Source organism: Nocardia sp. NPDC004068 (genome assembly GCF_042874315.1).
GTDB lineage: Bacteria > Actinomycetota > Actinomycetes > Mycobacteriales > Mycobacteriaceae > Nocardia.
On the sequence record NZ_JBIAMW010000001.1, the window covers coordinates 225284 to 280352 of the forward strand.

The 55069-nt window shown below is 68.6% G+C and carries 59 protein-coding genes (2 of these 59 cut by a window edge); 34 read left to right on the forward strand and 25 right to left on the reverse strand.

Annotated features, from left to right (window positions below; all coding sequences use genetic code 11):
• Positions 1-453 carry the 3' portion of an alpha/beta fold hydrolase gene (locus ACFYTQ_RS01110; protein ID WP_387356001.1) on the forward strand. The gene continues 258 nt to the left of window position 1, outside the view, so 453 of the gene's 711 nt are visible here — the last part of the coding sequence; the start codon falls outside the window, past its left edge; the stop codon is at positions 451-453.
• 48 nt (positions 454-501) lie between these two features.
• Here the strand turns inward: ACFYTQ_RS01110 and ACFYTQ_RS01115 are convergent, their stop codons facing one another.
• Both ACFYTQ_RS01115 and ACFYTQ_RS01120 read right to left on the reverse strand, forming a co-directional pair.
• Positions 502-1584 carry an alkaline phosphatase family protein gene (locus ACFYTQ_RS01115; RefSeq protein ID WP_387356003.1) on the reverse strand — a complete coding sequence of 361 codons (1083 nt, stop codon included), beginning with the start codon at positions 1582-1584 and terminating at the stop codon, positions 502-504.
• A gap of 166 nt (positions 1585-1750) precedes the next feature.
• A complete protein-coding gene (locus ACFYTQ_RS01120) occupies positions 1751-2266 on the reverse strand; it encodes a M23 family metallopeptidase (protein ID WP_387356004.1) in 516 nt (171 codons plus the stop codon).
• A 97-nt stretch (positions 2267-2363) separates the two neighbouring features.
• Between ACFYTQ_RS01120 and ACFYTQ_RS01125 the strand changes: the two genes are divergently transcribed.
• The 5 genes from ACFYTQ_RS01125 to ACFYTQ_RS01145 all read left to right on the forward strand — a co-directional run bounded on the left by ACFYTQ_RS01125 (position 2364) and on the right by ACFYTQ_RS01145 (position 5899).
• A complete protein-coding gene (locus tag ACFYTQ_RS01125; RefSeq protein ID WP_387356006.1) occupies positions 2364-2705 on the forward strand; it encodes a YidH family protein in 342 nt (113 codons plus the stop codon).
• Entirely contained in the window at positions 2702-3016 is a 315-nt protein-coding gene (locus ACFYTQ_RS01130; RefSeq protein ID WP_387356008.1) for a DUF202 domain-containing protein, read from the forward strand. Before ACFYTQ_RS01125 ends, ACFYTQ_RS01130 begins: the two co-directional genes overlap by 4 nt.
• 231 nt (positions 3017-3247) lie before the next feature.
• Positions 3248-4078 (forward strand): 30S ribosomal protein S2, encoded by an 831-nt coding sequence (gene rpsB / locus ACFYTQ_RS01135; protein WP_387356010.1) that lies wholly within the window; start codon positions 3248-3250, stop codon positions 4076-4078.
• A gap of 110 nt (positions 4079-4188) precedes the next feature.
• Positions 4189-5013, forward strand: coding sequence for a translation elongation factor Ts (gene tsf / locus ACFYTQ_RS01140; RefSeq protein WP_387356012.1), 825 nt, complete (start codon positions 4189-4191; stop codon positions 5011-5013).
• Positions 5014-5164: 151 nt separating this feature from the next.
• The gene (locus ACFYTQ_RS01145; protein WP_387356014.1) at positions 5165-5899 is read left to right on the forward strand and encodes an endonuclease/exonuclease/phosphatase family protein; all 735 of its coding nucleotides are present in this window, start codon (positions 5165-5167) and stop codon (positions 5897-5899) included.
• Positions 5900-5901: 2 nt separating this feature from the next.
• Here the strand turns inward: ACFYTQ_RS01145 and ACFYTQ_RS01150 are convergent, their stop codons facing one another.
• Positions 5902-6867, reverse strand: a complete 966-nt coding sequence (locus tag ACFYTQ_RS01150; RefSeq protein ID WP_387356016.1) for a hypothetical protein — start codon at positions 6865-6867, stop codon at positions 5902-5904.
• Between the two features lie 75 nt (positions 6868-6942).
• Between ACFYTQ_RS01150 and ACFYTQ_RS01155 the strand changes: the two genes are divergently transcribed.
• The 4 genes from ACFYTQ_RS01155 (at position 6943) to ACFYTQ_RS01170 (ending at position 10233) form a co-directional block, all read left to right on the forward strand.
• Positions 6943-7815 (forward strand): helix-turn-helix transcriptional regulator, encoded by an 873-nt coding sequence (locus tag ACFYTQ_RS01155; RefSeq protein ID WP_387356018.1) that lies wholly within the window; start codon positions 6943-6945, stop codon positions 7813-7815.
• A gap of 100 nt (positions 7816-7915) precedes the next feature.
• Positions 7916-8644: a UMP kinase gene (gene pyrH, locus ACFYTQ_RS01160; RefSeq protein WP_387356020.1), complete on the forward strand. Its 729-nt coding sequence runs from the start codon at positions 7916-7918 to the stop codon at positions 8642-8644.
• Positions 8645-8677: 33 nt separating this feature from the next.
• Positions 8678-9235: a ribosome recycling factor gene (frr, locus tag ACFYTQ_RS01165; protein WP_387356021.1), complete on the forward strand. Its 558-nt coding sequence runs from the start codon at positions 8678-8680 to the stop codon at positions 9233-9235.
• A gap of 107 nt (positions 9236-9342) precedes the next feature.
• A complete protein-coding gene (locus tag ACFYTQ_RS01170) occupies positions 9343-10233 on the forward strand; it encodes a phosphatidate cytidylyltransferase (RefSeq protein ID WP_387356965.1) in 891 nt (296 codons plus the stop codon).
• A 19-nt stretch (positions 10234-10252) separates the two neighbouring features.
• Here ACFYTQ_RS01170 and ACFYTQ_RS01175 read toward each other — a convergent pair whose 3' ends face one another.
• The gene (locus ACFYTQ_RS01175; protein ID WP_387356023.1) at positions 10253-10612 is read right to left on the reverse strand and encodes a lipopolysaccharide assembly LapA domain-containing protein; all 360 of its coding nucleotides are present in this window, start codon (positions 10610-10612) and stop codon (positions 10253-10255) included.
• Between the two features lie 103 nt (positions 10613-10715).
• Between ACFYTQ_RS01175 and rlmN the strand changes: the two genes are divergently transcribed.
• Together rlmN and ACFYTQ_RS01185 are read left to right on the forward strand one after the other, a co-directional pair.
• Positions 10716-11825: a 23S rRNA (adenine(2503)-C(2))-methyltransferase RlmN gene (gene rlmN / locus ACFYTQ_RS01180; protein ID WP_387356024.1), complete on the forward strand. Its 1110-nt coding sequence runs from the start codon at positions 10716-10718 to the stop codon at positions 11823-11825.
• Positions 11826-12056: 231 nt separating this feature from the next.
• A complete protein-coding gene (locus ACFYTQ_RS01185; protein WP_387356025.1) occupies positions 12057-13682 on the forward strand; it encodes a DEAD/DEAH box helicase in 1626 nt (541 codons plus the stop codon).
• Between the two features lie 51 nt (positions 13683-13733).
• Here ACFYTQ_RS01185 and ACFYTQ_RS01190 read toward each other — a convergent pair whose 3' ends face one another.
• Positions 13734-14114, reverse strand: coding sequence for a hypothetical protein (locus ACFYTQ_RS01190; protein ID WP_387356027.1), 381 nt, complete (start codon positions 14112-14114; stop codon positions 13734-13736).
• Between the two features lie 98 nt (positions 14115-14212).
• On the opposite strand from ACFYTQ_RS01190, the gene ACFYTQ_RS01195 reads away from it, so the two are divergent.
• Together ACFYTQ_RS01195 and ACFYTQ_RS01200 are read left to right on the forward strand one after the other, a co-directional pair.
• Positions 14213-14872 (forward strand): hypothetical protein, encoded by a 660-nt coding sequence (locus ACFYTQ_RS01195; protein WP_387356029.1) that lies wholly within the window; start codon positions 14213-14215, stop codon positions 14870-14872.
• A gap of 48 nt (positions 14873-14920) precedes the next feature.
• Positions 14921-15583 carry a LysR substrate-binding domain-containing protein gene (locus ACFYTQ_RS01200; RefSeq protein WP_387356030.1) on the forward strand — a complete coding sequence of 221 codons (663 nt, stop codon included), beginning with the start codon at positions 14921-14923 and terminating at the stop codon, positions 15581-15583.
• Positions 15584-15590: 7 nt separating this feature from the next.
• Here the strand turns inward: ACFYTQ_RS01200 and ACFYTQ_RS01205 are convergent, their stop codons facing one another.
• Positions 15591-15872 (reverse strand): DUF2631 domain-containing protein, encoded by a 282-nt coding sequence (locus tag ACFYTQ_RS01205; protein ID WP_387356032.1) that lies wholly within the window; start codon positions 15870-15872, stop codon positions 15591-15593.
• 117 nt (positions 15873-15989) lie between these two features.
• Here ACFYTQ_RS01205 and dxr point away from each other — a divergent pair, with 117 nt between their 5' ends.
• Both dxr and ACFYTQ_RS01215 read left to right on the forward strand, forming a co-directional pair.
• Positions 15990-17129, forward strand: coding sequence for a 1-deoxy-D-xylulose-5-phosphate reductoisomerase (gene dxr, locus ACFYTQ_RS01210; protein ID WP_387356034.1), 1140 nt, complete (start codon positions 15990-15992; stop codon positions 17127-17129).
• Between the two features lie 21 nt (positions 17130-17150).
• Positions 17151-18377 carry a M50 family metallopeptidase gene (locus tag ACFYTQ_RS01215; protein ID WP_387356036.1) on the forward strand — a complete coding sequence of 409 codons (1227 nt, stop codon included), beginning with the start codon at positions 17151-17153 and terminating at the stop codon, positions 18375-18377.
• A gap of 1 nt (position 18378) precedes the next feature.
• Here ACFYTQ_RS01215 and ACFYTQ_RS01220 read toward each other — a convergent pair whose 3' ends face one another.
• The 7 genes from ACFYTQ_RS01220 to ACFYTQ_RS01250 all read right to left on the reverse strand — a co-directional run bounded on the left by ACFYTQ_RS01220 (position 18379) and on the right by ACFYTQ_RS01250 (position 23984).
• Entirely contained in the window at positions 18379-19419 is a 1041-nt protein-coding gene (locus tag ACFYTQ_RS01220; RefSeq protein WP_387356037.1) for an NAD(P)-dependent alcohol dehydrogenase, read from the reverse strand.
• Between the two features lie 99 nt (positions 19420-19518).
• A complete protein-coding gene (locus tag ACFYTQ_RS01225) occupies positions 19519-20511 on the reverse strand; it encodes a sigma-70 family RNA polymerase sigma factor (protein WP_387356038.1) in 993 nt (330 codons plus the stop codon).
• Positions 20508-21986 carry a DHA2 family efflux MFS transporter permease subunit gene (locus tag ACFYTQ_RS01230; protein ID WP_387356039.1) on the reverse strand — a complete coding sequence of 493 codons (1479 nt, stop codon included), beginning with the start codon at positions 21984-21986 and terminating at the stop codon, positions 20508-20510. The genes ACFYTQ_RS01225 and ACFYTQ_RS01230 overlap by 4 nt, the downstream gene beginning before the upstream one ends.
• Positions 21987-22068: 82 nt before the next feature.
• A complete protein-coding gene (locus ACFYTQ_RS01235; protein ID WP_387356040.1) occupies positions 22069-22362 on the reverse strand; it encodes a hypothetical protein in 294 nt (97 codons plus the stop codon).
• Between the two features lie 26 nt (positions 22363-22388).
• Positions 22389-22835, reverse strand: coding sequence for an iron chaperone (locus ACFYTQ_RS01240; protein ID WP_387356042.1), 447 nt, complete (start codon positions 22833-22835; stop codon positions 22389-22391).
• A 69-nt stretch (positions 22836-22904) separates the two neighbouring features.
• Positions 22905-23507 carry a class I SAM-dependent methyltransferase gene (locus ACFYTQ_RS01245; RefSeq protein WP_387356967.1) on the reverse strand — a complete coding sequence of 201 codons (603 nt, stop codon included), beginning with the start codon at positions 23505-23507 and terminating at the stop codon, positions 22905-22907.
• A gap of 54 nt (positions 23508-23561) precedes the next feature.
• Positions 23562-23984: a DUF4254 domain-containing protein gene (locus ACFYTQ_RS01250; protein WP_387356043.1), complete on the reverse strand. Its 423-nt coding sequence runs from the start codon at positions 23982-23984 to the stop codon at positions 23562-23564.
• Positions 23985-24186: 202 nt separating this feature from the next.
• Here ACFYTQ_RS01250 and ACFYTQ_RS01255 point away from each other — a divergent pair, with 202 nt between their 5' ends.
• Together ACFYTQ_RS01255 and ACFYTQ_RS01260 are read left to right on the forward strand one after the other, a co-directional pair.
• Entirely contained in the window at positions 24187-25068 is an 882-nt protein-coding gene (locus tag ACFYTQ_RS01255; RefSeq protein ID WP_387356045.1) for a helix-turn-helix domain-containing protein, read from the forward strand.
• On the forward strand, positions 25065-25271 hold the full coding sequence (locus tag ACFYTQ_RS01260) for a DUF397 domain-containing protein (RefSeq protein ID WP_387356046.1): 207 nt from the start codon (positions 25065-25067) through the stop codon (positions 25269-25271). The genes ACFYTQ_RS01255 and ACFYTQ_RS01260 overlap by 4 nt, the downstream gene beginning before the upstream one ends.
• Positions 25272-25316: 45 nt before the next feature.
• Here ACFYTQ_RS01260 and ACFYTQ_RS01265 read toward each other — a convergent pair whose 3' ends face one another.
• Positions 25317-25700 (reverse strand): MerR family transcriptional regulator, encoded by a 384-nt coding sequence (locus ACFYTQ_RS01265; protein ID WP_387356969.1) that lies wholly within the window; start codon positions 25698-25700, stop codon positions 25317-25319.
• A gap of 54 nt (positions 25701-25754) precedes the next feature.
• Here ACFYTQ_RS01265 and ACFYTQ_RS01270 point away from each other — a divergent pair, with 54 nt between their 5' ends.
• Positions 25755-26600, forward strand: coding sequence for an LLM class F420-dependent oxidoreductase (locus ACFYTQ_RS01270; RefSeq protein ID WP_387356047.1), 846 nt, complete (start codon positions 25755-25757; stop codon positions 26598-26600).
• A gap of 2 nt (positions 26601-26602) precedes the next feature.
• Here ACFYTQ_RS01270 and ACFYTQ_RS01275 read toward each other — a convergent pair whose 3' ends face one another.
• The gene (locus tag ACFYTQ_RS01275) at positions 26603-27271 is read right to left on the reverse strand and encodes an endonuclease V (protein WP_387356048.1); all 669 of its coding nucleotides are present in this window, start codon (positions 27269-27271) and stop codon (positions 26603-26605) included.
• A gap of 193 nt (positions 27272-27464) precedes the next feature.
• Between ACFYTQ_RS01275 and ACFYTQ_RS01280 the strand changes: the two genes are divergently transcribed.
• A complete protein-coding gene (locus ACFYTQ_RS01280; protein ID WP_387356050.1) occupies positions 27465-27992 on the forward strand; it encodes a hypothetical protein in 528 nt (175 codons plus the stop codon).
• A 6-nt stretch (positions 27993-27998) separates the two neighbouring features.
• On the opposite strand, the gene ACFYTQ_RS01285 is transcribed toward ACFYTQ_RS01280, so the two are convergent.
• The 4 genes from ACFYTQ_RS01285 to ACFYTQ_RS01300 are packed head-to-tail and all read right to left on the reverse strand — an operon-like array spanning position 27999 to position 31023.
• Positions 27999-28769: an ESX secretion-associated protein EspG gene (locus ACFYTQ_RS01285; RefSeq protein WP_387356051.1), complete on the reverse strand. Its 771-nt coding sequence runs from the start codon at positions 28767-28769 to the stop codon at positions 27999-28001.
• Positions 28762-30093, reverse strand: coding sequence for a hypothetical protein (locus ACFYTQ_RS01290; protein ID WP_387356052.1), 1332 nt, complete (start codon positions 30091-30093; stop codon positions 28762-28764). The genes ACFYTQ_RS01285 and ACFYTQ_RS01290 overlap by 8 nt, the downstream gene beginning before the upstream one ends.
• On the reverse strand, positions 30090-30470 hold the full coding sequence (locus ACFYTQ_RS01295; protein WP_387356053.1) for a hypothetical protein: 381 nt from the start codon (positions 30468-30470) through the stop codon (positions 30090-30092). Before ACFYTQ_RS01295 ends, ACFYTQ_RS01290 begins: the two co-directional genes overlap by 4 nt.
• Before the next feature lie 10 nt (positions 30471-30480).
• On the reverse strand, positions 30481-31023 hold the full coding sequence (locus ACFYTQ_RS01300) for a DUF3558 domain-containing protein (RefSeq protein ID WP_387356054.1): 543 nt from the start codon (positions 31021-31023) through the stop codon (positions 30481-30483).
• A gap of 219 nt (positions 31024-31242) precedes the next feature.
• On the opposite strand from ACFYTQ_RS01300, the gene ispG reads away from it, so the two are divergent.
• The 3 genes from ispG (at position 31243) to ACFYTQ_RS01315 (ending at position 35179) form a co-directional block, all read left to right on the forward strand.
• Positions 31243-32376: a flavodoxin-dependent (E)-4-hydroxy-3-methylbut-2-enyl-diphosphate synthase gene (gene ispG / locus ACFYTQ_RS01305; protein WP_387356971.1), complete on the forward strand. Its 1134-nt coding sequence runs from the start codon at positions 31243-31245 to the stop codon at positions 32374-32376.
• Between the two features lie 54 nt (positions 32377-32430).
• A complete protein-coding gene (locus ACFYTQ_RS01310; RefSeq protein WP_387356055.1) occupies positions 32431-33294 on the forward strand; it encodes a GNAT family N-acetyltransferase in 864 nt (287 codons plus the stop codon).
• 127 nt (positions 33295-33421) lie between these two features.
• A complete protein-coding gene (locus ACFYTQ_RS01315; RefSeq protein WP_387356973.1) occupies positions 33422-35179 on the forward strand; it encodes a penicillin-binding transpeptidase domain-containing protein in 1758 nt (585 codons plus the stop codon).
• Between the two features lie 360 nt (positions 35180-35539).
• On the opposite strand, the gene ACFYTQ_RS01320 is transcribed toward ACFYTQ_RS01315, so the two are convergent.
• Positions 35540-36061, reverse strand: coding sequence for a peroxynitrite isomerase (locus tag ACFYTQ_RS01320; RefSeq protein WP_387356056.1), 522 nt, complete (start codon positions 36059-36061; stop codon positions 35540-35542).
• Between the two features lie 131 nt (positions 36062-36192).
• On the opposite strand from ACFYTQ_RS01320, the gene ACFYTQ_RS01325 reads away from it, so the two are divergent.
• Positions 36193-36996 carry an ABC transporter permease gene (locus ACFYTQ_RS01325; protein WP_387356058.1) on the forward strand — a complete coding sequence of 268 codons (804 nt, stop codon included), beginning with the start codon at positions 36193-36195 and terminating at the stop codon, positions 36994-36996.
• Positions 36993-37802: an ABC transporter permease gene (locus ACFYTQ_RS01330; protein WP_387356060.1), complete on the forward strand. Its 810-nt coding sequence runs from the start codon at positions 36993-36995 to the stop codon at positions 37800-37802. The genes ACFYTQ_RS01325 and ACFYTQ_RS01330 overlap by 4 nt, the downstream gene beginning before the upstream one ends.
• A gap of 57 nt (positions 37803-37859) precedes the next feature.
• Here ACFYTQ_RS01330 and ACFYTQ_RS01335 read toward each other — a convergent pair whose 3' ends face one another.
• Positions 37860-38723 carry a helix-turn-helix domain-containing protein gene (locus ACFYTQ_RS01335; RefSeq protein ID WP_387356062.1) on the reverse strand — a complete coding sequence of 288 codons (864 nt, stop codon included), beginning with the start codon at positions 38721-38723 and terminating at the stop codon, positions 37860-37862.
• A gap of 511 nt (positions 38724-39234) precedes the next feature.
• Between ACFYTQ_RS01335 and ACFYTQ_RS01340 the strand changes: the two genes are divergently transcribed.
• A complete protein-coding gene (locus ACFYTQ_RS01340) occupies positions 39235-40062 on the forward strand; it encodes an alpha/beta fold hydrolase (protein WP_387356064.1) in 828 nt (275 codons plus the stop codon).
• Positions 40063-40064: 2 nt separating this feature from the next.
• Here the strand turns inward: ACFYTQ_RS01340 and ACFYTQ_RS01345 are convergent, their stop codons facing one another.
• Positions 40065-40796 carry a MarR family winged helix-turn-helix transcriptional regulator gene (locus ACFYTQ_RS01345; protein WP_387356066.1) on the reverse strand — a complete coding sequence of 244 codons (732 nt, stop codon included), beginning with the start codon at positions 40794-40796 and terminating at the stop codon, positions 40065-40067.
• A 55-nt stretch (positions 40797-40851) separates the two neighbouring features.
• Positions 40852-43425, reverse strand: coding sequence for an MFS transporter (locus tag ACFYTQ_RS01350; RefSeq protein WP_387356975.1), 2574 nt, complete (start codon positions 43423-43425; stop codon positions 40852-40854).
• A 279-nt stretch (positions 43426-43704) separates the two neighbouring features.
• On the opposite strand from ACFYTQ_RS01350, the gene ACFYTQ_RS01355 reads away from it, so the two are divergent.
• Together ACFYTQ_RS01355 and ACFYTQ_RS01360 are read left to right on the forward strand one after the other, a co-directional pair.
• Positions 43705-44301: a TetR/AcrR family transcriptional regulator gene (locus ACFYTQ_RS01355; protein WP_387356068.1), complete on the forward strand. Its 597-nt coding sequence runs from the start codon at positions 43705-43707 to the stop codon at positions 44299-44301.
• A complete protein-coding gene (locus tag ACFYTQ_RS01360) occupies positions 44298-45032 on the forward strand; it encodes an SDR family oxidoreductase (protein WP_387356070.1) in 735 nt (244 codons plus the stop codon). Before ACFYTQ_RS01355 ends, ACFYTQ_RS01360 begins: the two co-directional genes overlap by 4 nt.
• 128 nt (positions 45033-45160) lie before the next feature.
• On the opposite strand, the gene ACFYTQ_RS01365 is transcribed toward ACFYTQ_RS01360, so the two are convergent.
• Positions 45161-46264 carry a hypothetical protein gene (locus ACFYTQ_RS01365; protein ID WP_387356072.1) on the reverse strand — a complete coding sequence of 368 codons (1104 nt, stop codon included), beginning with the start codon at positions 46262-46264 and terminating at the stop codon, positions 45161-45163.
• Between the two features lie 341 nt (positions 46265-46605).
• On the opposite strand from ACFYTQ_RS01365, the gene ACFYTQ_RS01370 reads away from it, so the two are divergent.
• From ACFYTQ_RS01370 to ACFYTQ_RS01395, 6 genes are read left to right on the forward strand one after another with little or no spacing between them, the layout of a single operon-like run.
• Positions 46606-47346: a 2OG-Fe dioxygenase family protein gene (locus ACFYTQ_RS01370; RefSeq protein WP_387356074.1), complete on the forward strand. Its 741-nt coding sequence runs from the start codon at positions 46606-46608 to the stop codon at positions 47344-47346.
• Positions 47347-47355: 9 nt separating this feature from the next.
• The gene (locus tag ACFYTQ_RS01375) at positions 47356-48357 is read left to right on the forward strand and encodes an aldo/keto reductase (RefSeq protein WP_387356076.1); all 1002 of its coding nucleotides are present in this window, start codon (positions 47356-47358) and stop codon (positions 48355-48357) included.
• A gap of 4 nt (positions 48358-48361) precedes the next feature.
• Positions 48362-49546, forward strand: coding sequence for a hypothetical protein (locus tag ACFYTQ_RS01380; protein ID WP_387356078.1), 1185 nt, complete (start codon positions 48362-48364; stop codon positions 49544-49546).
• Positions 49543-50460: a hypothetical protein gene (locus tag ACFYTQ_RS01385; RefSeq protein WP_387356080.1), complete on the forward strand. Its 918-nt coding sequence runs from the start codon at positions 49543-49545 to the stop codon at positions 50458-50460. Before ACFYTQ_RS01380 ends, ACFYTQ_RS01385 begins: the two co-directional genes overlap by 4 nt.
• A 7-nt stretch (positions 50461-50467) precedes the next feature.
• A complete protein-coding gene (locus tag ACFYTQ_RS01390; protein WP_387356081.1) occupies positions 50468-51919 on the forward strand; it encodes an aldehyde dehydrogenase family protein in 1452 nt (483 codons plus the stop codon).
• A 59-nt stretch (positions 51920-51978) separates the two neighbouring features.
• A complete protein-coding gene (locus ACFYTQ_RS01395; RefSeq protein ID WP_387356083.1) occupies positions 51979-53055 on the forward strand; it encodes an LLM class flavin-dependent oxidoreductase in 1077 nt (358 codons plus the stop codon).
• Between the two features lie 43 nt (positions 53056-53098).
• Here the strand turns inward: ACFYTQ_RS01395 and ACFYTQ_RS01400 are convergent, their stop codons facing one another.
• Positions 53099-55069 carry the 3' portion of a BTAD domain-containing putative transcriptional regulator gene (locus ACFYTQ_RS01400; protein ID WP_387356085.1) on the reverse strand. The gene runs 87 nt beyond the window's last position, so 1971 of the gene's 2058 nt are visible here — the last part of the coding sequence; the start codon falls outside the window, past its right edge; the stop codon is at positions 53099-53101.

Below are 55069 nucleotides of genomic sequence, written 5' to 3' on the forward strand. Positions count from 1 at the left end.
TGGGTGGTGCTCGGTCATTCCTGGGGATCGGATCTGGCGGTGCGGTACGCGCTCGAGCATCCCGATCGGGTCGCGGGTGTGGTGGGGGTCGCGGGGCACGGACTGCACAAGGACCGGACCTGGTCGAAGGCATACGAGGCCGCGCGGCACCTGGAGGACGACATCGAAATCGGCTGGGCCCCGGACGTTCACGAGGTGTTGAGCGCGTCGTTCGTGTCCTGGATCCACGAACCCCGGCTGTTCCGCGAGCTGGCCGACAGCGAGGTGGCCATGACCTTCCTCGCCGCGCAGCACGACATCCGGCCGTCGTGGCCGCTGCGGCAGTTGGCGGCCCTGCTCCCGCGCGGCCGGTTCGAGGAGATCCCAGGGGTCGCCCACAACCTCTGGTCGACCGATCCGGAGATCTGGGTCGAGGTGGTCACCAGGGCATGCCACGATCACCTCCGGCGGTGATGAGGGGGACCAGCTGCTCGTCCGTGGTCCAGGCGCCGTGATGGCCGATCATGGTCGACTCCAACGGTTCTCGCTCGGAACGGATGAGCACGCTGCGGCCCTCCGCGACCGCGATGAGATCCCGATGCGGCCGCGGACGACCGGGTCCGGGGGCATCCGGCCGAACCAGTGCTCGTCCAGCGCCTGCTCCCGGCTCACGATTCGCGCGTGCTGCCCTAGTTCCCCGGTCCAGCAGGCCGTGACGTCGGCGAGTGCGTCGGGATGTTCGAGATGGATGTGCCGCACCCGGGACTCGCCCGCGATCAGCCGGACCCCGCGGTGGAGCGCCCCGCGGGAATCGAGATCGAGCACCGCGTCCGCCTCGATCATGCCGTGATCGCCGGTGACGAGCAGCGTGCACGCCGACGGCAGATCGGTCAGCAGATCGGCCACGCACGCGTCGACCTCGCGCAGCACCGTCCGCCACGCCTCCGATTCCGGTCCGTGCAGATGTCCGGCGGCGTCGAGGTCGCCGAAGTAGGCGTACGCGAACCGCGAGGATGCTTCCGAATGCGTTGCGACAGACAGGATTTCGGCCCGCACCTCCGCGAGGGTGCTCGCCGGATGCATCGTTCCCGTCGCCCGGAACGCCGCGCGCGTCAATCCCGAATCGCCCTGATATCCGGGCATCACGTAGTGCACCTCGATGCCGTGCGCCGCGAGATCCTGCAAGCGACTTCGCCTGTGCTGCATGGCTTCCGGCGGATGACTGTCGGACGCGTCCGGGCCGGTCGCCGCGTCGAGCCGCCAGCGCAGCGCGTTCAGCACGCGGAGTCCGCCCGGATCGGGGACCGCGAAGCTGTATCCGACGATCCCGTGGGCGGCGCAGGGCGCGCCGACGGCGAGGCTGGCGAGACTGGCCGCGGTGGTCGCCGGGAATCCGGCCATCAGCGTGGTCGTCACCTGGTTCGCCAGCGTCGGCGCGATATCCCGGTGCCGCCTGAGCGGTTCGGCGCCGAGCCCGTCGATCACCAGCAGCACGACATCCCGATTGGGCGTCAGCGCCAGTGGATTCCCGTAGTCGAGCCCGAAAGTCGCTGCCACGGAGGGCAATACGTCGGCGAGGGTCCGCATCGGCCCGGTCGTGGTCATCGCATTCCTCCGTCACATCGAACCGCCGTCGGCACGGCGAGATAGCGGCCGACCGCCGCGAGATATCGGATGATCTCGTGCGTCGCCAACCGGTCGTTCCCAGAGATCATTTCGTCAGGATCTGCGCTCGCCGATCGAGCGGACCAGCGAATTGCATCGGGCATCCTCATTGCTTCGCCTCCGGGGGAGCGGGGGTCAGTGGTTTCAAACGCAGCGGCGCGGTCCGCAACGCGCCGAGTGGGTCGAGATAGTCGTGGCCGCGGCGCAAACCCCAGTGCAGACAGACGCCGGGACACCCCGGATGGCCGGGTTCGAGGGAGCCGACGACCTCGCCGCGCCGGACCCGGCGGCCCTCGGGCACGGCCGCGCGCACCGGCTCGTACGTGGTGCGCAACCCGCTCGGATGATCGATCGACACCACCGGTTTGCCACCCACCTCGTCGGCGAAGATCGTGACCCCGTCACCCGCCGCGAGCACCGATTGACCCGCCGCGCCGCCGAGATCGACGCCGCGATGGCCGGGCAGCCAGTCCCGCGGCGGTTTGTCGAACCGGCGCAACACCGGCGGTCGCGGGTGCAGCGGCCAATCGAACCGGCCCGCGGGCGCGGCGTCGGCGGGGGGAGCGACCAGGGTGATCGCCAGGAGCGGTCCGGTCAGGGGGAGGAGTTTGGTCCATCGCATACGGCCAGCGTCCTCACGACACTCCGACGTGGAAAGATCGTCTTCGGCGAGTGTGGACAACTGCGGGGGTGTGAGCGGAAAGGACGTCGATGTCCCGATGAGCGAGCCGGAGGCCGACGAACTCGACTATCGCTTCACCCTCGCCAACGAACGCACCTTCCTGGCGTGGATCCGCACCGCCCTCGGCCTGCTGGCCGCCGGGGTCGCGGTGCGCGAACTGGTCCGGCCCTTCCGCCGCCACGACACGCGCACCGCCCTGGCGCTGGCCTGCATCGTGCTCGCCGGGATCGTCGCGCTCGGCGCGTACGCGCGCTGGCGGCGGGTCGAGGAGGTCATGCGCCGCGGCGGCCCCCTCCCGCGCACGGTGCTCGCGCCCGTCCTCGCCGTCGGCATCGCCGCGATCGCCCTGGTCGCGGGCGTCGGTCTGCTGCTGTCGTGATCGCCGACCGTGGCCTCCAGGCCGAACGCACCGCGCTGTCGTGGCTGCGCACCGCCGTCGCCGCGATGGCCAACGCGCTGCTGCTGGTGCGCACCGCGCTCGTCGCGGACCGCCCGCCCGCGGCCGTGCTCGCCCTCGCCGGGGCCGCCGCGCTCGGCATCGTCACCGCGATCGCCTTGCGCCGCAACCGAATTCTGCACAACCGTCGCGGTCGCTGGACCGACGGCCGTCGCGCCGTCGCGCTGGTCGCCTGGACGATCGCGGCCGTGGCGGTGTGCGCGCTGGTCGTCGGCTGGTCGTGGGCGCGATGAGCGCACCGGCCTGACCAGCCGCCACCCCGTTTAGGTTCCTACGACACATCGCCGTAAACTGGTTCCGCGGTCCGCTCATCACCGGATCGACTTCGCGCGCCCGCACCAACGGGTCGTCGGCTGGTCCCGCCAATTCGTGCTTCGTGCCGAATCGGGTCCGGCGGCCGCGGGCGCCAGGGCAGAGATCGCCGATCCCTGCGTCAACCAGCAACGAAAGGTTGTTACGGAGCCATGGCTGTCGTAACCATGAAGCAGCTGCTCGACAGCGGCGCGCATTTCGGGCACCAGACCCGCCGGTGGAACCCGAAGATGAAGCGGTTCATCTTCACCGACCGCAACGGCATCTACATCATCGATCTGCAGCAGACGCTGACCTACATCGACAAGGCCTACGAGTTCGTCAAGGAGACCGTGGCCCACGGTGGCACCGTGCTGTTCGTCGGCACCAAGAAGCAGGCGCAGGAGGCCATCGCCTCCGAGGCGACCCGCGTCGGCATGCCGTACGTGAACCAGCGCTGGCTGGGCGGCATGCTCACCAACTTCTCGACCGTCCACAAGCGGCTGCAGCGCCTGAAGGAGCTGGAGTCTATGGAGCAGACCGGCGGTTTCGAGGGTCGCACCAAGAAGGAAATCCTCATGCTCACGCGTGAGAAGAACAAGCTGGAGCGCACCCTCGGCGGTATCCGCGACATGCAGAAGGTGCCCTCGGCCATCTGGGTCGTCGACACCAACAAGGAGCACATCGCCGTCGGCGAGGCCCGCAAGCTGAACATCCCGGTCGTCGCGATCCTCGACACCAACTGCGATCCGGACCTGGTCGACTACCCGATCCCGGGCAACGACGACGCCATCCGGTCGGCCGCGCTGCTCACCAAGGTCGTCGCCTCCGCGGTCGCCGAGGGCGTGCAGGCCCGTGCCGCGCGCGCGACCGGCGACGCCAAGCCCGAGGCGGGCGCCGGCGAGCCGCTCGCCGAGTGGGAGCAGGAGCTGCTGGCCCAGGCCACCCCCAACGCGGAGGCGGCCCCCGAGACCGCCGAGGCGCCGGCCGCGGCCGAGAGCTGAGCCACCACCCAGCTCTTTCTTTGTTCACCGTGCCGGCCCTTCCTGTTCGGAAGCGGTCGGCATGGTGGTGCTGGAGACCTGAAGACCAATATTCGAGGAGGCTCGCCAGGATGGCGAACTACACTGCCGCCGACGTGAAGCGGCTCCGCGAGCTCACCGGCTCCGGGATGATGGACTGCAAGAAGGCGCTCGAGGAGACCGACGGCGATTTCGACAAGGCCGTCGAGGTGCTGCGCATCAAGGGCGCCAAGGACGTCGGCAAGCGCGCCGAGCGCGCCACCGCCGAGGGCCTGGTCTCCGCGTCGGGCGGGGTCATGTTCGAGATCAACTCCGAGACCGACTTCGTCGCCAAGAACGACGAGTTCCAGAACCTCGCCGGGGACATCGCCGAGGTCGCCGCGAAGGCGCACCCGAAGGATCTGGACGAGCTGAAGGCGCTCGACGTCAACGGCAAGACCGCCGACCAGGCCGTGCAGGAGCTGGCCGCGCGCATCGGCGAGAAGCTGGAGCTGCGCCGCGTCGTCTCCTTCGACGGCCCGGTCGCGACCTACCTGCACAAGCGGTCCTCGGACCTGCCGCCCGCCGTGGGCGTGCTGGTCGAGTACCAGGGCGAGGGCGACAAGGCGGCCGAGGCCGCCCGCGCCGCCGCCATGCAGATCGCCGCGCTCAAGGCCCGCTACGTGACCCGCGACGAGGTCCCCGCCGACGTCGTGGAGAAGGAGCGCAGCATCGCCGAGGCGACCGCCCGCGAGGAGGGCAAGCCGGAAGGCGCCCTGCCCAAGATCGTCGAGGGCCGCGTCAACGGCTTCTACAAGGACGTCGTCCTGCTCGAGCAGCCGTCGGTCACCGACAACAAGAAGACCGTCAAGCAGCTGCTGGACGAGGCCGGTGTGACCGTGACCCGCTTCGCGCGGTTCGAGGTCGGCCAGGCCTGATCTCCGCTCGACCGAGGCCCCTCGCGCGCATGGCGCGGGGGGCCTTCGTCGTTCCGATGCCCCGGTAATCACCGGCTTGCGTATCGAAAGTCGTTGTGCCCGAGCAACATTCCATGGCATCCAGAATTATGCTGTAGTAAAATCGCGCCCCATGAAGGTCAAAGTCGATTTCGCCGAACTACAGCACCTCCAGACGGAAATGGGGCGCGCCCAATCGGCGCTCGCGCACGGGTCGAAGATCCTCGGCGGCACGCCGGTCAGCTCGTCGCACGGCCGTCTCGAACTGTCGATGGGCCACTTCACCTGGGAGTCGTCGTCGAGTTTCGGCAACACCATGGTCGGCCAGTCCTGCGAACACGCCCACTCCGAGGCGTATTCGGGCGTCACGGCCGCGATGGGGGCGTTCTCGGACACCGTCGACTCCGACGCCGAACGCCTGAAACTCGCGATCCTGTTGTACCGCAACATGGACGACGACAACGCCGAGAAACTCCTCCAGGCCACGCGCAACGGATTCGATCTGTTCAGCGCCCACCTGAGCCTGAACGGCGATCCGGGAAAGAACGCCGCCCAGGCCGCCGAACTCCAGAAGCTCCTCGGCCTCGCCGGTGACCCGACCCACGGAAACACCATCATCGCAGGCGATTTCAACGGCACCTCCGGCCCCGAGGACCCCAACGGCCAGCGCATCCGGGATTTCGGCAACCAGGGCTTCGACCCGTACGCGGGACAGATCCACGACGGTCAGGGCGGCACGTCGGCCAGTCATCGTCCCATCGACCAGATCATCCCCCGCGGCGTCGGCACCTCCGACGCGCTGCGGTGGGAGCGCGGCCAGTCCGACCACGACGGGCAGCGGGTCGATGTGACGCTGCCCGCCTGGTGAATTCAGCGGTTCACGTTTACGTGGACGCGCGTGGTCGAACGGGTTTCCCCGTCGCCGGGGCCGCCCTTGCCGAGTTCGGTGACCGTGGGACTTTCGGTGGTCACCCCGTTTCCGGTGCGCACCACGACCGCATTGCCGAACTCGTTCTTCAAGCCGTAATGCGACCCCTCGCCCTTGTCCGAGGCGGGCCCGAAATGCACCTCCCACTTCTCGCCGGGCCCCGCCCGCTTGTCGAGTTCCTTCTGCAACTGGTCCGCGCCGTCCTTGAAGACCTCTTGCAGCGTCGCCACGTCGACCTTTCCGTCGATGAGCCGTTGCGCGAGATCACCCATATCCCCCTTCTGGGTGCCCTGTCGCTCGCTGTCCGGTTTCTTGTCCCACGGCCAGTGCACCTTGTTGCCGTCGCCGCCCTGCTGGATATTCCAGTTCAGCATCCGCAGCGTGCGTTTGGACCAGGTGCTCTCCCAGGTCTTCAATTGCGAGACCGCCGAGGTGAACAGGTCGGCCTGCGGCTTCAGCTGCTTGTCCACCCGGTCGCGGATCTCGTCATAGGCGGTGACCACGTCCTTGACCAACGCGGTGTACTTCGCGTCGGCCGGGCCGATCTCGACCGTGCCGCCCGCGCCCGTCTCCCGCCACGTGACCTTGCCGTTCAGCTTGGCCTTCTCGTTGTTGAGCAGGCCCTGGTTGTAGCGCAGCACATGGATGCAGGAGCCGATCGCCGTGGCCGCCTTCCCGGCGAGTTCGGCGGCCGCGTCGAGGTCGGCGACGATCTTGCGGCGGTGACCGTCGAACCGCGTGGCCGCCCCGCCCGCCCAATGATCGCCGCCGACAACACGATTGGCGGCGGCGTTGATCGTGTCTGCTGCCCAGGAAAGCTTCTCCTGCTGCGCCTTCCACACGGACTCGAATTCGCCGAGCTTCCCCAGATCGGCGTCCAGATCAAAGACGGTGACTGTGCTCCCCATGCGACAAGATTCGATCCTCACCGGCCGCCCTGTCCTGGTAGTGATCCTGCTACCCGACCATCCGGGGGACGCGAAATGCTGACCGCCTCCGGCAATCTCGAACTCGCGCGGCGCGCCGAACTCGCCCAATTCCTGCGCGCCCGCCGAGCCCGGCTGCAACCCGCCGACGTCGGGCTGACCGCGTTCGGCGATCCGGCCCGCCGCCGCGCACCGGGCCTGCGCCGCGAAGAGGTCGCCGAACTGTCCGGCATCAGCCTCACCTGGTACACCTGGCTCGAACAGGGCCGCGACGTGATGGCCAGCCGTCAGGTCATCGACGCCTTGGCCCGGGCGCTGCGCCTGGACCCGGTGCAACATCGGCACCTGCGCGGCCTCGCCGGACTGTCCGACCCCGAACCCGGCGACCGGCACGCCGATCCGGAACGACTGCGGCGCTTCGTGGACGCCGTGCTGCCATATCCGGCCGCGATCTATGCGGCCAATTTCGACTACCTCGCGTGGAACACGGCCTATGCCATCGTGCGCGGCGATCCGGGACGGCTGTCCCCGGACCGCCGCAACCTGTTGTGGACGCTGTTCACCGTCCCCGAAGCCCGCGCCCTGCCCGAATGGGAACGCCTCGCGCGGGCCGTGCTCGGCCAGTTCCGCGCGGCCGTCGGACGGCACCCCGGCGACGCCCGCGCGCGCGAACTCGTCGAGCGCCTGAGCGCCGAGAGCGCCGAATTCCGGTGCTGGTGGCCGGAATACGAGATCCGCGACTTCGACGCGACGCTCGTGCGGATCGATCATCCCGAGGTGGGCCCGATGGCCTTCGAACTGTTCCAGATGCGCCCGGTCGACGACCCCAGTTCGATCATGGTGCTGCACAGGCCGTCCACACCGGCCGATCGGACACGCCTCGAAACGCTGATTCGCCGGGGGCCGGGTAACGCTCCCGCCCTCTCGTAGGGCAGGATGGACGCAGTATTTCGTCACCGTCCCGTGTCCTTCCCGACACCGGATGGTCTTTTCGCATGTGTGTAGCAGCCGCCGTAGAGAATGGAGACCGATGTCGGAACCACAACCGGCCCGTAAGGGCTATCGGCGAGTGCTGCTCAAACTGGGCGGCGAGATGTTCGGCGGCGGCCGGGTCGGACTCGACCCCGACGTGGTGCAGGCGGTCGCCGAGCAGATCGCCGAGGTGGTTTCGACCGGCGTGCAGGTGGCCGTGGTCATCGGGGGCGGCAACTTCTTCCGCGGCGCCGAACTCGAGGAACGCGGGATGGAACGCGCCCGTTCCGATTACATGGGCATGCTCGGGACCGTCATGAACAGCCTTGCGCTGCAAGACTTCCTGCAGCAGCAGGGCGTCGACACCCGGGTGCAGACGGCCATCACGATGGGACAGGTCGCCGAACCGTATATCCCGTTGCGCGCCAAGCGGCATCTGGAGAAGGGCCGCGTGGTGATCTTCGGCGCGGGCATGGGCATGCCCTATTTCTCCACCGACACCACCGCCGCGCAGCGCGCGCTCGAGATCGGCGCGGACGTCGTGCTCATGGCCAAGGCGGTGGACGGGGTGTACACCGCCGACCCGCGGGAGGACCCCAGCGCGGAGATGTTCTCCGAGATCACGCACAAGGAGGTCCTCGAACGCGGCCTCAAGGTCGCCGACGCCACCGCGTTCAGCCTGTGTATGGACAACCAGATGCCCATGCTGGTGTTCAATCTCTTGACGAAGGGCAATATCGCTCGAGCGGTCGCCGGTGAGAAGATCGGCACACTGGTTCGGTCCTGAACGGATCAACATGACGCTGTGGAGGAAACGGTCGTGATTGAAGAAGCGCTCTTCGACGCCGAGGAGAAGATGGAGAAGGCCGTCTCGGTGGCGAAGGACGACCTCGGCTCCATCCGTACCGGTCGCGCGAATCCGAGCATGTTCAACCGGATCGTCGTCGACTACTACGGCGCGCCCACCCCGATCACCCAGATGTCGAGCATCACCACGCCCGAACCGCGCATGCTCATCATCAAGCCCTACGAGCAGTCCCAGCTGCAGCCGATCGAGACCGCGATCCGCAATTCGGATCTGGGCGTCAATCCCACCAACGACGGCAACATCATTCGCGTGCTGGTGCCGCAGCTGACCGAGGAACGCCGCCGCGAGCTGGTCAAGCAGGCCAAGGGCAAGGGCGAGGACGCCAAGATCGCCATTCGCAACGTGCGCCGCAAGGCCATGGACGAACTGGGCCGCATCCAGAAGGACGGCGAGGCGGGCGAGGACGAGGTCGGCCGCGCCGAAAAGGAATTGGACAAGACCACCGCCAAGTACGTCGGCCAGGTGGACGAGTTGGTCAAGCACAAGGAATCGGAACTGCTCGAGGTCTAGCCCGGGTCGGTGCGTGCCGACCCGCGGCGACCGCCCGCGGGGTACGAAATGGACGACAAGTGAGCGACGGGACAATCGTGGCCGAACAAACCGCGGCCGGTGATGCGATGCCGACCGGCGATGTGACCGGCGGGGCCGCCGACCAGGCACCGGCCCCGCAGGGACCGCCGAGCGGTAGGTCCTCGCGGGCGGGCCGCAACCTGCCCGCGGCGCTCGGCGTCGGATTCACGCTGGGCCTGTCGCTGATCGCGATCCTGCTGTTCGCGCCGAAGATCCTCATCGGCGTGGTCGCGGTCGCCATCGCCGTCGCCACCTGGGAGGTGGCCAAGCGACTGCGCGAGGCCGATGTGCTCGTGCCGCGCATCCCGTTGATCGCGGGCGGTCAGGCGATCATCTGGCTGTCCTGGCCGTACGGCACCGCGGGCGTGGTGGGTTCGTTCGCGGCGACCGCGCTGTTGTGCATGGCGTGGCGGCTGTTCGACCACGGGCTCGACGCGCATCCGCGAAACTTCTTGCGCGACACCGCGATCACCGTCTTCGTCTTGAGCTGGATTCCGCTGCTGGCCTCGTTCGCGACGATGCTGCTGCTCGAGGACAAGGGCAACCTGCGGGTGCTCACGTTCATGATCCTGGTGGTGTGCTCGGACGTGGGCGGTTACGTCGCGGGCGTGCTGTTCGGCAAGCATCCGATGGTTCCGGCGATCAGTCCGAAGAAGTCCTGGGAGGGTTTCGTCGGCTCCCTCGTCTTCTGCGTCATCGGCGGCCTGCTCACGGTGACGCTACTGCTGCAAGCGAATTCGATGATCGGCGTCCTGGTCGGCGTCGCCGTCGTCCTGGTGGCGACCTGCGGCGACCTCATCGAATCCCAGGTCAAGCGCGAACTCGGCATCAAGGACATGGGCACCCTGCTCCCCGGCCACGGCGGCATCATGGACCGCCTGGACTCGATGCTCCCGTCCGCACTCGTCTCCTGGCTCGTCTTCACCGCCCTGCTCTGACCCGCGCCGCGACGTCGACCTACCGCTTCGCGGCCCGCCGCAACTGGAGGATGCGACCGCCGCCGACCAACGCCATCACCAGGGCCCCCGCGATCACCGACAACAGGATCGTCACACCCAGCGGCTGGGTGAAACTCCAGAAGAACATGTGCACCTGCTGCTGCTCGGAGTTCTGCAGAATGAAGATCAACAGCAGGATGCCGAGGATCGCGGCCGCGACGAGCGCCGTCCAGGTGTAACCGGTGCGGGTGCGCAACGATCGTCGGCGGACCGGCGTGCTGGTCGTCGCGGGGTCGGGCGTGTGCGTCACCGGAGGCTGCGCGGGCTCGTCGGGATGCACGGGGGTTTGATTCGGGTTCGGAACCGCATCGCTGGTCATATCCTGGCCATTCCCGGTGGCTATCGGCGCTACACGTCCCCGGGCGGGGCAATCGGTGGCCGGTCCGCGCGCGGTCGCCGACGGATGGGACACTGGAGTGGTTATGACGACCTCCCTCCCGCTCGTGTTCGATGCTCCGCGCCGTGGCATGCCGCCGCGGCACCTCGCCGACCTCGACGCGGACGAGAGGCGCGCGGTGGTCCAGGAACTGGGCCTGCCCAAGTTCCGCGCCGACCAGATCGCCCGGCAGTACTACGGCCGCCTGCAAGCGGATCCGGAGCGGATGACCGACCTGCCCGCGCCCGTGCGCGCGAAGGTCGCCGAGGCCCTGTTCCCGCCGCTGCTGACCGAGGTCCGGCACGTCGTCTGCGACGACGGCACCACCCGCAAGACGCTGTGGCGCGCGGGCGACGGCACGCTGCTCGAGAGCGTGCTCATGCGTTACCCGGACCGCAACACCCTCTGCATCTCCAGCCAGGCGGGCTGCGGCATGGCCTGCCCGTTCTGCGCCACCGGCCAGGGCGGCCTGAACCGCAACCTGTCCACCGCCGAGATCGTCGACCAGGTCCGCGCCGCCGCGGCCGCCCTCCGCGACGGCGAGGTCGCGGGCGGCCCCGGCCGCCTGTCCAACATCGTCTTCATGGGCATGGGCGAGCCCCTGGCGAACTACAAGCGGGTGGTCAACGCCGTCCGCCGAATCACCTCCCCGGCACCGGACGGCCTCGGCATCTCCCAGCGCAACGTCGTCGTCTCCACGGTCGGCCTCGCCCCCGCGATCCGCAAACTCGCCGACGAGGGCCTGTCGGTGACCTTGGCCGTCTCCCTGCACACCCCCGACGACGAACTCCGCGACACCCTCGTCCCCGTCAACAACCGCTGGTCCGTCGCCGAAGTCCTCGACGCCGCACGCTATTACGCCGACACCACCGGCCGCCGCGTCTCCATCGAGTACGCCCTCATCCGCGACATCAACGACCACCCGTGGCGCGCCGACATGCTCGGCAAAAAACTCCACCAGGCCCTCGGCCCCCGCGTCCACGTCAACCTCATCCCCCTCAACCCCACCCCCGGCAGCAAATGGGACGCCAGCCCCAAACCCGTTGAGCGCGAATTCGTTCGACGCGTCGAGGCCCAGGGCGTCCCCTGCACCGTCCGCGACACCCGCGGCCAGGAGATCGCCGCCGCGTGTGGGCAACTCGCCGCGGAGGGCTAGCCGCGGGGGAGTGACCGCCGCTACACGATGTCGTATAACCGCAATGCTCGAGCTACTGTGGACGTCGGGCGCCGATCATGGCCGCCCGGCGTCGTAGATTGCGTGTGGCACTGCTTTTCCTGCGGCGATCGATTTTGCCCATCGGCAATCTCGCCATTTGCGTGCCCGGCGCGGATACTGTTCCGCTGCGTGTGACCGGGGCACCCTTGCCCGAAAGACGTTGACAGTACTGTGAATTCAGAGACCTCCTTCGCCGCGCTCGGCGTGCGCGACCCCTTGGTGCGCGCCCTCGAGCGGGCGGGCATCACCTCCCCGTTCCCGATCCAGACCGATACGCTGCCCGACAGCCTCGCCGGTCGCGATGTCCTGGGCCGCGGCCGCACCGGCAGCGGCAAGACGCTGGCCTTCGCGATTCCGACCGTCGCGCGGCTGGCCGGGGGACACCGCAGCCTCGAGGGGCCGCGCGGGCTGATCCTCGCTCCCACCCGCGAGCTCGCGACCCAGATCGCGACCGCGCTCGAACCCTTGGTCCTCCCGTACTCGATGCGGGTGACCACCATCTTCGGCGGCGTCTCCCAGCAGCGGCAGGAACGCGCGCTGCGCCAAGGCGTCGATATCGTCGTGGCCTGCCCGGGCCGCCTCGAGGATCTGATGCGGCAGCGGCTGATCTCGCTCGACGCGGTGCGCATCACCGTGATCGATGAGGCCGACCACATGGCCGACCTGGGCTTCCTGCCCGGCGTCACCCGCATCCTCGCCGCCACCCCGGCCGACGGGCAGCGGCTGCTGTTCTCGGCCACGCTGGACAACGGCGTCGACAAGCTCGTGAAGCGGTTCCTGCCCGACGCGGTCCGGCATTCGGTCGATTCGGCCGCCTCGCCGGTGACGTCGATGACCCATCACGTCTTCGAGGTCGCCAACCCCGAGGCCAAGAAGGACCTGGTCCACACCCTCGCCTCCGGCACCGGCCGCCGAATCCTGTTCATGCGCACCAAACATCACGCGCGCCGCCTGGCCAAGACGCTGACCGCCGCCGGAATCCCCGCGGTCGATCTGCACGGCAACCTCGCCCAGGGCGCCCGTGACCGCAATCTGGAGACCTTCGCCTCCGGCCGCGCCAAGGTCCTCGTCGCCACCGATGTCGCCGCGCGCGGCGTCCACGTCGACGGCGTCGAACTCGTCGTGCACGTCGACCCGCCCGCCGAACACAAGGCGTACCTGCATCGTTCGGGCCGCACCGCCCGCGCGGGCAGCGCCGGCGACGTGGTCACCATCGTGCTCCCCGACCAGCGCAAGGACCTGGCCACCCTGCTCCGCAAGGCCACCATCACCGCCCGCCCGCAACAGGTCACGTCCGCCTCCCCGGAGGTCATGGCCCTGGTCGGCGAGGTCGCCGCCGCGGTCGCCCCGACCCCGCCCGCGCCGAAACCGGTGCGCGCCAACGGTTCCCCGAACTCCGGCGGCTCGGCCTCACGCGGATCCGGCGCCCCCCGCCGCCCCCGCGCCAAGAACACCCGCAACCCGCACGGCACCCGCACGGAAACCGCACGCAACTCGTACGCCGAGGGCCGCTCGCAGGGCACTCGTACGGAAACCGCACGGAACTCGCACGCGCAGGGCGCTCGTACGGAAACCGCACGCAACACCTACGCCGAGGGCCGCTCGCACGGAACTCGTACGGAACCCGCTCGGAACTCCCACGCCGACGGCCGCCGCACCGAACCCGCACGGAACTCGTACGCCAAGCGCACCGAGACCCCCGCGCGCGGCAATCAGCGCGCGACACAAGCACATTCGGCCGGAAACCGCACCGGCGCCGCCCGCAACGAACGCCGCCGCGCCACCCGTTCCTGGTGACCGAGTAATCGCCCCACGCCCGCCCGATCCCGTGATCCGGCGGGCGTCGGCCTATCTCCGCCCCGCCAGCCACCGCCAGCGGGGGAGTTCCGCCACCACGGCCGCGACCGCCAACACCACGACCACCACCGCCAGCCACACCGGCCAGACGAACCACACCGACACCGCCGCCGCCACGAGTTGCAGCACCACGATCCCGATCGTCACCACGCCCGGCACCGCAATCAGCGCCCGCACCTTGTCGCCCGGCGTGCCGAACACCGACGGCAGCCCGATCAACACCACCAGCGACAGCGCCGACAGCACGATCGACACCGAGGCGAGCGCCCACGGCGTGGCGATCCACGCGATCAGTTCGGTCGAGAACCGCAGCACCGAGGCGACGCGGCTGTCCGGAGCTTCGCCGCCCGGACCGCGGTCAGTCTGTTTCACGATTCCGGCAGCGTACCGACCCCTCTTTCTTTCCGCGACGCGCGTGTTCCCATCCCGAATCACCGGTGAGAGGGACATCACAGTCATACCATCGACGCATGTCGGACCCGTGGAGCGGATCAATGATGATCGAGGGGCGGGTGGTGCCGAGCGCGTCGGGTGGTCCCCGGATCGAATTCCGAAGCGGCCCAGGCGAAGCCATCGCCGTCGCGGAACGCGCGGAGCCGGTCGCCTCGGGCCGCCGGTTCCCGTTCGCGTTGGGGCGCAACAAGTCTCGCGGCGAAACCCATCTGCTGACCTACTCCGACGGCTATCGGGTGCGCATCGGCTCGAGCGGCGACGCGCAGACGGTCCTGGAGAGCGAGACGGGCACGCGGCTGGGCATCATCCTGGTAACCGACACGGCCACAGCCATTTCGATCACTGCGGGCACCCTGTTCCACTTCGTCCCGCACCCCGAGGAGGCCCGCACCCCCGACGTGTTCCGGCTGCTCGTCCTCGATGTGTTCGGCGTCGAGATGGGTCGCCTGAATCTCATCCGCACCCCACAGGGCTGGGGCCGCCGCGACGACACCGCCGACACCCACCTGTGGTGGGACCGCACCGGCGAACACCTGCCGCACCCGATCCTCGGCGCCCGCTTGGCCGTGGAGCGCCGCATCGACCGCGACGAACGCGACGCCCTCCTCGCCGCCTGCGTGGACATGGTCCTCGCCCTGCGGCCCTACATCACCGAGCTGAAACGCCTCGACGATTGAGGCTTGCGGTACCTCTCGACGACCCGTGTGTGCAATACCCTGACACGAATGACCGGATCAACTCCCGACGCGCTGCGCGTGGGCTACGTGCCGGGCGTGATCGTGTCCAAATGGGAAAGAGTCTGGGCCGAACGCTTTCCCGAGCGCCCCCTCGCCCTTGTCGCGGTCCCGCAAGCCGACCAGGAAACCGCGATCCACGAGTCCCGAGTGGACATGTGCTTCGTCCGCCTCCCGATCGACCGCGCGAAGACGCACGCCATCCCCCTCTACGAGGAGCGCCCGGTCGCCGTGATCCCCACCGACCACCCCATCTCCCTGTACGAGGAGATCACCCTCGCCGACCTCGCCGACGAACGCCTCCAGGACGCCACCGACCTCGACGCCCTCGCCGACACCGTGGCCCTGGTGGCGGCCGTCGGCGGCGCGGCGGTCATGCCGCAATCCCTGGCCCGCCTGCACCACCGCCGCGACCTCACCTACCGTCCGCTCACCGACGCCGAACCCACCGCGATCGCCCTGGCCTGGCTGATCGACAACCCGAACGAGGCGATCGAGGATTTCATCGGCGTCGTCCGCGGCCGCACGGCCCGCAGCTCCCGCGCCCCACGCACGGAACCCGTTGCGCCCCAACGCAACAACAAACGACCGGAGGCCGCTCGCAAGAAGCAACCCGCCGGTCGTCCCAGAACCGCGAAGCGTCGCGGTCGCTGACCAAGCCCTACCGCGGCTTGTTCCGCAGCACCCGATCCCGGATCAGCACACCCGCCAGCAACGCCGCGAACAAGATCAGGAAGATGTACCCGATGTTCCCGGTGCCCGACGAGGACCCCTGCGGCCCCTCGAACAGCATGGCGAGCAGGATGACCACCACGACCCATCCGGCGATGCGGAAGGCGCGCGGCGACTCACCGCTCCAACCCCACGCGGCGGACGGAACCTCGGCGGGGTCGACCTTGGTGACGACACCGGCACTCGTCTTCTCCAGTTCCGTGGCGGCCACGTTCGCTCCCATCGGCTCGTTCGGATAGCGCTTTCGCCAATATCGTGGCATACGACCGGTCGTCGTAGCCAGCGGGGTGAGCGGGTGTCGGCCGCGCGGGTCCGCGACAATGTGAGGGTGTCCGACATCGTGAGAGTCCTGCTGCTGGGCAGCACCGGTTCCATTGGCACGCAAGCCCTGGAGGTGATCGCCGCCGACCCGGACCGCTTCCAGGTGGTGGGACTCGCCGCGCGCGGCGGCAATACGGACCTGTTGGCCGAGCAGATCCGGGCCACCGGCACCACGAACGTCGCCGTCGCCGACCCGGCCGCCGCCACGAAACTCGGTGTGCCCCTTGCCGGTCCGGACGCGGCCACCGAACTGGTCCGCCGCACCGACGCCGATGTCGTGCTCAACGCGCTGGTCGGCTCGCTCGGCCTCGGACCCACGCTGGCCACCCTCGAATCGGGCCGTCGCCTCGCCCTCGCCAACAAGGAGTCGCTCGTGGCGGGCGGTTCCCTGGTGACCCGCGCGGCCGCGCCCGGCCAGATCGTGCCCGTCGACTCCGAACACTCCGCGATGGCCCAATGCCTGCGCGGCGGCCGCGAATCCGAGGTGGCCCGCCTGGTGCTGACGGCCTCGGGCGGCCCGTTCCGCGGCTGGACCGCCCCGATGCTGGACTCGGTGAGCCCCGCCGAGGCCAAGGCCCACCCCACCTGGTCGATGGGCCAGATGAACACGCTGAACTCCGCGACCCTGGTGAACAAGGGCCTGGAGCTCATCGAGGCGCACATGCTGTTCGGCATCGCCTACGACGACATCGACGTCACCGTGCATCCCCAGTCGATCGTGCACTCGATGGTCACCTTCACCGATGGCTCCACCATCGCCCAGGCCAGCCCGCCCGATATGAAACTGCCCATCGCCCTGGCCCTCGGCTGGCCCGACCGCGTCCCCGGCGTGCTCGCGCCCCTCGACTTCACGCAGGCGTTCACCTGGGAATTCGCCCCGGTCGACAACGAGGTCTTCCCCGCGGTCGAACTGGCCCGCCAGGCCGGGAAGGCGGGCGGCTGCGTGACCGCGGTCTACAACGCCGCCAACGAGATCGCGGTCGAGGCGTTCCTCGCGGGACGGCTGCGATTCCCCGATATCGTGCGGACGGTCGCGGGTGTGGTCGAGTCGGCCGACCGTTGGCGCGCGGAACCCGCTACCTTGGACGAGGTGCTCGCGGCCGACGCGTGGGCGCGGGAACGTGCGCGCACGCACGTGGGCAACTGACGCAGGAGGGTTCGGAACCGCATGGGCTTCGCGATCGGATTCGTGCTGTTCGCGCTCGGCATCACCATCTCGGTAGCGCTGCACGAGTGCGGGCACATGTGGACCGCGCAGGCCACCGGGATGAAGGTGCGGCGTTATTTCATCGGCTTCGGGCCGAAGGTGTTCTCCTTCCACCGCGGCGAGACCGAATACGGCCTGAAGGCGTTGCCGCTGGGCGGTTTCTGCGATATCGCGGGCATGACCGCGCTGGACGAGATCGACGAGCGCGATCTGGACCGGGCCATGTACCGGCAGGCCACCTGGAAGCGGCTGGTCGTCATGTTCGGCGGCATCTTCATGAACTTCCTGCTCGGCTTCCTGCTGATCGTGGTGTTGGCGATCGGGTGGGGCCTGCCGCGCATCAACGACACCCCGCCCGACACGATGATCGACACGCCGTCCTGTGTGGCGAACGAGAAGCCGAAGGCCGAGGGCTACGAGCCGTGCACGGGCAGCGGCCCGGCCGGGGCGGCGGGCCTGAAGCGCGGCGACCTCGTGACCGCCATCGACGGCAAGCCGATCCACACCTGGGAAGAGTTCCGCACCAACACCGAGAGCAAGACGGGCCCGATCGTCTACACCGTCCGGCGCGACGGCTCGACCCTCGACGTCACCGTCGTCCCGCAGCAGGCGATCACCTACGTCGATCCCGTCACCAAGAAGGCCACCGACACTCCGCGCACGGTCTCCCGGGTCGGCGTCGGCAAGATGCTCATGTACGACCCGGTGAAGTACGGCGTGCTGGCGGCGATCCCGGCCTCGGCCGCGTTCACCGGGACGATGTTCGTCAACGTGGCCGAATCGCTGGCGCACATGCCCGCGAAGGTGGTCAGCCTGTGGCACGCGGTCACCGGCGGGCAGCGCGACGCCGACACCCCGATCAGCGTGTACGGGGCGAGCCGGATCGGCGGCGAGACCGTGGAGCACGGGCTGTGGAACGCCTTCGTCCTGACCCTCGCGAGCCTGAACTTCTTCCTCGGCGCGTTCAACCTGTTGCCGCTGCTGCCGTTGGACGGCGGCCACATCGCGGTCGTCGTCTACGAGAAGCTGCGCAACATGATCCGCGGTCGCCGCGGTCTGCCGCCCGGCGCGCCCGTCGACTACCTCAAGCTCCTGCCCGCGACCTACGCGGTCGTGGTGATCGGCGGCGCCTTCACCGTGCTGACCCTGGTGGCCGATGTGGTGAATCCGATCAAGCTGTTCCCGTGACCTAGCCGTTGGGCCGAATCACCGCCCGCCCGTTGATCTTTCCGCTGTGCAGCAGTTCGTAGGCGTGCGGCGCGTCGTCGAGGGCGAACGTCTCGACGTGCACGTCGATCGCCCCGGCCCGCGCGAGATCGAGGACCTCGCGGAGTTCGCCGCGGCTGCCCCAGTAGGGCGCGGTCACGTTCACCTCGAACGGCAGCGCCCCGAACCCCACGGGCACGGTGCCGCCGCCGATTCCGACGATGGTGATGTCGCCCTCCATCGCGACACAGCCCGCGGCCGTCGCGGTCGTCGGCGCGGCGCCCACGAAATCGAACACCGCGGTCGCGCCCCGCCCCTCGGTCAGCTCCTTCACCCGCCCCGCGGCCTTGTCGTCGGAGCGGACGGTCTCGTGCGCGCCCACGGTCCGCGCGAGCTCGAGCTTGTCCTCGCTGACGTCCAGGGCGATCACCCGCGCCGGACACAGCGCCCGCAACAGCTGAATCGCCACATGCCCCAGCCCGCCCGTCCCGATCACCACGGCCGTGGACCCCGGCACCAACTTCGGCAACGACTTCTTGATCGCGTGATACGGCGTCAGCCCCGCATCGGTCAACGGCACCGTCCGCACCGGATCGAGCCCGTCGAGCGATTCCAGATGCCGCACATCATCCACGATCATGTACTCCGCAATGGCCCCCGGCGCCCCCAACCCGGGCGGAAAGATCCCCAACTCCCCGGCCCGCACACAGTAATTCTCCCGCCCACCCTCACAAGGCCAACACGTCCCACACCCCCACGGCCCATACACCGCCACCGAATCCCCCACCTCGAACCCGGCCACCCCGTCCCCCAACGCCGCAATCGTCCCCGCCCCCTCATGCCCCAACGTCAACGGCAACCGATAAGGAAACTGCTCCGCGGGCCACGACATCACCGCGATATCCGAATGACAAACCCCCGCCGCCGAAACCTCCAACAAAACCTGCCCCGGCCCCGGCTCCGGATCCGCCACGCTCACCACTTCCGGCGCGGCCCCGATACTCCGATACTGCACAGCCTTCATCGCGATACCTCCGTGGTCGAGTCCGAAAAGAACACCCAACGGAAAATCGGATACAGCTCGACCCACCTTACCGAAGACCCCGGGGCCGCGTTCAGCCGCTCACAACACCCCAGGCAACCCGAACCTCTCGAACAACCGCGGCTCCACGAACACCGTGATCCGCTCGATTCGCGAATCCGCAACCGTCAGAACATGAATCGAATGTGCCCGATACACGCTCTCCCCGTCGTCGCGCCGGTAATAAGCCACGGCGGGTTGGGTATTGGCCGACGTGCGGATGCTGCGCCAGGCGAGGCTTGCTTTGGATTCGAAGAATTCGAGGACGTGCGGGCGGCCCGCGAACCAGAGCAGGGCCGGGGGCATTTCCAGGATGACGTCGTCGCGGAGCAGTTCGGCCAGGCCGCGCATATCCGCCTGGGCGAAGGTGCGGGTGTAACGGTCGACGACCGCGCGTTCTTCGGGACTCACCGTCTCCGACATCCGGTCGAGCATCGGGGCCGCCTTGTCGAGTTGAGCGTGGGCGCGTTGCAGGGCGCTGTTGACCGCGGCGGGGGAGGTGTCGAGCAGGTCGGCGACCTCGGCGGCGGACCAGGACAGCACGTCGCGCAGGATCAGCACGGCGCGTTGCCGCGCGGGCAGGTGCTGGAGGGCGGCGATGAACGCGAGCCGGACACCGGAGCGGGCCGCCACGACCGTCGCCGGATCGCCCGAATTGCCCAGCAGCGCATCGGGAATCGGCTCGATCCACGGAATCTCCGGATGCGTCTCCGGCCGCGTCACCACCACCTCGCTCGGCCCGCCGAGGTCCACCGGCAACGCCCGTTTCCCGCGCTGCTCGAGCGCGGTCAGACAGACATTGGTGGCGATCCGATACAGCCAGGTCCGCACCGAGGCCCGCGTCCCGTCGAACCGATCGGCGGCCCGCCACGCCCGCACCATCGTCTCCTGCACCAGATCCTCCGCGTCGTGAATCGACCCGAGCATCCGATAACAATGCGCCAGCAGCTCCGGCCGATACGTCTCGATCCGCTCCGCGAAGTCCTCGCCGACACCCATGACCGCCGAATCTACCGACCTCTCCGCCCGAATCATGCCGTCCTCCGCTCGAATTCGACGCCTGGCGTTTCCGGCCCCGCGAGGGCTACCGCCTCAGCGCCGACGTGCTCCCCGACGCGCTCCGAACCGGATGCCGAATCACCCCCGGGCACCCCACTCGGAATCCACATCCCGATCGCCGCCCCCACCAACGCCAGCCCCGCCCCGCACCCGATCGCCCCCACGAACCCGTCGGTGAACACCCGAGCCGACTCGAATCCCCCGACCGCAGCGAAAACCGCTGCGGGAACGGCGATCCCGAACGCCCCACCCAACTGCCGCAACGCGTTGTAGGTCCCCGAAGCCGCCCCCACCGCGGCCATCGGCACCGCCCGCAACACCGCGCTCTGCGCCGCCGGAATCGCCATCGACACCCCCACCCCGGAGATCACGAACGGCACGACCAACGCCGCGTACGGCAGATCCGGCCGCGCGATCAGCGCGATCCACCCGTACCCGATCGCCTGCATCACCAACCCGGCCACCACCAACGGCCGCTCCCCGAACCGATTCACCTGCCGCCCCGCGATCGGCGCGACCATGAACAACGTCACCGTCCACGGCGCCAGCAGCAAACCCGTACCCAACGGACTGTGCCCGGCCACCACCTGCAAGAACTGCGCGAAGAAGAACGCCCCACAGAACAACGACGCCGCCAACAGGAACCCGGCCGCGTTCCCCGCCGAGAACGCCCGAGACCCGAAGAACCGCATCGGAATCAGCGGCGCCGCGGTCCGCGACTCCCACCGCACGAACCCGATCAACGCCGCCACCCCCACGACGACCACCCCGACCACCTCGACGCTGCCCCACCCCGCGTCGTTCCCGCGCACCAGCGCCCACACCACCCCGAACGCCGCCACGCTCACCAACCCGATCCCCACGTAATCCAAACCCCGTGCCTGCCCGAAACTCTCGTCCAACCGAGTCCGGACCAACGGAATCAACACCGCCCCGATCGGCACGTTCAACCAGAAGATCCACTCCCACGTCAGCCCCTGCACCACGGCCCCGCCCACAAGCGGCCCACCGAGCGTCGCCAAACCCGTTGTGGCCGCGAAGATCCCGAGCGCCCGCGTCCGCTGCTCCGGCGCGAACGCCGCCGACAGCAACGCCAGCGCCACCGGCATCACCGCCGCCGCCCCGGCCCCTTGCACCGCGCGCGCGGCGATCAGCCACCCCAGACTCGGCGCCAGCGCACAGCCCGCGGACGCCACCGCGAACAACGCCAGCCCCCCGACCAGCACCCGCCTGCGCCCGTAGCGGTCACCGAGCGCCGCCCCCGCCATCAGCAACACCGCGAAACTCACGGTGTAGGCGTTCACGGTCCATTCCAATTCGCCGAGCGATGCGCCCAGATCCAGCTGGATCGCCCGCAGCGCGGTGGTGACCACCAGCGCGTCGAGCACGATCATCAATCCGGCGACCGAGGTCAAGGCCAGCACCCAGCGCTGGCCCGTGGTCGTGTTCATATCCGAATCCCTCCTCCGAAAGGTGTCGCGAGTACCTACTCGCGGCACCGCGCGAATTCATCGGAGGGGACCGGATTTCCCGCTAGCGGTCGTTCGGCGGCAGCACGGGCGGGGTGAAGAACTCCTCGAGCGGGGTCGGGCCGGTGTAGCGACGACAGCCGCAGGTCACCCATTCGCGCAGGCCGACGGCGTTCTTGCGGACGATCTCCGCGTGGCACGAGCCCTCGGTCCGGTCGTGCAGGGCGAGATCGTGACCGCATCCGCAGATGGCCGGTTCCGGACGGCCGTTGCGGGCCGGGCGGCGACCGAAACGGCCTGCGGCCCAACCCACTCCGACGAGACCGGCGCCGACGAGGAGGCTGATCGGATCGAACATGCAACCAGTATATGTATACGTATAGCCTATCCGGCGGCCTTCGCCACGAGCTCCGCGATGCGCTTCTCGTTCGCCGCGGTCATCCGCGTCAACGCGAAGGCCGTGGGCCACATGCTGTCCTCGTCCAACTCGGCGGGATCGCTGAACCCGAGGGTCGCGTAGCGCGTCTTGAACTTGGCCGCGGGCTGGAAGAAGCACACCACCTTGCCGTCGCGGGCGTAGGCGGGCTGCCCGTACCACAGCCGCGGCGCGAGCCCCGGCGCGTACTCCCCGACGATCGCGTGCACCCGCTCGGCCATCACCCGATCGGACTCCGACATCTCCGCGATCTTGGCGACCACCTCGGCCTCGGCGTCGGCCGCGCCCGCGGCCTTCTTCAATTCGCGGGCGTGTTCCTTCATCGCCGCGCGCTCCTCGGCGGTGAAGCCGTCGTAGCCCTTCGCGGTCCTGCTGCCCTGTCGCGTGGCGGTCATCGTCGGCTCCTCGGTGTCGTTCGATCGGTACGTCTCGAGCCTAGAAAATCGAACGACCGGAAGGCTTCTTCAATCCTGATCACTTCGCCGGACGGTCGCGCACCACGCGCTCGCCCCGTTCTCGTCGTGGAACCGCGTTCGGATCGAAGCGGATTCGACGGCCTCGACCGCCCACCCGCTACCCGGCCCGAACGCCGCCTCGATCTCGGCACGCGACACCGGATGTGGACCGAGATTCGGCCCCTCATCGCTCAGGCACAGCAGATACAGCGCGCCCCCGGCGGTGGTCGCGGCCGCCAGGCTCGCAACATAGACCCGCCGCTCGTCCGCATCGCAGGTATGGAACATCCCGCAATCGAGCACGGTGTCGAACCGCCGTCCCAGCCGTTCCAGCGCGAACGCGTCGGCCACCTCGAACTCGGCCGCGATCCCGCGCCGCGCGGCCTTCTCCCGAGCCTGGGCGAGCGCGGTCTCGGCCACGTCCACCCCCAGCACCGGCAGCCCGAGCGCCGCGATGTGCAGCGCGTTCTCACCGGTCCCGCACCCCACATCGAGCACGGACCCGGTGAACGCCCCCGCGGCCGCCAGCCGGACGACCGCGGGCTGCGGCCCCCCGATGTCCCAGGGCGGGGGACCGTCCCGATACGAGGCGTCCCACGGCTGCCCCGTCATGCGCTCGTGACTGGTCGGCTTCCGGTCGTCGGTCACGACCTCATCGTGGCACCTTCACGGCCCGCCCGGAAGCCGCCGCCGCCCCGCGTGCACCTCCTCGACGAGGTCCTCGTAAGCGACGGCCAATTCCGCGAGATGTTCCCACGCGTGGCCGAGATCGACATCGTGCGATCCGGAAAGGGCGGCATAGGCGATCGCGGTATAGCGCGCGACCCGATCCACGACCGCGCCGATGGTCTCGGTGTGTACGCGGGCGGCCCCGTGCGCGGGCGGAAGCGAACGGGTGACGCAGTCGTCGATCTCGATGACGAGGTCGATCCGTTCGGTCTCCAACTCGATCACCTCGAATCCGTCGACGGCCAAGCGTCTTTCGTGAATGTCGGTGAGCCGATGCGCGACCCCCAGTATGGGATGGCCGTCCGTATCGACTCCCCGACACGCGTGTAGCAGTTGGTTCTTGGTGGGCAGTGGATTCATGAGCAGCAAAGTTCCCCCAGTTCTGTCCTGGTTTCGCGAAAGTTGTTGTGGCGGAGTGGTGTTCCCGTTCTCGGCGGGCCTTCAGTGTTACTCTTTCCCCGAGCGGGGTGGTAGTTCTCACAAGTTCTTTCGGCGCGATCGGGCCCTGGTTCCACGCGGGCCCTTCCCCATTCAGGCAGACGATTGAATAGCGAGGCTAACGATGGGTTCGACTCTTGCCAGCCGTGCACTCGGCCGACAGTTGCAGAAGTTCCGTGAGCGAGCGGACGTTTCGAAGAACTCGGCCGCGAAGGCCGCGGAGACATCGCCGCAGACATATGGGCGATTGGAAGACGGGGTGAAGCACAATGCCACCAACATGCAGATCAACGCCCTCTGCGACAAACTGAAGGTCAGTGACGACGAGCGTCGGTTGTTGTTGGCGTTGGGGGAGGAGGTGCGGAAGGAGCGGAAGTCGGATGGGAAGTGGTGGCGCGCGTATATCGACGGTACGCAAGTGGACTTCGACCACTATTTGAGCTTGGAGCAGAGCGCCCTGCGCAAGACCACCGTGCAAATCGGTCTCCTGCCCGGGCTTCTCCAAACGGCGGCGTACCGACGGCAACTCGCGTGGTCCGGCCATCCCACCTGGACATCGGAGGATGTGGAGAGACGAGTCACGCTCCTCACTATTCGCCAGGAACGCCTGTCGGATCCGGACTTTGAGTACGAGACGATAATCCCCGAATGGCTCCTCCGTCAGCGGACGGGCGGTCCGGGGGTGATGGGCGATCAGTTGCGTCACCTCCTGACCGAGGGCGAGCGACCGAACGTCTCGATCAGGGTTCTTCCGCTCGACGCGACAGATCCCATAGTCGGCATCGCCAGTTCGTTCGTGCTGCTCGAATTCGGCCCCCTGCCGTTTACCAAGTTGATCGAACCCCCGGTGGTCTTCGTCGAAGGGTTTACCGGCGCTTTGTACCTCGAGACGAAAGACCACCTCGATCCGTACAAGGACGCGCTGGTTCGGGCGCAGCGGGTAGCGTTGGACACGACTGCGAGCAACGATTTGATTCGCCGGGTCCTGAGGGAGTGCTACGAATGATCAGTGATCTGCCGAACCCAACGTGGTTCAAGTCCAGCCGGAGTACCCCGAACGGGGAGTGCGTCGAGGTTGCTCACCTTCATGACGGGTCGGTCGGCGTCCGCGATTCGAAGGACCCCTCCGGTCCCGCGCTCGTGTTTCTCCCCGGCGAGTGGGATGCGTTCACTGCGGCTGTCAGCGGTGGACGTCTCGGCCCAAAGTGACTGACCGGCAGCGTGATTGAGGCTACGGCGTAGTCGTCCTCGCGACTACGCCGTACCCAACTCGCTCTCTTCCCGTACCGCCACCCCCGAATCAACCAGAATCGACGCGAGCAACTCCCGCGACCGTCGCAGATCCGCCGCCACCGCGTCCACCCGATCGATCTCCGACCGCAGAATCCCCACCACCTCGGCGCACGGATCGATCCGGGGCACGGCATCGCGCGTGCACGGCAGCACGCGGCGAATGACCTCGGTGGTCAATCCGGCGGCGAGCAGCGCTCGGATTCGCAGCACCGTGCCGACCGCGCTCTCGTCGAAACTGCGGTAGCCGTTGCCCTTCCGCGCGGCCGTCAGCAGACCCTGCTGCTCGTAGTACCGCAGCGTGCGCGTGCTACTGCCGGTGCGCTCCGCCAACTCGCCGATTCGCATCCTCACCTCGCGCTCTTGACCTTGACGCTGATGTCAATGTTTACCGTAGCCGCCATGCGTATCGGAATCTTCACCGGTGTCACGGACGAGAGCCTCGGCCCCGCCGAGTTGGGCCGGGCGGTCGAGGAGCGCGGCTTCGAATCCCTCTTCGTCGCCGAACACACCCACATCCCCGTCACCGTCCGGACGCCCAACCCCGGCGGCGGCGACATCCCGCACGACTACTACCGCAATCTCGACCCCTTCGTGAGCCTGTCCTTCGCCGCCGCCGCGACCACCCGCCTGCGGCTCGGCACCGGGGTCGCCCTTGTGGTGCAACGAGATCCGATCATCCTCGCCAAGGAGGTCGCGAGCCTGGATCGCGCCTCCGGCGGCCGTTTCGAACTGGGCGTCGGCGCGGGCTGGCTCCGCGAGGAGATCCGCAACCACGGCACCGACCCCCGCACCCGCCTCGCCCTGCAACGCGAACGCCTCCTCGCCATGACCGCCATCTGGACCCAGGAGAAGGCCGAATTCCACGGCGATTACGTCGATTTCGACCCCCTCTATTCTTGGCCCAAACCCGTACAAGACCCGCACCCGCCGATCTGGCTCGGCGGCTGGGGGCCCACCACCCACACCCGCATCCTCGACCACGCCACCGGCTGGCTGGCCCCCGTCGGCATCCCCCTGGACGAGCTCGAAAAGGGCATCGACCAACTGCGGGAGCTGGCCGCCCGCGAAGGCCGCCCACCCGTCCCCGTGATCGCGACCCTGTTCGACCCGCGCCCCGACGACCTGAAACGCCTGGCGGAGTTGGACATTCACCGCGTACTCCTGGGCATCGTCCCGGTCCTGCCACCCACGGAAACCCTGCGCGAACTGGACCGCCTAGCCGAGATCACGTCCCCGCATCGCTGAAATCACCCCTGCCGCAACAACTCCCGGCACAACCGATCCGCACGCCGCGTGGTCTCCGGCTGCCGATACCGAGGAGTCAACCCGAGCACCGCCGCACAGGCGGTGTCCAGGTCGATCCGATGCCCAACCGACACGAACACGGGCTTCACCCCCGCCCGCGTCCGCAACGCCCGCCCGACCACCTCGTTCTCCACAACGACATCACCGGTCGCGCCCCGCTTCGCCCCGGGCTCGGTGTACTCACCCCACACGGTCTTGGCGACCCCAACGGTCGGCAGCCCGGTCAGCACACCGACATGACAGGCCAGCCCGAACCGCCGCGGATGAGCGACGCCCTGCCCGTCGCAGATCAGCAGATCCGGTGTGCTACCGAGCTTTTCGAGCGCCGCGACGGTGACCGGCAACTCCCGGAACGCCAACAACCCCGGTACATAGGGAAACTCGACCCGCCCCCGCGCCGTGGCCGTATCGACGACCTCGAACGTCTCGGCGTCCAAGACGACCACGGCCGCAACCGCATTCCCGTCCTCGTCGTACGCCGAGTCGAGTCCGGCCACGGTACGGAACCGCTGCGGGCCGCCTCGAACCTCGACCAGCCCGCGCAACCGATCCTGCACCGCCACAGCCGCGTCGACATCCGTCGGCAGCTCCACTTCCCGTGCGAGTCGCATTCCCGCACGGTACCGGGCTGCTCGGCCCATGTTGACAGATCGGTCAGGTTATCTGACAATCTAAGTCAGAGAAGCTGACTACTTCACCGGCGACCAACGCGACTCGCACGCAGTGGTCTCATGCATTGATCTGGGGGTAATTCTCTTGTCGCGCAAATTGATTCACCGCGTCGTGGGCGTCTTAGCGGCCGTCGTGACGATACTGACCGTCCCGGCAGCGACCGGCCTCGCCACACCCGGTCATCCCACGAGACGCCACTGCCCGTTCGAGCCGACCAATCTGATCGCGACCCGCTGGTACCTGCTCGACGCGGCCGACGGCGAACTGGGCTGCCCGATCACGGGCGAGCTTGTGCCCGACCACATTCCGCCCGGCTTCCCACCGGGCATGGGCGAAGCGCTCCGCCAGGAGAGCAGGCATCAGGTGTTCGAACACGGCGACATCGTCTGGTCGCCCCATCAAGGCGGCGAGATGACCGTCGCGGTGGTCACCGGCAACGGGGGCGGCGTCTACGTCGAATGGGGCCCGTCGACCCCGTTCTCCTACGATCGCTTCATCGTGAGCGTCGACGGCAGCCAGAACAATACCCCGGGCGGATTGGGCGGCTCGACCAGCCGTTCCGCCGGTCCGGGCATTCATCTGGTAACCGTCGAAGGCTGCGACGGCCACTCGACCTGCCGCCAGGGCTGGACGGTCCCGGCGGAGGTCCGGGTGCCCTGACCCTCCTCACCGCGAGCGCAGGTACTCCTCGTGCTCGCGGTCCTCGGCGTAATAGCGCTGGGTGAGCGTAGCGAGGCGGTGGATCTCGGCCGACATGCGCTGCGCGTCAAGGGGTTTGGCGATGATGGGGTCGCCGGTCTTCACATAGTAGCGGCCGTCCTCGTAGTCCATCCACCAGAAGGATCGGCCCGGGGTGGGGCGGGAGTCGACGGCACCGCCCGCGAGAACGGTGACCTCGCCGAGGCCGAGGCGCTCGCGCTTGAAGACGCGGTTCAGGCGCTCGATCGCGCTGTGCGACACGGCGATCGGGCGGTCGCGGTCGGCGGCGATCTCCTCGCGCCGGACCTCGAGCGGCGGCTTCGCACCGGGCCCGCACGGCGGCAGAGCGGCGACGGCACGCTGCGGGACGTGCGCCGAATCCCCATATGTCACAACGACATCCGAACCGATGTCCTCGCTGGGACCGGGCAGCTGAGTCAACGAAGCGCCCTCGCCGCCGCGCAACACTCCGTGGAACCGAATCACCTCCGACAGCCCCGCACCGGTGAACCCCTTCATCTCCACCCGCACCTCAGGTTCGAGCAACGCCCCGATCGCCCGCGGCAACTCCTCGCTGTACTTCCCCAGCAACCCCGCCACGGCCTCCTCCCGCCGCCGCTTCAACTCCTCGAACTCCACATCCTCCGGCCGAAACCGCAACGGATACGGCAACCGATCCCGACCGTAAGCGGCCCAGAGGATTTCGAACTCCTGCCCACTGAACCGCCAACTAAGCACTGTCGTAATCCCCACCGATCACCGGAGGCACAGCCTTCCGATACTCCCCGATCAACTCCTCCCCATGCTCCTTGGTGATCAAATAATCCGGCGTCCCCTTCTCCCGCTCATCCTCCTTCTTCCCATGCGCCCCCGGCGCCCCCATCCCCGGAATCCCCATACCCTGCTGCCCCGCGATCCCCGCCCGAGCCGCCGCGGGGGTCCCATTCGCCCCCAACGGCCCACCGGGAACACTGCGCCCAGGCGCATTCGCGGATGTCCCACCCCCTGATCCACCACCCCTACCTCCCGGCCCGGACCCGATCCGCCCGAACCCGCCCCCGCTCGTCCCGCCGGACCCACCGCCCGCGGACGGCCCACTCAAACCAGCTGGGCTGGTACTGGTTCCGCCCCGAGAGTCCGTGGTACTTCCGGGCGTAGCCGAATCCGACCCGACAGAACTCGGCGCGGTACTCGCAGGCTGAGTCCCTTGCTCCGCCCCACCCCCGGCTGTCCCGCCACCTTGATCCTTCGATTCCTCGGGACCGCCACCACCCCCGGACGCCGGACCACCGTCATTCCCGGTCCCACCACCGGTTCCGCCATTGCCCCCACCGCTGTCATTGCCCCCACCGCCACCGGAATTGCCGGGGCCGACGAAATCGGTGCCGGGAACGACGGGTCCATCGGTGATCTTGGGTGGTGTCGGGAGGACGGGGACGCCTTTATCGGTCTGTACGACCACCTGGCCATACACCGTGCGAAGAATTCGGCGGGCTTCCTCGGTCTGCTCCTCGTTGTTGTAGTCGTCCGTCTTCATGACGCCGTCTTTGGGGAGGGTCTTAGTGCGCACATCGGGACGTTCGGTGATGCCGGGGAACAGGGCTTGGGTCTGTTCGAGTCCGGTGTGGGCCTCGGCCAGTTTCAGCCCGATGACCTGAGCGGCCGATACGAGGTCGTGTGACTGAGTGGTGTAGTTGTTGACCGCCGTCGTGGCGGCCGTAGCGGCTTCGCCCGTCCAGCCGGTATGCGCACCATCTCCGCTGACCGTTCGAGCGAAGCTGCTGTTGAACGCGTTCGACGCGGCCATCAAATTCCACCCGATATCACGCCAGCCGTGTGACAGGGCACGCACTTCGTCCGGCCGCATCTCGCTGACCCGCTTGCGCATCTCCTCCAGTGAAAGACCCTCGTAGATCTCGCAATAATTGATCACGGTCGGATCGAAGTCCCCCTGGAAGGTGGAGTCGAACGTTCGTGTCTCGCCATAGATTCGTTCCCGCTCCTGGTTCCATTGTTCCTGAGCGGCGATGATGCGGCGCTGGTAGTCGTCGTACGAACTCATGACGCACCGTCCGTACGATGATACTGGTCGGCGTTCTGCTGGTCCTGCTCGACGAAGTTCGAGACAGCCTTGGCCACAACCTCTTTGGCGGTCTTCACCACGTCGATGTGCTGTTGCAGAATCGCGACGAGTGACTTGTCGCTACCGAAGGCTTTCGTTTTGAACTTCTTCTCCAGATCCACACCCGACTGGAACGTGCCGAAACCTCCCAGGAAGCGAAAGCGGTCCGCGGCGCGAGCGAGCGCGTCCAGGCGATCCAGGTAGTCGTCGCAGACCTTGTCGAGACCCTTACCGATCTCCGGATCGAGCGTGAGCTTTCCAGAGTTGGCTTGTCCCAGCAGGTTTCGCCAAGCGGCGGGATCAACCCCCTCTATCACGATCCCCTCCTCAACTTCCGGGTAAATACTTGACCAGGTTCTCCGCGTGATGCCGAACCTCGACGCATGGGTCCCCCTGCTTGCCTACCGAATAACGAGTCTGCGCCTCGTAGGTGACACTGCCCTGGCGGAGACCAACCGCCAGGAAGCAGTACAGCCGGTCCGGATCGTCCTTCCACGAGAACTGGACCGCATCGAGGGAGCCCACCTTGGTCGGAGTGAGGCCCTCGAAGTCCGTTCGGTTTCGGATGTCCTGGAGGGATTTGTCGGTCGAGTAGACCGTGAGGTCGTACCACTTGGCGTCGGAGCGCCAGCCGCACGTCTTGGACCCGGGGAATTGATTTCCGAGAACTCCCGATTCCTTGGTGGCGGGATCGAGACCGGTCCCGGTGAGCGCCGACTCCGGTAGCGTGCACGGGTCCCACAGGCCCGCGGCCCTGTCCGTCGTCGTAGCGGCCGAACTGGTCCCGCTCGTCGGAGTGCCCTGTCCGGATGAATCATCCTGACACCCTCCCACCAGCACCAACGCCCCCAAAACCAATCCCAGCGCCACCCAACGCCCCGCCATAACGCGTCCCCTTCCCGAGAACCCCACCGTCCGCCAGCACATTACCGCCCACCACCTTGGACGCACCCCGCCCCAACCAGGTTCCCGTGTCGCCCCACTCACACGCCGCGCCCTCCCCACCCCCCACTAGACTCGGCAACGAACAGGCAGCACGCAGACGAAAGCGAAAGTAGGCAGCCGAACGTGAGTGCCATTGCATTGGGGATGCCGTCCGCGCCGGCGGCGGTCCTCGCACCTCGGCGCAAGACACGTCAGTTGATGGTGGGCAAGGTCGGGGTCGGGAGCGACTTCCCGGTGTCGGTGCAGTCGATGACCACGACTCGGACCCACGATGTGAATTCGACTCTCCAGCAGATCGCGGAGTTGACCGCGTCGGGCTGTGACATCGTGCGGGTGGCGTGCCCACGGCAGGAGGACGCCGACGCGCTGGCCGCGATCGTGACCAAATCGCCGATTCCGGTGATCGCCGACATTCACTTCCAGCCGCGCTACATCTTCGCCGCGATCGACGCGGGATGTGCTGCGGTGCGGGTCAATCCGGGCAACATCAAGGAATTCGACGGCCGCGTCAAGGAGGTCGCGCAGGCGGCCGCGGCGGCGAACACCCCCATCCGCATCGGCGTCAACGCCGGTTCGCTGGACAAGCGGATGATGGAGAAGTACGGCAAGGCCACCCCCGAGGCGCTGGTGGAGTCCGCGCTGTGGGAGGCGAGCCTGTTCGAGGAGCACGGCTTCGGCGACATCAAGATCTCGGTCAAGCACAACGACCCGGTCGTCATGGTCGAGGCGTACCGGCAGCTCGCCGCGCGCTGCGACTACCCGCTGCACCTGGGCGTCACCGAGGCCGGTCCCGCCTTCCAGGGCACGATCAAATCGGCCGTCGCGTTCGGCGCGCTGCTGAGCGAGGGCATCGGCGACACCATCCGGGTCTCGCTGTCCGCCCCGCCGGTCGAAGAGGTCAAGGTCGGCAACCAGATCCTGCAATCGCTGAACCTGCGCCCGCGCAAGCTCGAGATCGTGTCCTGCCCGTCGTGCGGCCGCGCCCAGGTCGACGTGTACACCCTCGCCAACGAGGTCACCGCCGGACTCGAAGGTATGGAGGTGCCGCTGCGGGTCGCGGTCATGGGCTGTGTGGTCAACGGTCCGGGCGAGGCCCGCGAGGCCGACCTCGGCGTGGCCTCCGGCAACGGCAAGGGCCAGATCTTCGTCAAGGGCGAGGTCATTAAGACCGTGCCCGAGCACCTGATCGTGGAAACCCTCATCGAGGAGGCACTGCGCTTGGCCGAGGGGATGAACGACGACGCGGGAACCGGTGAACCGGTCGTCACGGTCGGGTAGACCGCAGCCGACCAAAAACCAGCACGTTCGCCTTCTTCGTGGCAGGCTGTGAACGTGCGGAGTGTGCTGGAGCCGAGCCGCCGGACCCGCGGTTCCGGAGCCCGTCAGCTTGCGAGTCGCGATCTGCCCCAGGTGCTGCGAATCCTCGACAGCGACCCGGTGGCCAGCTGCATGGTCGCCGCGCGGCTGCAGGAGTATGGATTGGACGCGCGCGGCGGCTACGGCGAGCTGTGGAGTCGTGGCGGCCCGTCGGCGTCACTGTGCTTCTCCGGCGCGAATCTGGTTCCGCTGCGCGGCGGCGCCGATGATCTGAAGGCGTTCGCCGAGCGCGCGGTGCGCTGGCCCCGGCTGTGCTCGTCGGTGGTCGGCCGCCAGGAACTCGCGCTGCCGCTGTGGGAGATGCTCGCCGATCAGTGGGGTCCGGCCCGCGAACTGCGCGCCGAGCAACCGCTGCTCGCGCTCGAGGGACCCGCCCTCGCGCCCGCCGACCCGAAGGTCCGCCGCGTGCGCCCCGACGAGCTGGACCGCTACCTGGTCGCCGCCGTCGCGATGTTCACCGAGGAGATCGGCGTCGACCCGCGCGCCGGAGACGGCGGTCGCGGCTATCGCCGCCGGGTGTCGAGCCTCATCCAATCCGGCCGCGCCTGGGCACGTTTCGAGGACGGTCAGGTCGTGTACAAGGCCGAGGTCGGCGCGCAGTCCCGCCGCACCGGCCAGATCCAGGGCGTCTGGGTGCATCCCGAGTGGCGCGGCCACGGCCTCGGCTCGTCGGGCACGGCCGCGGTCGCGAATACCGTTGTCGCCTCGGGCCGCACGGCCAGCCTCTACGTCAACTCCTTCAACGACGCCGCCCGCCGCGCCTACGCCAAGGTCGGTTTCCGCCAGGTCGCGACCTTCGCCACCGTTCTGGTCGACTGAGCCGAGTGTCGCCCGGTCCCGCCCCCACCGCACTGACTACCATTTGCGCGTGCCAGATCGAGCCACGCGGACGGGGGAGAGCCGCCCCGCCAGGGTAGGGGAATCGCTCCTCGGCGCATGTCTCGCCGTGCCGACCGCGATCGCGCTGGTCGTCGGGCTCGGCGGCTGTTCGGTGACGCCCTCGGGTCCGCTGCCCGTGGCGGAGACCTTCGTCGGGGCGTTCGCCCGCAAGGACGTGCGGGCCGCCGCGGAAGTCACCAACCAGCCCGAGAAGGCCGGGGCCGCACTGGGTTCGGCGTGGGAGAAGTTGCAGGCCGAACAGATGACCGGCCATGTGGGGGCGGCGCAGGTGAACGGCGACACCGCGACCGTGGACTACACCTACGAGTGGCGACTGCCGAAGAACCGAACCTGGACCTACACCGGCCAATTGCAGATGGGCCGCAGCGAGGGCCGCTGGCAGGTGCGCTGGACCGCCGCGGAGATCCACCCCAAACTCGGCAACACCCAGACCATGGAACTGCGCGCCCTGCCCGCCCCCCGCGCCCGGGTGAACGAGCGGGCGGGCAGCGACGTCCTGGTTCCCGGTGTGCGACACGAGATCTCGTTCACCCCCGCGGCCGCCTCCGACCCCGCCGGGCTCGCCGCGCAGCTGTCGGAGGCGCTCATCCGCTTCGACCACAAACTCACCCCCGAGGCCCTCCTCGATCCCGCGCACGCCAATCCCGTTGCCGCCCTGACGGATTGGGAGTTCGAGCAACTGAACCCCGACCTGCTGAACCAGCCGGGCGTCCGCGAGGAGCGACAGTGGGATCTCGTCGCCAGCGACCGCGCCTTCGCCCCCGATCTCATGTCGCACATCCGCAAGACGGTCATCGACGAGGTCGACGGCAAGGCGGGCTGGAACGTGGTCACGGTCAACGCCAACGGCGTCGACACCGACGTGCTGAAAGAGGTTGCGCCGCAACCGGCCCCGTCGTTCTCGCTGAGCATCGACCGCACGGTGCAGAACGCCGCGCAGAAGGCCGTCGACGGCCGCGCCGAACAAACCGTCATGGTCGTGCTGCAACCCTCCACGGGCGCGCTGCTCGCCATCGCCCAGAACAAGGCCGCCGACGCCGACGGCCCGGTCGCCACCTCCGGCCTCTACCCGCCCGGCTCGATCTTCAAGACCGTGACCGCCGCCGCCGCGATGACCGCCGGGGTCGCCACCCCCGACACCGTGCTGCCCTGCCCGAGCACGATCGTCATCGGCGACCGCACCATCCCCAACTACAACCTCTTCACCATCGGCGACGCCCCGATGTCCCAGGCGTACGAGCGGTCCTGCAACACCGCCTTCGCCGAGCTGGCCAGCCGCCTGAAACCGGACGCGCTCACCGACGCCGCCGCCCGGCTCGGCGTGGGCCCCGACTACACCATCGCCGGGCTGACCACGGTGTCGGGTTCGGTGCCCGCCGCCGGCGAACTCGTCCTGCGCACCGAGAACGGCATCGGCCAGGGCAAGGTGCTGGTCAGCCCGTTCGGCATGGCCCTGGTCGCCGCGACGGTCGCGCACGGCTCGGCGCCGACGCCGTATCTGATCGCGAATCATCCGACCACCGTGAACGGGGAGCGGCCCGCCCTGCCGCCGACGGTGGTGGACGGGCTGCGCTCGATGATGCGCAAGGTCGTCACGGGCGGCACCGCCGAACGGATCGCCGATCAGGGCGAGGTCTACGGCAAGACCGGCGAGGCCGAGGTGGACGGCGGGTCGCACTCGTGGTTCATCGGCTATCGCGGCGATCTGGCCTGGGCGACGCTGGTCGTGCGCGGCGGGAGCTCCGACAACGCGGTGGCGGTCACGCGCGACATGCTGGCGGCCCTGCCGCCGGGTACGGCCTGACGAAAACGGCCGGGTGCCCGAAGACACCCGGCCGCCCGCGCGGACAGCCGCCGATCATCGGGATGAACGCGTCCCGTCGGCGGCCGCCGAATGAGATTGAGGTACAGGGCCGGACATCTCCGCGGAGGAGGGGTCTCCGATCAACTCGACGACGCCGGCGCCGGCCAGGATCATGCCCACGGTCAAGAGGGCCAATGTCGAACGCTTCATGGTCTTCTCCCTTGTGGGTGAGTGAGATCGAAGGCTCGAACGAAACGATTCGCCGACTGTTCGCCGACGTGGAAAACGGTAGTCCCCGGGCGCGGAAGGATTCAACCCCTAATCTTTCCAGGTGGACATTCCGGGCATGTCCGGCGGGGTTCAGCGGTCCTGTTCGCTGCGCCGCAGGCTCGCCGCCAGATGATGCTGCTCGGGCTGCCCGACGGCCGCCATCCGCAGCGTGTAGTCGATCGTGTCGCCCGACAGGTGGATCGAACGGCCCAGTGCGGTAACCAGTTTCGCGGTCGCGCTGCACCCGAGATGCGTGGAGCCCAGCTCCATGCGCAGCCCGCCGTTCGCGACGTCGAGGGTGCCCTCGCAGATCTCGGTGATCCCGGTCGGATGCGCCAGGATCAGTTCGATGCGATCGGGTCCCGCGCAGCGCAGGTAGCCGGTCTCGGCGTGCAGCGAGCGGCCGTCCCCGGCGTGCCGCGTGCGTTGCCGGTAGGTGAGGAAGGGACGCCCGACGTGCCCGAAGTGGATTTCCTCGTGGTAGTCGAACGATTCGATGGTCGGGTACTCGCCGTGCCCGGAGCCGCGCCACGTGCCCAGCAGGGGGGCGAGATGAGCGATATCGGGGTGGGGCGCGACGGGGGGTTGGGCTTCGAGCACGGCGGACAGCATAGTGGGCGGTCGGGCCCATGGTGCGTCGGCGACGCGCCGAGCGCCCGCATTCCGGGCAGGGGGACTTGACGGGCTGCATATCCGGCGGTTCTCGCGATGTGTCTGTTGAGATATCGGACAGGGAGGTGACCGTGACGATCGAAGTGCCCCGGCGGCGCGCGCTCGCACAAGGCTGGGTGCTCGCGCTGCGCCTGATCCGGCCGTCGGTGCGCAACGGCGAGGTGATCACGGCGATCCTCGCCCCGACCGTGTTCACGCTGGGCTTCTACGTACCGCTGAATCGGGTGATGACCTTCATCGGATTCGGCCTGAGCAGCTACGCGCAGTTCCTCATGCCGATGATCGTGATGCAGGCCGTGTCGTTCTGCGCGACGGCCGCTGCGGTCCGGGCCGCCAACGACGCCCGCGACGGTCTGGACGCCCGGTTCGCGACCATGCCGATGCCGTCGGTGACCCCGCTGCTCGCGCGTACCGCCGCGACCGCCTACCGCATCGCGCTGTCGCTGGTGACAGCCCTGCTGTGCGGGCACATCATCGGCTTCCGCTTCTACGGAAGCTGGTGGCACACAGCCGGTTTCCTCGGATTCGCCATGCTGGTCGGGGTGATGCTGAGCGTGCTCGGCGATCTGCTGGGCACGCTGTCGAAGAGTCCGGAGGCGACCAGTCAGGCCCTGGTGCTGCCGCAGCTGATCCTCGGCATGGTGTCCACCGGATTCGCCCCCGCGAACCAATTCCCGCACTGGATCCAGGGTTTCGCGCGCGATCAGCCGGTCTCGCAGTTCGTGTTCGCCCTGCGCGCGCTCGCCGGGGACCGTTCGGGCCGGGCGGGCGCGGTGAGCTGGGGCGTGGTCGGGCCGGGGCTCGCGTGGACGATGGTGGGGCTGGTGATCTTCGGCGCGGCCGCGGTGCTGGTGGCCCTGCGGAGGCAGCGATGACGGCCGTCGACCTGCCCGTGGTGCGCACGCGCACCGAGTCCTGGCGGCACGCGCTACCGCAAGCGATCCTCGAGACGCGGCGACTGCTGATCCGCTGGCGGCGCGACCCGCTGACGATGGCGCAGTCCCTGGTGTTCCCGGCGGGCCTGCTGATCGTGCTCAATACCGTGCTGGGACGGCAGATCTCGGCGTTCTCCGGGGTGAGCGCGCTCTACGGTTCGGTGCCGATGGTGACGCTGGTGTCGGCGATGTCCGGCTCCCTGGCCGGGGCGATCACCCTCGGCCGCGAACGCGACGCCGGGCTGCTGGCCCGGATGTGGGTGCTGCCCGTGCATCGGGCCGCGGGTCCGGCGGCGCGGGTGCTCGCCGAGGGTGTGCGCATCCTGGTATGCACGCTGGTGCTGTTCGGCGTGGGCATGCTGCTGGGTTTCCGCTTCCGGCAAGGGTTTCCGGCCGCGGTCGCGCTGGTGTGCGTGCCGGTGGTGTACGGCATCGGCTTCGCGACGCTGGTGACGGCCGTCGCCGTGTACTCCGCCAAATCCGCTCTGGTGGAGGCGATCTCGCTGGGCTCCTCGCTGCTGATGTTCTTCTCGACCGGTTTCGTGCCGCTCACCGCCTACCCGGCATGGGCGAAGCCGATCGTGGCCCATCAGCCGATGAGCCACGCCATCGACGCCATGCGCGGGCTGTCACTGGGCGGCCCGGTGCGCGAACCCCTGCTGGCAACGCTGACCTGGTCACTCGGCGCGATCGTCGTATTCGCGGGTCCGGCGTTCCTCGGCTATCGGCGAGCGAGCCGCCGCTGATCGGCTCAGCCCGATCACTTCAGCCCGTGTGTGACCTTGGTGATCATCTCCGCCGGTTCACTTCAGCCCGTGCGCGACCTCCGTGATCATCTCCGCCGAGTCGCGCGGGCTGAGCGCCATCGCGCGCAGCTGGTCGAACATGACCCCGAAGCGGCGAATCTCGTTGTGGCCCTCCACGATATCGTCGCCCGCGATGCCCTCGACATAGACCAACTCCGGATCGGCGGGATCGGGGAAGTCGAGCACCACGAACGAACCGACCATCGCCGGGTGCGCGCCCGCGCCGAACGGCAACACCTGCAAAATCACATTGCGCTTATCGGACTCCTCGGCGAGCCGCAGCAGCTGTTCACGCATGACATCCGGCCCGCCCACCACGCGCCGAATCGCGGCCTCGTCCAGCACCACCCACAACTCCAGCGGATTCCCATCGCGCACCAGCACTTTCGAACGCTCCACCCGGGCGCGCAACCGCTGCTCGATGACCGACGTCTCCACCTTGGGCATGGCCGTGTCCAGCACCGCCCACGCGTAGCGCTCCGTCTGCAACAGCCCCGGAATGAACGACGTCTGGAACAGCCGCGCCGACAGCGCCTCGGTCTCGAAGTTTATATAGGCCGCGTACACCTCCGACACCGCCGCCTCGAACGGCCGCGACATACCGGGCTTCTGCGCGTCCGACAACAACTGCAACGCGTCCGACCGCGCCGGATCCTCCACGCCGTACAGATCCAGCATCGCCATCAACGTCCGCCGCTGCGGCCGCGCCTGCGCCGTCTCGATCCGATACAACGTGGTCACATTGATCCCGGTCCGCGCGCTGACCACTTCCTTGCTCAGCCCCGCGTGCTCCCGCATCTCGAACAACAGCGCCGCCAACCGCCGCAACCGAACGGTCAACACCGTGCGCTTACCCGCCATAGCGCGAACTCCTCCGCACCTCGACCGTGCCCTCACCCACCATCGCCCAGGCTCCTCCCGATCGCACCGTGCCCCCGTGTGTCATCGCGAGCTCCCACGAGCGCGCCAGGCGTCGGCATACCACCGAAGCTCCTCACGAGGACGCCGGGCGTCGGCATACCATCGTGAGTTCCCCACGGGCGCGCCACCCTCGACGTACCATCGCGAGCTTCCGGCGAGCGCGTCAGCCTCGACGTACCATCGCGAGCTCCCCACGAGCGCAACGGAAGTCGGGTCATGGGGCGAGAGCATACAGCGCACCCGGCGAACACGGCGGCGACCTGCGGGAATTCACCGATTGGGCTGATATGCCCCATCTTTCGTATATTTCCGTTGCCTGCGGGTAGCCATCGTGACCTTTCTGTGCTCCCATCTGGAGATTTCACGGTTACTGTCGGGTCTGGGCGTCTCGTTGCCACGGCCGGGAACCGCACCGGTCGGCGGGCCGTACCCTCCGAAGGAGGCGATCTGCATGCCGGTGTGTTCCACGCGCGACGGAGTCGACATCTACTACAAGGATTGGGGGTCCGGCCGCCCGGTGGTGTTCATCCACGGCTGGCCGCTCAACGCCGACGCCTGGGACGACCAGATGAAATGCGTCGCCGACGCGGGCTACCGCGGCATCGCCCACGACCGCCGCGGCCACGGCCGCTCGGCCCAGCCGTGGGACGGCTACGACTTCGACACCTTCGCCGACGATCTGAACGACCTGCTGACCTCGCTCGACCTCCGCGACGTCACCCTGGTCGCGCACTCGATGGGCGGCGGCGAACTGGCCCGCTACATCGGCCGCCACGGCACCGACCGGATCCGCTCCGCGGTGCTGCTCTCGGCGATCCCGCCGCTCATGGTCCGCCGCGACGACAATCCGGAGGGCGTTCCCGACGAGGTGTTCACCCAGATCAAGGAGGGCATCCTCGCCGAACGCTCGCAGTTCTGGCACGACACCTCCGAGGGCTTCTTCTCCGCCAACCGCCCCGGCACCAAGGCCACCCAGGGCAACCGCGACGCCTTCTGGTTCATGGCCATGCACGAATCCATCCAGGCCGGGGTCAAATGCGTGGACGCCTTCGCCTACACCGACTTCACCGACGACCTGAAGAAGTTCGACATCCCGACCCTGATCGTCCACGGCGACGACGACCAGGTCGTACCGCTCGAGGCCACCGCCCGCCGGGCCGCCCACATCATTCCCGACGCCACATTGACCGTCTACGAGGGCGGCTCCCACGGCATCGCCCTGGTGCCCGGCGACAAGGAGCGCTTCAACGGGGACCTGCTGACGTTCCTGCGGGACTGAGCTCAGATCTCCAGCCGCGCAATGATTTCCGCGAGGGTGCCGACGAGGGCCGCGCGCTCGTCGGCACCGAGCTCGTCCAACACCGAAGCGAACTGCCGAACCCGAGCTGAGGTATACCCGTTCACCAGTGCGAACGCCTCCTCGGTCGCCGTGAGCACCTGAGCCCGCCCATCACCAGGATCGGCCGCACGACGCACGTACCCGAGCTTCGCCAGCCCGGACACGATCCGCGACATAGTCGGCGCCGTCACGTGCTCGGCGGCAGCAAGATCCCCGAGCCGCATCGGCCCCCCGGTCACCAAAGTCCCCAACGCCGAGGTAGCCCCATGCCCGAGCGCCCCCGCATCCCCACTCCGTCGCAACAACCGCACCACCCGATCAAGCGCAACCAACGCCTCCGCCGCCTCAACCAGCGACTCACTCACTCCGGCAACACTTTTGGTGACGGCCCTGTCCGGCGTCCCGCCCACTCCGGGAACCATGGTGGCCTCGTCCAGCGTCTCGCTCACTTGAGAGACACCTTCGGTGTTGGACCCGTCCAGCATCTCGCTCACTCCGGTAGCTCTCTTGGTGGGGGTTCTGTCCAGCGACTCACTCTCCCCGAGGGCGCTTTCGGTGGCGGTGTCGTGCGGCGTCTCATTCACTCTGCCAGCACTTCTGGTGGCGGTCTCGACCAGCGACTGATTCACTCCGACAGCACCTCTGTCGGCGGCCTCGACCAGCGACTCGCTCACCCCGGCAACACCTTTGGTGCCGGGGTGGCGATCCGTGTGCGGAAACACGCACGGCTCATTCGGCGCGGAACCCGCTGCGCACCGAGTGGTCCCGTTCGACGGCGTGCCCGTTCGTGCCGTTGGACGGCTGGTCGAACCCGAGGTGCACATCGTGCTCGACCGCGCCGCCGTTGACGGCCACCCGGGTCGTCACCGGGGGATAGCCCCGCGCGATCACCGTGTAGTCGCCCTCGGGCAGATCGGTCACCGTGTATCGGCCCTCGTCGTCGGTCCGTGCGGTCCCCAGGACCGTGCCGCCCTCATCGCGGACGGTGACCTGGGCATCGGGCACCGGGCGCCCGTCGGCGCGGACCGAACCGGTCAGCATCGCCAGCGGCGCCAGCTCGATGTCGTGCTCGAGCACTCCGCTGTCGGGGACGGTGAGCATGGTCGCGGTCGGCCGCATGCGCTCGGCGATGACGACCAGGGTGTAGGTCCCCGAGACCACGCCCGGGCAGACGTAACTCCCGTCGCCATCGGAGACCGCCGCACCGACGACCTCCCCGCGCATATCGGTCAGCGTGACCGTGGCGCCCGCGACGGGCCGTCCCTTGGCGGACAGCACCCGGCCGGTCAGCTCGCCCGAACCCTGCAAGGTGACATCCAACCGCTGCGGCTGCCCATCGATGCCGACGGTCACCGCCGCGGGCTGATGTCCGCCCGCCGACACGATGAGCACGTAGCTCCCGGGCGCGGGCGGCTCGATGACATAGCCGCCGTCCCGATCACCGGAGGCACGCGAAACCTGATGTCCCCGTTGATCGATGAGCGTCAGCGCCACACCGGCCACCGGATGGCCGTCGGCCCGCCGCACCTGACCGCTGATCGTGCGCCCGTCCGCGAGCGGCGCCCGTACCGGCGCGGGCCGGACCGCGGTCGCGACGGCGTGACGGCCGTTCGAGCCGTTGTCGGCGGCCAACGCCGCGGTGGCGTCGCCGTCGGTCAGGAGTCCCTCGCGGGCGGCCTCGGCCACCTCGGCGGTCTCGTGCTCGACGTAGTTGTCGCCGCGTGCGAACCACGACGCGATCGAACCCAGCAGCATCATCACCGCGGCCGTCAGGAACACCGCGATCAGACCGGAGTGGAACGGCCCGGAGATCAGATGCGGGAAGAACTCCTGCCCGGTCAGCACATCGGCATGCACGCCCGGCTTGTCCAAAGTGCCGCTGGGACCGAGCAATTCCTTGAACGGGTTGTAGCCCAGGAAGGTCGCGAACAGGCTGCCCACCGGCGGCAGATCGGCGATCTGCGAGGCCACGTCGGCGGGAACGCCCTGCTCGCGCAGCCCGGAGTTCATCGCCCCGGGCAGCGTGCCGGACAGACCGACGATCATCAGCGAGAAGAAGATGCCGATCGACAGCGCCATACCGCCGTTCATCAGCGTCGACCGCATACCCGAGGCCACGCCGCGCTGCGAGGCCGGGACCGCGGACATGACCTCGGCCGTGTTGGGCGAGGTGAAGACGCCCGTGCCGAGCCCGTTTAGCAGGATGACCAGCGCGAACAGCCAGTAGTTGAAGTCCACCGGGATGATCACCAGCAGCACGAACGTCACGGCCGAGACGAACAGGCCGCCCGCCGCGAACTTCCGCCCGCCGTACTTGTCGCTCAGCCAGCCCGAAAGCGGTCCCGCCACAAGGAATCCGATGGTCAGCGGGAGCATGTAGATACCGGCCCACAGCGGCGTCGACTCGTAGTCGTAGCCGTGCAGCGGCAGCCAGATGCCCTGCAACCAGATGATCAGCATGAACTGCATACCGCCGCGGCCGACCGAGGCCATCAGCCCTGCGAAGTTGCCGAGCGCGAACGTCCGATTGCGGAACAGCCCCAGATTGAACATGGGCTGAGGTGTCTTGGCCTCGATCACGCAGAAGATCACCAGCAGGGCGATGCCGCCGATGACCGCGGCCAGCACCCACGGATTGGTCCAGCCGGTCTTCGAATCACCGTGCGGCTGAATGCCGTACGTGATGCCGGTCAGCAGCGCGGTCAGACCGAGCGCGAAGGTGATCGTGCCCGGCAGATCCAGTGACCCCGGGGTGCGCACCCCGTTGTCGTGCAGCGAGCGGTAGGACCAGATGGTCCCGACGATGCCGAACGGCACGCTCACCCAAAACACGGCCTTCCAGTCCCATTCGGCGAGCAGACCGCCGATGAGCAGACCCAGGAACGAACCGGCCACGGCCGCAACCTGATTGATGCCCAGCGCGATACCGCGCTGACTGGCCGGGAACGCGTCGGTCAGGATCGCCGCCGAATTCGCCATGAGCATGGCGCCGCCGACGCCTTGGATCACGCGCCAGACGATCAGCCAGAGGGCACCACCTCCCAGATCGAACGGATCGAACGACAACGCGATCGCCGAGAGCGTGAAGACCACGAACCCCGCGTTGTAGATGCGCACCCGCCCGAACATGTCGCCGAGTCGCCCGAACATCACCACCAGCACGGCGGAGGTGAGCAGGAACCCCATGAGCAGCCACAGCAGATAGCTGACATTGCCGGGGGAGAGCGGATCGAGGTGCACACCGCGGAAGATCGCCGGCAACGAGATGATGACGATCGACGAGTTGATGGTGACCATGAGCATGCCGAGCGTCGTGTTCGACAACGCCACCCACTTGTAGTGCGGGTGATCGCGGTCGACGCGGAGCCGGCGGCCGATGGTCCGAACGTCGGAGACGTCCACCTCATCGGCGGATCGAGCGGTAGCCAAGGTAACTCCCTCATCGACGGCAAGTGGATAGGGCCTCCAGTTAATATAGTTGCAAGGGCTAACTAAATAAACCCGGGGGTCTGTGACGCGTGGAACGCCCGGTGATTCAATCAATGATTGAAAACGCTCTTGAAACCTGTTCTACTTTCTGCCGTGGCAGGTGACGTCTCGGTGGGCACCCGCGAGCGGTTGCTCGCGGCGGCGGAGCGGTTGCTGCTGACCGAGCCCTACGACGCGGTCTCCGTGCGGGCGATCTGCGTTGCGGCGGAAGCGAATCCGGCCGCGGTGCACTATCACTTCGGGTCCAAGGACGAGTTGGTGGTGGCGCTGCTCGAGGATCGGCTCGCCCCGCTGTGGGCCGAGCGGCTGGCGAGCGTGACCGCGGCGGGCGGGCCGGTGGCCGCGGTGGTCGAGCAGGTGCTCGCGCCGTTCAGCGGACTGGCCGAGGACCCGGTGGGCCGATTGCATCTGCGGCTGCTGGCCCGATTCGCGCTCGGACAACGGGTGGATCTGTGGCGGCGGCCGTGGTTCCGGATGGACGCGTGGGTCGGCCTGCTGCCCGAGGTGAGCGCGCGGGAGAGTCGTCGCCGCTGGGCCTTGGCGTTCGATCTGATCATCCTGCGGTTCGGCGGGGGCGGCTGCGAGGGGCGGGAGATGTCGGCGTCGGCGGTGGCCGCGCTGCGCGATTTCGTGGTGGCCGGTCTGACCGCGCCGGCACCACCGAATGATCCGGGAGGACAACGACAATGACCGCACGGTTGGCCGGACGCGTGGCCCTGATCAGCGGGGGCGCCTCCGGCATGGGCGCCGCGCACGCCCGGGCCTTCGTCGCCGAGGGCGCCGCCGTCGTACTCGGCGACATCGCCGACGACGCCGGTGCGCGCCTCGTCGCCGACCTCGGCGACGCTGCGGCCTACGTCCATCTGGACGTCACCCGCGCGGCGGACTGGGCGGCCGCCGTCGCCGAAACCGTCCGGCGCTTCGGCAAACTCGACGTTCTGGTCAACAACGCCGGCGTCCTCGACGGCGGCCCGCTCGGCGCGTACACCGAGCGGCAATGGCAACGCGTCCTGGCCATCAACCTCACCGGCCCCTTCCTCGGCCTGACCGCCGCCCGCGACGCCCTCGTCGCCGCCCGCCCCGCTTCGGTCGTCAACATCTCCTCCGCCGCGGGCATCCAGGGCGTCGCCGGCATGCACGCCTACACCGCCTCCAAATTCGGCCTGCGCGGACTCACCAAATCCGCGGCCCTCGAACTGGCACCGCACGGCGTCCGCGTCAATTCCGTCCATCCCGGTGGCATCCTCACTCCCATGATCGGCGCCCCCGCGGGTAGCACCGCCGACCGCGACGCGGACCCCCGCGCCCGCCTCGGCCTCCCCGAAGAGGTCTCGAGCCTCGTCGTCTTCCTGGCCAGCACGGAATCCAGCTACTGCACCGGCGCCGAGTACCTCGTCGACGGTGGTATGACCGCGGGCTGACCGCGCTCGGGGCCCCGGTGCCCCTGCGCCACTTCACGATTCGCCACGTCCGGTCGCCGCCGCCCGGCGGGCGAGTGGCGGACGTACCCCTGCCGCACGCCCGCCGCCGCGTCGGGACGCGAGCGCCGTCAGAAATAGGACTGCAATGTCCCTCGCCGGCGAACGTCGAGGGTCGCGCAGTGGAACGAGCCGCCGAAGCTGTTGAAATTGCGGAAGTTGCACAGGATCGGGGTGAACCCGAAATTCTTCAGGGCCTCGATCATGGGCTCGTCCTGGCGTTCCACCATCACCCGCTGCTCGTCCAGCATGAGGATGTTCATGTTGATCCACTTGCTGGTCATGTACAGCGGATGCGCGTCGGGAATGATCGGCCGCGGCGCGTGCAGCACGTCCCAGTCCTTGAACAGGTGCGGAACCTTCGGCACCCGTTCGGGATTGATCAGGAGTTTGCCGGGGGCGAGCGGGACCAGGGTCGCGTCGATGTGCATCGGATGCGTGTCGGCGAACTCGAACACGTGCACCCGGTAGTCGTCGCCGAGGTGACGCTGGAGCCATTCGATGCCGAAGGCGTTGGTCACATTGCTCATCTGGCCGATGATGTCGCGGCCGCAGCGGGTGAAATCGGCGGCGTCGAAGGTCGGCTCGAATTCGGTGATCACCAAACGGGTTTCGCCGTCGCCGGGATCGGTCCACTCGTGGTCGTAGAGCTCGTCGGTGAGCTCCGGTTTGGGACCGGCGCTCCACTTCGCGCCGCCGTGGAAGTACTCCTTGAGCAGCGGCCGGTAGGCCAGCGACTCGTAGTACCGCGACCGCCACGCCATCGGGCACTCGATGATGTCGGTGCCCACCACCAGCAGCGCGTCGCGCGGCATCGCCGCGTACAGGCCGGTACTCGCCCAGTGCAGCGTGCGGAACTCGGTGGTCTGCGGAATCGGTTCGGGGCGGCGGACTTTCACGCCCTCCGCGGTCAGGATGCGCGCGAACTCGTCGAGTTCGCGTCGCGCCGCGGCGATGCGCTCGGCCGGGAACGGCCGACCCGCCTGGGCGCGGAAGGTCTCGACCTGACCGCTGGGCAGCACCGGCGGCAGGCAGTCGTGGAACGGCGGGAAGGTGGCGTCGTCGACGATGCCGACGATCACCTCTTCCAGCGGGTCCCACTCGTTGTAGGAACACACCGGGCCGACCGGCTGCTGCTCGAGGGCCGGTCCCGGTGCGGGGGTCGTGATCGTCATACGAGTATCCCAACGTCGTCACGAATTCGGTTCGGTCGCATGGCGATTCTGCGTAGTGGACACGTCAGCGTCCGAACATCCGAAGGCAGCGCGTGCGCGGGTGATTTCCCAGGTCGAGCGGATGGGACCGGCGGCGAACCGGATTGACGGCGGAGTTCGGCCCGCGCGAGGCCGCCCGCGACCCGTCCCCGGCGGCCCACCCCGTAGCCGATTCGTGCGTCGTGACCGTCCACGGCCGCGACCTGCGCCGTCCGCCGCGAGGCGGTGTCCAATCGCTGCCCACGGCCCGCCACGGGATCCGGTCACGATGAAGACCCGGCCACACCGTGAAAGGACCGCGAATGCCAGGCAGCATCGTTCTCGACGAGAAGGCCCACGAGATCGTCGGAGCACTCACCGACGTCGGTGAGTGCCTGATCAGCGCCGAAACCCTCTCGAACCTGCTGGACGCCGGGCCCGACGACTGGGCCCGGCTGGCCGCCAACTGGGAGGATCTGCTCCTCGACACGTTCATGGCCGACGGTGGCACCTACCGCTACCGCCGCTACGGGCAGTTCGAGCTGGACCCCGAATCCGGTGAGCTGATCCAGCTTCCGCACGAGCCGTACCGGCAGGAGAAGTACTACAACCGACTCAACGGCGGCGTCGACCGCGTCTACGAGCCGCTCACCGACGCGTTCACCGGCGATCCGCTGCTGCGGTCGGCGCTGATCACCCTCGGCCGCATCTTCACCACCGTCGACGGCACCCGCCGCTGGCTGATCAAACTGCACCCGGTGCGCATCATCGCGGGCGAGCAGATGGGCAAGCCCGCGCCCGAGGGCCGGCACCGCGACGGTGTCACCTTCGTCGGTTCGCTGCTGCTGGACCGGCTCAACATCACCGGCGGCGAGAGCTCCACCTACGACGAGAACGGCAACCGGCTGCGCACGGTCACCCTGGAACAGGCCGGGGAACTGCTGCTCAACGACGACCAGCGCACCTACCACGCCGTCACCCCGATCGAGGCGATCGACAAGACCAAGCCCGCGCACCGGGATGTGCTGGTGGTCAACTACTCCGCCCTGCCCGCGCGGCTCTGAGGGGTTGCGATGAAGACTCGGAACCTCGGAACCCAAGGGCTGTCGGTCTCCGCGATCGGCCTGGGCTGCATGGGCATGTCGCAGGACTACGGTCCCGCCGACGACGCCACCAGCATCGCCACCCTGCGCGGCGCACTCGATCTCGGTGTCACCCTGATCGATACGTCGATGAGCTACGGCGCGGGCAACAACGAACGCCTCGTCGGCAAGGCCCTCGCGGGCCGCCGCGACGAGGCCGTGCTGGCCACGAAATTCGGTATCGTGCGCGACAATCCGGGTGAGGACGCGCGCCTGTGCGCCCGCCCCGACGACATCCGCCGCTACTGCGACGCCTCCCTCGCCCGCCTCGGCGTCGATCACATCGACCTGTACTACCTGCACCGCGTCGACCCGACGGTCCCGGTGGAGGACAGCGTCGGCACCATGGCCGAACTCGTCGCCGCGGGCAAGGTCCGCTATTTGGGCCTGTCGGAAATGCGAGCGGCGGAACTGGAACGGGCCGCGGCCGTGCACCCGATCAGCGCTGTGCAATTCGAGTGGTCGCTGTCCTGGCGGGAGATCGAGGACGACATCGTCCCGCTCGCCCGCAAACTCGGCATCGGCGTGGTGGCGTTCAGCCCGTTGGGCCGCGGCTTCCTCACCGGCGGCCTGAACCTCGACGCGCTCGGCCCCGACGACGACCGGCTACCCGATCAACGCTTCCACGGAGAACATCTGGCCCGCAACACCTCTCGGCTCGAGCGGCTGCGCGAGCTGGCCGCCGCCCGCGGGATCACGCCGGGACAGCTGGCGCTGGCGTGGCTGTTGCATCAGGGCGACGATGTCGTGCCGATCCCCGGCACCACCAAACCGAACCGGATCGCGGAGAACGCGGCGGCGGTCGAGATCGAGCTGTCGGCGGCCGACCTCGCCGAGATCGAATCCGAGCTGGCCCGCACGGCCTGGTCCGGTGAACGACACTCCTTCGCCGTCCCACGCACCACCCGCGCCGAGACCCGGACGGACGCGTGAGGCGATGACAGGGGTGGCGAATGCGGGCACCGCGCCGACCCAGACCCGCAGGCTGGCCGCGGTCGCCGCGATCGACGAGGTGATCTTCGGCGAACACGCCTGGCTCGACATGGATTCCGCCGCCGTGACCCGGCTGCGGCACCAGCTGGTGAGCGAGGCGTTCGACTGGCACCTGGGCAACTGCCCGCCCTACCGGCGTTTCGCCGAACGGGCGGGCGTCGCCGCGGCCGCCGATCTCGACGGCGACCTGTCCCGCATTCCGCACCTGCCGGTCTCGCTGTTCAAACGCCACCCGGTGCGCAGTGTCGACGCCGCCGAGATCGTGCACAGCTTCACCAGTTCCGGCACCTCCGGGGTGCGCAGCGTGGTGCATCGCGACGATGTCACCCTGCAACGGTTCTGCGGATCGCTGCGCCCGGACGGTCCGGTCCTCAGCGACATCGTCGGCGGCCTGGACGACGAAACCGGCGTGATCCTGAACCTCGGCCCCACCCGGTTCGAGGCCGGGCAGGTGTGGTTCGCCTACGTCATGGGGCTGCTCGAGCAGCTCGCGCCGATGCGATATTACGTGTCCGGCAACGAGTTTCGCCTCGCCGAGGCGGCCGCGGAGCTGCGCCGGGCGGTCACCGACCACGAGCACGTCCTGCTCGTCGGCGCCCCGTTCCTGGTCGCCGACCTCATGGAGTACGTGACCGGACACGGCATCGACATCGCGGGCGGCACCATCCTGACCGTGTTCACCGGCGGCGGCTGGAAACGGGAACTGGCCCGCAGCGTCTCTCCGGAACGCTTCCGCGCCAACGCCTGTACGGCGTTCGGACTGGCCGACGAGACCCAGGTGCGCGACGTGTTCAACCAGGTCGAGGTGAACAGCGTCTTCCCCGAATGCCGCCACCATCACAAACACATACCCCCGTGGGTGCACGCCGTCACCCGCGATCCGGTGACCTTCGCGCCGCAGCCGCCGGGCACCCCCGGCGTGCTCTGCTACTCCGACGCCAGCGCCCGCAGCTACCCGTGCTTCGTCATCTCCGACGACATCGGCGTGGTCGAGGAGGGCGATTGCGACTGCGGCAGAGCGGGTTCGCGGCTGGTCTGGCAGCGACGGCTGCGCGGCGCGACCCATCAGGGCTGCGCGGAGACGTTGGCGACCATGCGCCCGGCACGAGAACAGGGATCTGAGCGATGATCACGGAACGACTCGATGTCCACATCTCCGACGGCCGCCGAGTCGCGGTGTGGCGCAGCACATCCGGTGACCCGGGCGGCCCCGTGGTCGTGATCAGCGCGGGCTACGCCCGCACCATGCGCTCTGCCGGCGCGATCGCGCTGTGCCTGGTGCGCAACGGCTGCACGGTCTACCGGTTCGACTCGGTCAACCACCTCGGCCTCAGCGACGGCGAGATCGTCGACTTCAATCTCGAGGACCTCGACGAGAGTTTCCGCGCGGTCATCGATCTGGCGCGCCGGACCGAACGGGTCCACGAGGTGCGGCTGGTGGTACTGAGCATCGCCGCCGCGGCCGCGTACAAGATCGCCGTCGAGGATCCGGGCATCGACCGCATCGTCGGCCTGTCGGGTGTGGTGAACGGCGTGCGCACCCTGAAAGTCGCCTGCGGCGAGGATTATTCGGTCTACACCCAGGCCGAACTGCCGCCCCTCGTGCACGTCGACGGCCACGACGTCGAGCCGACCCGGCTCTGGCAGGCCATGCAACCCGGCGGCGGCCTGACGCCCGAACTCATCACCGCGCGCCTCGCCGAGATCTCGGTGCCCGTGGTCAACTGCGTCGCCACCGGCGACACCTGGGTCGACATCGACGACTGTCGACAGGCGTTCACCGCCACCCGCGACAACGCCCCCCGCATCCTGGTCGAGCTGCCGTTCAACGGTCACGACATCGCCAAGAACCCGGCCGCGGTGAAACTCGTCCTCGAGGAGTTGACGCGCTACATCGCCGGACCCACCCCCGGTCACGACGGCCCGCCCGAATTCGAGGTGACCTTCCCCGGTTTCGAGGAGCTGCTACAGACCCGCACCGGCGAGCGCGACCGCGCCGTCGCCGAACAAGCGGGCCCCGAGATGGCCGGCCGGGCCGGGTGAGCGCGCGATGACCACCACCGAAACACCCACCACCGCAATCACAGTGCCGTTCGTCGTGGACGGCAAGCGCGTCTCCGGCCGCGAACGGCAACGGATCCGCGTCGGCGACCACTGCGAGGTCGTGCTCCCCGTCTTCGACGACGAACTCGCCCAGAGGTTGGCCGCCGTGGACCGGCATCTGCTCACCGACGTCCCGTTGTCGGAGATCACCGCGATCCTGCACCGCGTCGGAAAGAATTGGCGCAGCGACGAATACACGTTGCGCCGCCTCTACATCACCCGGCTGCGCGCGATCATGGGCTACTCCGAACAGGCGGCCGAGGCCGAGGCCGACTGGATCGCCGCGATCCTGTGCTCGCACAGTCGCATGCACGACCTGGTCGAGTTGGAACTGGGCAGCCAGTTCGTGCTCGACGAATGGGTGCACAGCGACGAGGCGACGGTGCGTGCCTTCCCGCGCGGGCTGGTCGTGCACATCATGCCCGGCAATGTGCCGTCGTCGAACATCCTGTCCTTGGTCCGCGCGCTGATCACGAAGAACGTGTCGGTCGCCAAGGTCGCCTCGGGCGATCCGGTGACCGCGATGTCGCTGGCGCTGAGCATTCTCGACGTGGCCCCCGATCACCCCGTGGCGCGGGCGATCAACGTCGTGTACTGGCCCGAGGGCGACCCCCGCGGCACCGATCTGGTGCGCTCCGCCGACGCCGTCTGCGCATGGGGCGGCGGGGCGGCGCTGGAGTGGGCGCACGAACACACCGCGCCCGAGGCCGCCTTCCTGCCCTTCGGTCCGAAGTGGAGCTTCGCCCTGGTGGGCGCCGACGCCGACCTGAAGGCCGCCGCCCTCGGCGCGGCCCACGACGTCAGCCGCTACGACCAGGCCGCCTGCTTCTCCACCCAACGCGCCTACGTCGAGGAGGCGGTCCTGGACCGGTTCCTCGCCGAACTGGCCCCCGCCCTCGAACGCTATGAGAAACTGCTGCCGCCAAGGGCTTTGGACGTCGACGACTCCGCGCAACTCAACCTGGCCCGCCTGCACGTCCAATTCGAGGACGGCACAGTGCGTTTCGCCGCCGGGCGCGCGGCAGTCATCGTCGCACCGCCCGCGGCCCGCACGGCGGCGCCCCTGGGCCGCACCCTGATCGTGCACCCGGTGCGGGACCTGCGGGAGTCCTACGCCTACGCCGATCCGTCCGTGCAGACGGTGGCCTGCGCGCCGTGGGACATCGTCACCGAGCACCGCGACGCGCTCGCGCGCCGGGGTGTTTCGCGCTTCGTCGATCTCGGGCTGTCGAACTTCTTCCGGGTCGGCGGCGCGCACGACGGATTGCGGCCCCTCCAGCGCCTGGTCCGGTTCGCCTCCACCGAGGCGCCGGCCCGGGTGCGACCCAAGGGCATGGTCCTCGAGGTCGATCAGACCGACTTCCTCGAGCATCGCCGCTACAAGGATCTGGCGTTCTGATGCCGGCGCCGCGTACGGCCGTCCGATCCCACCGAACCAGCCGAATCTAGGAGAACGTCATGCCCGATTGGGGCGTCCTGCTCACCACCGCACATCCGCCGTACATGTCCGAGCGTGAGGTGCTGCTGACCACCCTCGAACACGCGGAACTGGCCGAACGCAACGGTTTTCACAGCGCCTGGCTGTTGGAACACCACTTCACCCCGTACGGCATCTGCCCCGACACCATCACCCTGGCGTCGCACATCCTCGGCCGCACCACCGACCTGCACGTCGGCACCGCGGTCCTGGTTCAGCCGTTCATGCATCCGGTGCGGCTCGCCGAGAGCACGGCCCTGCTCGATCAGATCTCCGGCGGGCGTTTCCATCTCGGTCTGGGCCGCGGCTGCTGCGCCCGCGACTACAAGGTCTTCGATGTCGACCCGTCCCAGACGCACGCCATGCTGCACGAATGCGTCGACATCATGAGGGGCGCCTGGACCCAGGAAGAGGTCGGCGGCAAGGGCCCGCAGTACCGATTCGACCCGGTGCCTGTCTTCCCCAAGCCGTACACCACTCCCCACCCGCCGGTCTACGTGGGCGGTGAGTCGCCGTCGACGGTGCAGTGGGCCGCCGAACAGGGTCTGCCGCTGCTCATTGTCACCACCGTCGAGGACGAGGAGATCCGTTCGCGGCTCGAGCTGTACAACGAGACCGCCGAGGCGTTCGGTCACGACGTCTCGACGATCGGTCACATGCTGACGTGCGTCAGCTTCCTCGCCGACACCGCCGAAGAGGCCAAGAAGCAGCTGATGTCGGACCTGATCTGGTGGGCCGACGAGGTCAACAAGGTTCGCTTGCAAGTGGAGGATCTGCGCAAGCTGCCGAACTACGGCTACCACCTGCGTCAGCTCGAGCAGCGCGTGCTCGAGGGACGAGCGGCGCGAGAGAAGCTGCTCGGTGAGTGGATGGACAAGAACCCGGTCGGTCCCGCCGAACACTGCGTGGAGCGGCTGGAGGAACTGATCGACATCGCCAACCCCGCTCACATCGTGCTCGGCTTCGAGGGCGCGGGCGATCGAAAGCTGGTGGGGGAGAACATCGAACGCTTCGCCACCGAGGTGCTCAGCAAGGTCTCCGGCGGCCTGAAGAGCTGAACCGCCGCTGGCCGGGGCGCGCAGACCCCGGCCAGCCGCCGTCTCAGGACGCCTGGGCGGGCAGCAGTTCCGCGCGCTCGGTGCGGCGGTCGGCGGCCAGTTCGGCGGCGTAGGCGTGCACGAGCGGGTGCATCTGGTAGCGGCCGGGCATCGTCTCGGCGACGAAGTACACCCGCGCCAACTCGTCGAACCACGCCGCCACCCGATCCGCTGGCAACGCGAATTCCCTACTGACCGTGCCGATCTCGTACCGGCGGTCGGTCGTGCCCCCGAGCCGGGTGAGCAGCTGCACGGCCTCCCGGCTCAGCGCGTCGCAGGTCGACGCGAACGCGGTCCGCAGATCGGTGGTGTCCTCGTCGCTGACCAGCACATCGAGCGGATGCGCGTGCTCGGCCAGTTGCTCGGCGATCGCGGTGAGCGACAGGCGCACATTGATCACCGCCCGTGTCGCGATCAACGACAACGCCAGCGGCAGCCCGCCACAGCGCTGGATGATCGTCTCCGCGGCCTCGGCCTCGGCCATCGCCCGGCTCGATCCGATCCGGCGATGCAGCAGGATGCGAGCTTCGTTCTCCGACATGACATCCAGCACCATCGAGTGCGCCCCGGCCGCGGTGATCAGGCCGCGCATCTGATACCGGGAGGTCACCAGGACCGCGCACCCCGGCGAGCCGGGCAGCAGCGGCCGCACCTGTTGTGCGTGCCGGGCATCGTCGAGCACGATCAGCATCTGGCGTTCGGAGAGCATGCTGCGGTAGAGGCCGACCCGATCGGTGAGCCCGCGCGGAATCGACAGCGGCGGCACACCCAGGGCGATGAGGAATCCGCCCAGAATGTCGTTCGGGTCGCGCGCGCCGTCGGCGCCGAGATCGGCGTAGAGATGCCCGTCCGCGAAGCGCCCCGCCGCCCGATGCGCCCAGTGCGTGGCCAGGGCCGTCTTACCCACTCCGGCCAGCCCCTGCAGCGCGATCACCGGGCTGATGTCCGGCGGTCCGGCCTCGATCAAGGAGTCCAGATGGGCCAGGTGATGGTCGCGGCCCGCGAAACACGGGATGTCCGCGGGCAATTGGGTCGGTATGGGAGTCGCGGCGCCGCCGGTCCGCGAATGATCGGTCTCGTTGCACAGGATCGCGAGGTAGGCGTCGGACACCTCCCGGTCGGGATCGATGCCGAGTTCGTCGGCCAGCCGCGTGCGCAGCGTCTCGAACAGCCGCAGCGCCTCGGCGCGTTGCCCGGCGTTGGCCAGAGCGGTCATCAGCCGGGCGTGCGCGATCTCGTGCAGCGGATTGGCGTCGACGAAGCGCCGCAATGGCACCAGCAGTTCGCTGTGTCGCCCGGCCTCGGCGGCGGTCTCCGCGTATTCGAGCAGCACCGCCTCGATCTCGCGGTTGATCTCCACCAACGCGGCGTGCTGCTGCAGTTCCGGCAGATCGGAAAGCGGTGTGCCGCGCCACAACCCGATTGCCTGCCGATATTGGGCCACGGCCGTGTCGAGCCGTCCGGCGTCCCGGTCGCGCCGGGCGTTGTCGGCGAGTTTGCGGAAGGCGAGGATGTCGAGCTGGTTGGTCTCGACGCGCAGGGTGTAACCGCCCGGGGTGGCCACCAATACGCTGGGTCCGTCGGTCTTGGACTGTAGCCGGCGCCGCAGTCGCGACACCTGGGTGCGGACCATATCGATCATCGCCGGCGCGCCCTTCCCGTCGCTCATCGCGTCGGCGAGCGCGCTGACGCTCACGGTCGCACCGGGATTGAGCACGAACAGGCTGAGCAGTGTGCGCTGCCGATCGGAGTTCAGTTCGATCCGGGCGCCGTCGACCCACACCTCGAGCGGGCCGATCACCTGCAGGCGGAGGTCGCTGGCGAGGACCGAACCCTGTTGACCCAGTTGCACCAACTCCTCGACCTCGGCCGGGGACAGCTCCAGCGCCACGGCCAGTCGGCGCAGGGTGCTGCTCCTCGGGCGGGTCACCCGGTTCTGTTCGATGTCGCGCAGCCCGCCCACGCTGATGTGGGC

Bases quoted from the DNA above. Each gene is read 5' to 3' on its own strand.
- ACFYTQ_RS01115 (WP_387356003.1), bottom strand. From the start codon at position 1,584: ATGACCACGACCGGGCCGATGCGGACCCTCGCCGACGTATTGCCCTCC.
- ACFYTQ_RS01120 (WP_387356004.1), bottom strand. From the start codon at position 2,266: ATGCGATGGACCAAACTCCTCCCCCTGACCGGACCGCTCCTGGCGATC.
- ACFYTQ_RS01125 (WP_387356006.1), top strand. From the start codon at position 2,364: ATGAGCGAGCCGGAGGCCGACGAACTCGACTATCGCTTCACCCTCGCC.
- rpsB (WP_387356010.1), top strand. From the start codon at position 3,248: ATGGCTGTCGTAACCATGAAGCAGCTGCTCGACAGCGGCGCGCATTTC.
- tsf (WP_387356012.1), top strand. From the start codon at position 4,189: ATGGCGAACTACACTGCCGCCGACGTGAAGCGGCTCCGCGAGCTCACC.
- ACFYTQ_RS01145 (WP_387356014.1), top strand. From the start codon at position 5,165: ATGAAGGTCAAAGTCGATTTCGCCGAACTACAGCACCTCCAGACGGAA.
- ACFYTQ_RS01150 (WP_387356016.1), bottom strand. From the start codon at position 6,867: ATGGGGAGCACAGTCACCGTCTTTGATCTGGACGCCGATCTGGGGAAG.
- ACFYTQ_RS01155 (WP_387356018.1), top strand. From the start codon at position 6,943: ATGCTGACCGCCTCCGGCAATCTCGAACTCGCGCGGCGCGCCGAACTC.
- pyrH (WP_387356020.1), top strand. From the start codon at position 7,916: ATGTCGGAACCACAACCGGCCCGTAAGGGCTATCGGCGAGTGCTGCTC.
- ACFYTQ_RS01170 (WP_387356965.1), top strand. From the start codon at position 9,343: ATGCCGACCGGCGATGTGACCGGCGGGGCCGCCGACCAGGCACCGGCC.
- ACFYTQ_RS01175 (WP_387356023.1), bottom strand. From the start codon at position 10,612: ATGACCAGCGATGCGGTTCCGAACCCGAATCAAACCCCCGTGCATCCC.
- rlmN (WP_387356024.1), top strand. From the start codon at position 10,716: ATGACGACCTCCCTCCCGCTCGTGTTCGATGCTCCGCGCCGTGGCATG.
- ACFYTQ_RS01195 (WP_387356029.1), top strand. From the start codon at position 14,213: ATGTCGGACCCGTGGAGCGGATCAATGATGATCGAGGGGCGGGTGGTG.
- ACFYTQ_RS01200 (WP_387356030.1), top strand. From the start codon at position 14,921: ATGACCGGATCAACTCCCGACGCGCTGCGCGTGGGCTACGTGCCGGGC.
- ACFYTQ_RS01215 (WP_387356036.1), top strand. From the start codon at position 17,151: ATGGGCTTCGCGATCGGATTCGTGCTGTTCGCGCTCGGCATCACCATC.
- ACFYTQ_RS01220 (WP_387356037.1), bottom strand. From the start codon at position 19,419: ATGAAGGCTGTGCAGTATCGGAGTATCGGGGCCGCGCCGGAAGTGGTG.
- ACFYTQ_RS01225 (WP_387356038.1), bottom strand. From the start codon at position 20,511: ATGATTCGGGCGGAGAGGTCGGTAGATTCGGCGGTCATGGGTGTCGGC.
- ACFYTQ_RS01230 (WP_387356039.1), bottom strand. From the start codon at position 21,986: ATGAACACGACCACGGGCCAGCGCTGGGTGCTGGCCTTGACCTCGGTC.
- ACFYTQ_RS01235 (WP_387356040.1), bottom strand. From the start codon at position 22,362: ATGTTCGATCCGATCAGCCTCCTCGTCGGCGCCGGTCTCGTCGGAGTG.
- ACFYTQ_RS01240 (WP_387356042.1), bottom strand. From the start codon at position 22,835: ATGACCGCCACGCGACAGGGCAGCAGGACCGCGAAGGGCTACGACGGC.
- ACFYTQ_RS01245 (WP_387356967.1), bottom strand. From the start codon at position 23,507: ATGACGGGGCAGCCGTGGGACGCCTCGTATCGGGACGGTCCCCCGCCC.
- ACFYTQ_RS01250 (WP_387356043.1), bottom strand. From the start codon at position 23,984: ATGAATCCACTGCCCACCAAGAACCAACTGCTACACGCGTGTCGGGGA.
- ACFYTQ_RS01255 (WP_387356045.1), top strand. From the start codon at position 24,187: ATGGGTTCGACTCTTGCCAGCCGTGCACTCGGCCGACAGTTGCAGAAG.
- ACFYTQ_RS01260 (WP_387356046.1), top strand. From the start codon at position 25,065: ATGATCAGTGATCTGCCGAACCCAACGTGGTTCAAGTCCAGCCGGAGT.
- ACFYTQ_RS01265 (WP_387356969.1), bottom strand. From the start codon at position 25,700: ATGCGAATCGGCGAGTTGGCGGAGCGCACCGGCAGTAGCACGCGCACG.
- ACFYTQ_RS01270 (WP_387356047.1), top strand. From the start codon at position 25,755: ATGCGTATCGGAATCTTCACCGGTGTCACGGACGAGAGCCTCGGCCCC.
- ACFYTQ_RS01275 (WP_387356048.1), bottom strand. From the start codon at position 27,271: ATGCGACTCGCACGGGAAGTGGAGCTGCCGACGGATGTCGACGCGGCT.
- ACFYTQ_RS01290 (WP_387356052.1), bottom strand. From the start codon at position 30,093: ATGAGTTCGTACGACGACTACCAGCGCCGCATCATCGCCGCTCAGGAA.
- ispG (WP_387356971.1), top strand. From the start codon at position 31,243: ATGCCGTCCGCGCCGGCGGCGGTCCTCGCACCTCGGCGCAAGACACGT.
- ACFYTQ_RS01320 (WP_387356056.1), bottom strand. From the start codon at position 36,061: ATGCTGTCCGCCGTGCTCGAAGCCCAACCCCCCGTCGCGCCCCACCCC.
- ACFYTQ_RS01330 (WP_387356060.1), top strand. From the start codon at position 36,993: ATGACGGCCGTCGACCTGCCCGTGGTGCGCACGCGCACCGAGTCCTGG.
- ACFYTQ_RS01335 (WP_387356062.1), bottom strand. From the start codon at position 38,723: ATGGCGGGTAAGCGCACGGTGTTGACCGTTCGGTTGCGGCGGTTGGCG.
- ACFYTQ_RS01340 (WP_387356064.1), top strand. From the start codon at position 39,235: ATGCCGGTGTGTTCCACGCGCGACGGAGTCGACATCTACTACAAGGAT.
- ACFYTQ_RS01350 (WP_387356975.1), bottom strand. From the start codon at position 43,425: ATGCTCATGGTCACCATCAACTCGTCGATCGTCATCATCTCGTTGCCG.
- ACFYTQ_RS01360 (WP_387356070.1), top strand. From the start codon at position 44,298: ATGACCGCACGGTTGGCCGGACGCGTGGCCCTGATCAGCGGGGGCGCC.
- ACFYTQ_RS01365 (WP_387356072.1), bottom strand. From the start codon at position 46,264: ATGACGATCACGACCCCCGCACCGGGACCGGCCCTCGAGCAGCAGCCG.
- ACFYTQ_RS01370 (WP_387356074.1), top strand. From the start codon at position 46,606: ATGCCAGGCAGCATCGTTCTCGACGAGAAGGCCCACGAGATCGTCGGA.
- ACFYTQ_RS01375 (WP_387356076.1), top strand. From the start codon at position 47,356: ATGAAGACTCGGAACCTCGGAACCCAAGGGCTGTCGGTCTCCGCGATC.
- ACFYTQ_RS01380 (WP_387356078.1), top strand. From the start codon at position 48,362: ATGACAGGGGTGGCGAATGCGGGCACCGCGCCGACCCAGACCCGCAGG.
- ACFYTQ_RS01385 (WP_387356080.1), top strand. From the start codon at position 49,543: ATGATCACGGAACGACTCGATGTCCACATCTCCGACGGCCGCCGAGTC.
- ACFYTQ_RS01390 (WP_387356081.1), top strand. From the start codon at position 50,468: ATGACCACCACCGAAACACCCACCACCGCAATCACAGTGCCGTTCGTC.
- ACFYTQ_RS01395 (WP_387356083.1), top strand. From the start codon at position 51,979: ATGCCCGATTGGGGCGTCCTGCTCACCACCGCACATCCGCCGTACATG.